At 67.5% G+C, this 47,545-nt stretch carries 45 protein-coding genes, 1 tRNA gene and 1 other RNA gene; 23 read left to right on the forward strand and 24 right to left on the reverse strand.

What is annotated here, in order from left to right:
• An RNA gene (gene rnpB, locus VIM54_RS11440) (RNase P RNA component class A) lies at positions 1-295 on the reverse strand; the annotation flags it as partial.
• Between the two features lie 50 nt (positions 296-345).
• On the opposite strand from rnpB, the gene VIM54_RS11445 reads away from it, so the two are divergent.
• The 5 genes from VIM54_RS11445 to VIM54_RS11465 all read left to right on the forward strand — a co-directional run bounded on the left by VIM54_RS11445 (position 346) and on the right by VIM54_RS11465 (position 5,200).
• Positions 346-1,032, forward strand: a complete 687-nt coding sequence (locus VIM54_RS11445) for a response regulator transcription factor (protein WP_331901440.1) — start codon at positions 346-348, stop codon at positions 1,030-1,032.
• Entirely contained in the window at positions 1,032-2,387 is a 1,356-nt protein-coding gene (locus VIM54_RS11450; RefSeq protein ID WP_331901442.1) for a HAMP domain-containing sensor histidine kinase, read from the forward strand. Before VIM54_RS11445 ends, VIM54_RS11450 begins: the two co-directional genes overlap by 1 nt.
• Before the next feature lie 104 nt (positions 2,388-2,491).
• Positions 2,492-3,919 (forward strand): ferredoxin reductase family protein, encoded by a 1,428-nt coding sequence (locus VIM54_RS11455; RefSeq protein ID WP_331901443.1) that lies wholly within the window; start codon positions 2,492-2,494, stop codon positions 3,917-3,919.
• Positions 3,916-4,422 (forward strand): FMN-binding protein, encoded by a 507-nt coding sequence (locus VIM54_RS11460; protein WP_331901445.1) that lies wholly within the window; start codon positions 3,916-3,918, stop codon positions 4,420-4,422. The genes VIM54_RS11455 and VIM54_RS11460 overlap by 4 nt, the downstream gene beginning before the upstream one ends.
• A gap of 7 nt (positions 4,423-4,429) precedes the next feature.
• On the forward strand, positions 4,430-5,200 hold the full coding sequence (locus VIM54_RS11465) for an FAD:protein FMN transferase (protein WP_331901447.1): 771 nt from the start codon (positions 4,430-4,432) through the stop codon (positions 5,198-5,200).
• On the opposite strand, the gene VIM54_RS11470 is transcribed toward VIM54_RS11465, so the two are convergent.
• The 6 genes from VIM54_RS11470 to VIM54_RS11495 all read right to left on the reverse strand — a co-directional run bounded on the left by VIM54_RS11470 (position 5,197) and on the right by VIM54_RS11495 (position 11,717).
• Complete coding sequence (locus VIM54_RS11470; RefSeq protein ID WP_331901448.1) at positions 5,197-5,937, reverse strand: zinc ribbon domain-containing protein; 741 nt, start codon at positions 5,935-5,937, stop codon at positions 5,197-5,199. The genes VIM54_RS11465 and VIM54_RS11470 overlap by 4 nt on opposite strands.
• A gap of 18 nt (positions 5,938-5,955) precedes the next feature.
• Positions 5,956-6,774: a Nif3-like dinuclear metal center hexameric protein gene (locus VIM54_RS11475; protein WP_331901449.1), complete on the reverse strand. Its 819-nt coding sequence runs from the start codon at positions 6,772-6,774 to the stop codon at positions 5,956-5,958.
• Between the two features lie 50 nt (positions 6,775-6,824).
• Entirely contained in the window at positions 6,825-9,500 is a 2,676-nt protein-coding gene (locus VIM54_RS11480) for a purine-cytosine permease family protein (protein ID WP_331901451.1), read from the reverse strand.
• 18 nt (positions 9,501-9,518) lie between these two features.
• Complete coding sequence (locus VIM54_RS11485) at positions 9,519-10,415, reverse strand: DMT family transporter (RefSeq protein WP_331901452.1); 897 nt, start codon at positions 10,413-10,415, stop codon at positions 9,519-9,521.
• Between the two features lie 161 nt (positions 10,416-10,576).
• Positions 10,577-10,741: a hypothetical protein gene (locus tag VIM54_RS11490; RefSeq protein ID WP_331901454.1), complete on the reverse strand. Its 165-nt coding sequence runs from the start codon at positions 10,739-10,741 to the stop codon at positions 10,577-10,579.
• 133 nt (positions 10,742-10,874) lie between these two features.
• A complete protein-coding gene (locus tag VIM54_RS11495) occupies positions 10,875-11,717 on the reverse strand; it encodes a Ku protein (protein ID WP_331901456.1) in 843 nt (280 codons plus the stop codon).
• 106 nt (positions 11,718-11,823) lie between these two features.
• Between VIM54_RS11495 and VIM54_RS11500 the strand changes: the two genes are divergently transcribed.
• A complete protein-coding gene (locus VIM54_RS11500; RefSeq protein WP_331901458.1) occupies positions 11,824-14,319 on the forward strand; it encodes an ATP-dependent DNA ligase in 2,496 nt (831 codons plus the stop codon).
• Positions 14,320-14,543: 224 nt separating this feature from the next.
• Here VIM54_RS11500 and VIM54_RS11505 read toward each other — a convergent pair whose 3' ends face one another.
• Positions 14,544-14,786, reverse strand: coding sequence for a hypothetical protein (locus tag VIM54_RS11505; RefSeq protein ID WP_331901459.1), 243 nt, complete (start codon positions 14,784-14,786; stop codon positions 14,544-14,546).
• 360 nt (positions 14,787-15,146) lie between these two features.
• On the opposite strand from VIM54_RS11505, the gene VIM54_RS11510 reads away from it, so the two are divergent.
• On the forward strand, positions 15,147-15,485 hold the full coding sequence (locus VIM54_RS11510; protein WP_331901460.1) for a DUF427 domain-containing protein: 339 nt from the start codon (positions 15,147-15,149) through the stop codon (positions 15,483-15,485).
• A 3-nt stretch (positions 15,486-15,488) separates the two neighbouring features.
• Here VIM54_RS11510 and VIM54_RS11515 read toward each other — a convergent pair whose 3' ends face one another.
• Positions 15,489-16,778: an LCP family protein gene (locus tag VIM54_RS11515; RefSeq protein WP_331901462.1), complete on the reverse strand. Its 1,290-nt coding sequence runs from the start codon at positions 16,776-16,778 to the stop codon at positions 15,489-15,491.
• A 170-nt stretch (positions 16,779-16,948) separates the two neighbouring features.
• Positions 16,949-17,080, reverse strand: a complete 132-nt coding sequence (locus tag VIM54_RS11520) for a hypothetical protein (RefSeq protein WP_331901464.1) — start codon at positions 17,078-17,080, stop codon at positions 16,949-16,951.
• Positions 17,081-17,527: 447 nt separating this feature from the next.
• On the opposite strand from VIM54_RS11520, the gene VIM54_RS11525 reads away from it, so the two are divergent.
• On the forward strand, positions 17,528-18,211 hold the full coding sequence (locus VIM54_RS11525; protein WP_331901466.1) for a hypothetical protein: 684 nt from the start codon (positions 17,528-17,530) through the stop codon (positions 18,209-18,211).
• Between the two features lie 22 nt (positions 18,212-18,233).
• Here the strand turns inward: VIM54_RS11525 and VIM54_RS11530 are convergent, their stop codons facing one another.
• Positions 18,234-18,836: a TetR/AcrR family transcriptional regulator gene (locus VIM54_RS11530; protein WP_331901467.1), complete on the reverse strand. Its 603-nt coding sequence runs from the start codon at positions 18,834-18,836 to the stop codon at positions 18,234-18,236.
• Between the two features lie 206 nt (positions 18,837-19,042).
• Here VIM54_RS11530 and VIM54_RS11535 point away from each other — a divergent pair, with 206 nt between their 5' ends.
• The 5 genes from VIM54_RS11535 to VIM54_RS11555 all read left to right on the forward strand — a co-directional run bounded on the left by VIM54_RS11535 (position 19,043) and on the right by VIM54_RS11555 (position 24,553).
• Complete coding sequence (locus VIM54_RS11535; RefSeq protein ID WP_331901468.1) at positions 19,043-19,639, forward strand: DUF6230 family protein; 597 nt, start codon at positions 19,043-19,045, stop codon at positions 19,637-19,639.
• Positions 19,639-20,106 carry a DUF6114 domain-containing protein gene (locus tag VIM54_RS11540; protein WP_331901469.1) on the forward strand — a complete coding sequence of 156 codons (468 nt, stop codon included), beginning with the start codon at positions 19,639-19,641 and terminating at the stop codon, positions 20,104-20,106. Before VIM54_RS11535 ends, VIM54_RS11540 begins: the two co-directional genes overlap by 1 nt.
• Positions 20,103-20,762 (forward strand): hypothetical protein, encoded by a 660-nt coding sequence (locus VIM54_RS11545; RefSeq protein ID WP_331901470.1) that lies wholly within the window; start codon positions 20,103-20,105, stop codon positions 20,760-20,762. The genes VIM54_RS11540 and VIM54_RS11545 overlap by 4 nt, the downstream gene beginning before the upstream one ends.
• A gap of 98 nt (positions 20,763-20,860) precedes the next feature.
• The gene (locus tag VIM54_RS11550; protein WP_331901471.1) at positions 20,861-21,808 is read left to right on the forward strand and encodes a 5'-3' exonuclease; all 948 of its coding nucleotides are present in this window, start codon (positions 20,861-20,863) and stop codon (positions 21,806-21,808) included.
• Positions 21,809-22,288: 480 nt separating this feature from the next.
• Positions 22,289-24,553 carry a beta-glucosidase family protein gene (locus VIM54_RS11555; protein WP_331901473.1) on the forward strand — a complete coding sequence of 755 codons (2,265 nt, stop codon included), beginning with the start codon at positions 22,289-22,291 and terminating at the stop codon, positions 24,551-24,553.
• 26 nt (positions 24,554-24,579) lie between these two features.
• Here the strand turns inward: VIM54_RS11555 and VIM54_RS11560 are convergent, their stop codons facing one another.
• Positions 24,580-26,043: an MGDG synthase family glycosyltransferase gene (locus tag VIM54_RS11560; protein ID WP_331901475.1), complete on the reverse strand. Its 1,464-nt coding sequence runs from the start codon at positions 26,041-26,043 to the stop codon at positions 24,580-24,582.
• Positions 26,044-26,663: 620 nt separating this feature from the next.
• Here VIM54_RS11560 and VIM54_RS11565 point away from each other — a divergent pair.
• Both VIM54_RS11565 and VIM54_RS11570 read left to right on the forward strand, forming a co-directional pair.
• Positions 26,664-27,731, forward strand: coding sequence for a hypothetical protein (locus tag VIM54_RS11565; RefSeq protein WP_331901477.1), 1,068 nt, complete (start codon positions 26,664-26,666; stop codon positions 27,729-27,731).
• Positions 27,732-28,033: 302 nt separating this feature from the next.
• Positions 28,034-28,324: a MafI family immunity protein gene (locus tag VIM54_RS11570; RefSeq protein ID WP_331901479.1), complete on the forward strand. Its 291-nt coding sequence runs from the start codon at positions 28,034-28,036 to the stop codon at positions 28,322-28,324.
• Here the strand turns inward: VIM54_RS11570 and VIM54_RS11575 are convergent.
• From VIM54_RS11575 to VIM54_RS11605, 7 genes are all read right to left on the reverse strand, one after another.
• On the reverse strand, positions 28,321-29,208 hold the full coding sequence (locus VIM54_RS11575) for an insulinase family protein (protein ID WP_331901481.1): 888 nt from the start codon (positions 29,206-29,208) through the stop codon (positions 28,321-28,323). The genes VIM54_RS11570 and VIM54_RS11575 overlap by 4 nt on opposite strands.
• The gene (locus tag VIM54_RS11580; RefSeq protein ID WP_331901483.1) at positions 29,202-29,657 is read right to left on the reverse strand and encodes a hypothetical protein; all 456 of its coding nucleotides are present in this window, start codon (positions 29,655-29,657) and stop codon (positions 29,202-29,204) included. Before VIM54_RS11580 ends, VIM54_RS11575 begins: the two co-directional genes overlap by 7 nt.
• Positions 29,658-30,295: 638 nt before the next feature.
• Complete coding sequence (locus VIM54_RS11585) at positions 30,296-30,517, reverse strand: hypothetical protein (protein ID WP_331901485.1); 222 nt, start codon at positions 30,515-30,517, stop codon at positions 30,296-30,298.
• Positions 30,518-31,179: 662 nt separating this feature from the next.
• Positions 31,180-31,674: a M20/M25/M40 family metallo-hydrolase gene (locus VIM54_RS11590; RefSeq protein WP_331901509.1), complete on the reverse strand. Its 495-nt coding sequence runs from the start codon at positions 31,672-31,674 to the stop codon at positions 31,180-31,182.
• Between the two features lie 244 nt (positions 31,675-31,918).
• Positions 31,919-31,994 (reverse strand) — tRNA-Val (locus tag VIM54_RS11595).
• 51 nt (positions 31,995-32,045) lie between these two features.
• A complete protein-coding gene (locus VIM54_RS11600) occupies positions 32,046-32,519 on the reverse strand; it encodes a peroxiredoxin (protein ID WP_331901487.1) in 474 nt (157 codons plus the stop codon).
• 84 nt (positions 32,520-32,603) lie between these two features.
• Complete coding sequence (locus VIM54_RS11605; RefSeq protein WP_331901489.1) at positions 32,604-33,473, reverse strand: aldose 1-epimerase family protein; 870 nt, start codon at positions 33,471-33,473, stop codon at positions 32,604-32,606.
• 158 nt (positions 33,474-33,631) lie between these two features.
• Here VIM54_RS11605 and aceE point away from each other — a divergent pair, with 158 nt between their 5' ends.
• Both aceE and VIM54_RS11615 read left to right on the forward strand, forming a co-directional pair.
• Positions 33,632-36,376, forward strand: coding sequence for a pyruvate dehydrogenase (acetyl-transferring), homodimeric type (gene aceE / locus VIM54_RS11610; protein WP_331901491.1), 2,745 nt, complete (start codon positions 33,632-33,634; stop codon positions 36,374-36,376).
• A 20-nt stretch (positions 36,377-36,396) separates the two neighbouring features.
• A complete protein-coding gene (locus tag VIM54_RS11615; protein WP_147784654.1) occupies positions 36,397-37,596 on the forward strand; it encodes a PucR family transcriptional regulator in 1,200 nt (399 codons plus the stop codon).
• Here the strand turns inward: VIM54_RS11615 and VIM54_RS11620 are convergent.
• Positions 37,593-38,054, reverse strand: coding sequence for a MarR family winged helix-turn-helix transcriptional regulator (locus tag VIM54_RS11620; protein ID WP_331901494.1), 462 nt, complete (start codon positions 38,052-38,054; stop codon positions 37,593-37,595). The genes VIM54_RS11615 and VIM54_RS11620 overlap by 4 nt on opposite strands.
• The gene (locus VIM54_RS11625; protein WP_331901495.1) at positions 38,051-38,917 is read right to left on the reverse strand and encodes an N-acyl homoserine lactonase family protein; all 867 of its coding nucleotides are present in this window, start codon (positions 38,915-38,917) and stop codon (positions 38,051-38,053) included. Before VIM54_RS11625 ends, VIM54_RS11620 begins: the two co-directional genes overlap by 4 nt.
• A gap of 258 nt (positions 38,918-39,175) precedes the next feature.
• Here VIM54_RS11625 and VIM54_RS11630 point away from each other — a divergent pair, with 258 nt between their 5' ends.
• The 5 genes from VIM54_RS11630 (at position 39,176) to VIM54_RS11650 (ending at position 43,934) form a co-directional block, all read left to right on the forward strand.
• A complete protein-coding gene (locus tag VIM54_RS11630; RefSeq protein WP_331901496.1) occupies positions 39,176-40,090 on the forward strand; it encodes an ACP S-malonyltransferase in 915 nt (304 codons plus the stop codon).
• Positions 40,090-41,094, forward strand: coding sequence for a beta-ketoacyl-ACP synthase III (locus VIM54_RS11635; RefSeq protein WP_331901497.1), 1,005 nt, complete (start codon positions 40,090-40,092; stop codon positions 41,092-41,094). Before VIM54_RS11630 ends, VIM54_RS11635 begins: the two co-directional genes overlap by 1 nt.
• A 43-nt stretch (positions 41,095-41,137) precedes the next feature.
• Positions 41,138-41,386: an acyl carrier protein gene (locus VIM54_RS11640; RefSeq protein WP_147784649.1), complete on the forward strand. Its 249-nt coding sequence runs from the start codon at positions 41,138-41,140 to the stop codon at positions 41,384-41,386.
• 99 nt (positions 41,387-41,485) lie between these two features.
• Entirely contained in the window at positions 41,486-42,721 is a 1,236-nt protein-coding gene (locus VIM54_RS11645) for a beta-ketoacyl-[acyl-carrier-protein] synthase II (protein WP_331901500.1), read from the forward strand.
• Positions 42,722-42,743: 22 nt separating this feature from the next.
• Entirely contained in the window at positions 42,744-43,934 is a 1,191-nt protein-coding gene (locus VIM54_RS11650) for a glycosyltransferase family 4 protein (RefSeq protein ID WP_331901501.1), read from the forward strand.
• A 4-nt stretch (positions 43,935-43,938) separates the two neighbouring features.
• On the opposite strand, the gene VIM54_RS11655 is transcribed toward VIM54_RS11650, so the two are convergent.
• The gene (locus VIM54_RS11655) at positions 43,939-44,430 is read right to left on the reverse strand and encodes a DUF3145 domain-containing protein (RefSeq protein WP_331901502.1); all 492 of its coding nucleotides are present in this window, start codon (positions 44,428-44,430) and stop codon (positions 43,939-43,941) included.
• A gap of 248 nt (positions 44,431-44,678) precedes the next feature.
• On the opposite strand from VIM54_RS11655, the gene VIM54_RS11660 reads away from it, so the two are divergent.
• Positions 44,679-45,242 carry a PadR family transcriptional regulator gene (locus VIM54_RS11660; RefSeq protein ID WP_331901503.1) on the forward strand — a complete coding sequence of 188 codons (564 nt, stop codon included), beginning with the start codon at positions 44,679-44,681 and terminating at the stop codon, positions 45,240-45,242.
• A 57-nt stretch (positions 45,243-45,299) separates the two neighbouring features.
• Here the strand turns inward: VIM54_RS11660 and VIM54_RS11665 are convergent, their stop codons facing one another.
• Both VIM54_RS11665 and VIM54_RS11670 read right to left on the reverse strand, forming a co-directional pair.
• Positions 45,300-46,979 carry a bifunctional 3'-5' exonuclease/DNA polymerase gene (locus VIM54_RS11665; protein ID WP_331901505.1) on the reverse strand — a complete coding sequence of 560 codons (1,680 nt, stop codon included), beginning with the start codon at positions 46,977-46,979 and terminating at the stop codon, positions 45,300-45,302.
• 63 nt (positions 46,980-47,042) lie between these two features.
• Positions 47,043-47,474, reverse strand: a complete 432-nt coding sequence (locus VIM54_RS11670; protein WP_331901507.1) for a DUF779 domain-containing protein — start codon at positions 47,472-47,474, stop codon at positions 47,043-47,045.
• Positions 47,475-47,545: the final 71 nt, after the last annotated feature.

Consider the following 47,545-nt stretch of genomic DNA (forward strand, 5'->3'; position numbering starts at 1 on the left):
TCTAGCGGTCTACCCGGAAGCTGGGCGAGCAGCCCGTAACGCTTCCTGTCTGACCTTGCTCCTGGCGAGGTTTACCTAGCCGACCCGATCACGCGGGCCGCTGGTGGTCTCTTACACCACCGTTTCACCCTTACCCCGAACCGAAGTCCGTGGCGGTCTGCTTTCTGTTGCACTTTCTCGCGGGTTACCCCGGGTGGGTATTACCCACCGCCCTGCTCTGCGGAGCCCGGACGTTCCTCGGCGCTTCCCGCGCCCTCTCGGGCCCGGAATGCGACGCGACCGTCTTGCCGACCCATTCGATAGGACAGCCTACGGCACCACCAGACTCACGCCGGTAGGGTGTTGATGGTGACGAGAATCCTGGTCGTGGAAGACGACGCGGCCATGGGCGCGCTGGTGGAGCGCGGGCTGCGCGACGAAGGCTACGACGTGACGCTCGTGGGCAACGGCATCGACGCCCTCATCGCCGCGGCGAACGAGGAGTTCGGCGCCGCGGCGATCGACGTGATGCTGCCCGAGATGACCGGATTCGAGATCTGCCGGCACCTGCGCAACCACGGCAACACCCTGCCGATCCTGCTCCTCACCGCCCGCGACGCCGTGGAGGACCGCGTGTTCGGGCTCGACTCCGGCGCGGACGACTACCTCACCAAACCGTTCGCCTTCGTCGAGTTCAGCGCCCGGATCCGGGCGCTGGTGCGCCGCGAGGCCTCCTCCTCGAAGCCCGTCGTGCGGGTCGGCCAGGTGTCGCTCGACGCCGAGACCGTGCGCGCGACGATCGACGGCACGGCGTTCCCGCTCAGCACGAAGGAATTCACCCTGCTCAGGCTGCTCGCGACCCGCAAGGATACGACGCTGTCCCGCACGGAGATCCTCAGCGAGGTGTGGGGCACGACCAAGCACATCGACCCGACGATCGTCGATCAGTACGTGCGCTACCTGCGCCGCAAGCTCGAGCCGGTGGATGCCGGTTTCACGATCGCCACCGTGCGCGGCGTCGGCTACACCCTGCACGTCGACGACGAGGTGTGATGGTGCTCTCTCGGTTGTCGATCCGGGCACGGATCACCCTCGGCAGCATCCTCGTCGCGGCCGTGATCTTCTCCATCGCCCTCGTCGCGGTGCGCGTGCAGGTCGCGACGATTCTCACCACCGCCGACTCCACTCTCGCCCGGGGAGACCTCAACTCCTTCGCCGAGGAGATCATCGCGAAGCCGGCGAACACCCTCGACGACCCGGGAACCGGTGTGCTTCTGTTCGTTCGCGCGCCGGACGGCACGGTGCAGGTCGACACGATGCCCCACATCATCCGCGAGCACCTCGAGCACCGCGAGGGCGCGAACGAGGAGTTGACGCAAGACGTCGAGGGGATGGACTTCGTGGTGGTTGGCCGCGCCGTCCACACGAGCGCGGGCACCTGGTCGCTCTGGGCGGCGCGCAGCACCGCGTCGAGCGCCCTCGCCCTTCAGGGCCTCGACTCCACCCTCATCATCGGCGCCCTCGTGCTGCTCGCGGGATTCGGCGTCGCGTCGTGGGTTCTCGCGTCCGCCGCCCTCCGACCCGTCGAACGGATGCGCCGGAAGGCCGAGCTTCTGGGGGCCGACCCGAGCGAGGGCGGCCTGCCGGTGGGTCCGGCCCAGGACGAGATCGCGGAACTGGCGTCGACGCTCAACGCGCTGCTCGACCGCATCCGCCAGTCGACCGAACGTGAAAAGCAGATGGTCTCGGATGCCGCTCACGAGCTGCGCACACCGCTGTCCGTTCTCAAGACCCAGCTCGAGCTCGCCCACGACGACTTCGGCGACGCCGACGCCCTCGCCCGCCAACTGGTTGCCGCCGAGGTCTCGGTCGAGCGACTCTCCGCCCTGGCGACCAACATGCTGGAGTTGTCGAAGCTCGAGGCGGCCGGCACCCCCACGACGCCGAGCACGACCGAACAACTGGTGACCGAACTGATGGGAAGCGTCGACCGTGCCCGCATGCTCGCGATCGCCAAGGACGTGGATGTGGCGTTCTCGGTGAATGTGACCGGGGAGGATGCGGCGTTCGCCCTGGGCCAGCACAGCTTCGGCCGGGTCGTCGACAACCTGCTCTCCAACGCGATCGCGGCGGTGCACGAGGAGGGATTGGTGACGGCGTCGCTCACCACGGAGGCGGCTGGCCTCGTTCTGGAGATCCGGGATGACGGGCCGGGGATGCCGGAGAGCTTCCTCCCTCACGCCTTCGACCGCTTCTCGCGGCCAGACGACTCGCGCACCTCGAGTACCGGCGGCAGCGGGCTGGGACTCGCCCTCGTCGGAGCCATCGTCGACTCGTCCGGCGGCAGCGTCTCACTGCGCAACGGCGACCCCGGACTCGTCGTGACCGTGCGGGTACCGCAGATGTGAAAACTCTCACGGCGCTGATGCCCGCTTCACGGTGCCTGCATAGCTTCTGAGCCAATGCTGAACCTGTCGCCGAATTCCGGCGGCCGCGATTCAGTCAGGATGCCATGCCCTCCCAGACGCAGACCCGGCAGTCGGCCCAGCCGATGCCTCGCCGCGCCGGAGCGCCCCGCCCGGACCGCCGCCGCCAATACCGACGCCGTGCGCGCGCCGCCGACCTTCTCGTCGCCGCCCTCTGGTCGTCCGGCGCGGTCGCCATCGCCCTCTTCCTCGCCACCGGCGGGATGTCCAAGTTCTCCACCGTGGCCGGCGCCGTCACCTCGTTCGGCATCATCGCCGGCCTCGTCGGCACCGACTTCATCCTGGTGATGCTCGTGCTGGCGGCCCGCGTGCCGATCATCGACAGCACCATCGGGCACGACCGGGCCATGGCCGTGCACCGGTCGCTCGGCAAGCCGGCGCTCTACCTGCTGCTCGCACACGCCGCGTTCCTCCTCGTCGGCTACGGGATGACCGAGGGGATCAATCCGGTCGCCGAGGTCTTCAGCCTGCTCGCCATCCCCGACATGCCGCTCGCCTTCGTGGGCCTCGGCCTGCTGATCGTGGTGGTCGTGACCTCCTTCGTGGCGGTGCGCAAACGGTTCAGCTACGAGGGCTGGCACCTCGTGCACCTGCTCAGCTATGCCGCGGTGATCGTGGCGATCCCGCACCAGTTGAGCGTGGGCGGCATCCTCGCCCAGGGCAGCCTGGAACGCGCGTACTGGATCTCGCTCTACGTGCTCGCGCTCGGCGCGATCATCACCTACCGGTTTGTCGAGCCCGTGGTGTCGAGCCTCCGGCACCGCATCCGGGTGCAGAAGGTGGAGACCGTCGCTCCCGGCGTCGTCTCCATCCACATGACCGGGCATGACCTGCGCGAACTCGGCTCGTCGGGCGGACAGTTCTTCATCTGGCGGTTCTGGACGGGCCGGACCTGGTGGCACTCGCACCCGATCTCCCTGTCGGCGATGCCGACCGACCGTGCGGCTCGCATCACGGTGCGCGACCTCGGCGAGGGATCGGGCAGCATCAGCCAGATCCCGCCGGGGACCCGTGTCTCGCTCGAGGGCCCCTATGGCCTGTTCACCGATCGGGCCCGCTCCGCCCCGCGATTGGCGATCGTCGTCGCCGGCATCGGCATCACGCCGGTTCGAGCACTGCTCGAACAGTCCCCCCTGGCACCAGGAGAGGCCACCATCCTGCTTCGGGCATCCGACGAGCAGGAGACCTACCTCTGGAACGAGATCATCTCCCTCGCCAAGAAGAAGGGCGCCACCGTCTACACGATGATCGGGCGCCGCGCGAGAACCGGACGCACCTGGATGCCGGCCGCCGACGCGCAGCGCGGCGTGAGCCTGCGCAGCGTGTTCCCCGATCTCGCAAAATCCGACCTCTACATCTGCGGCCCGACCGTCTGGCTCGACCTCGTCGAAGCCGAGGCCCGCGCGAGCGGACTGCCGCAACACCAACTTCACACGGAAAGGTTCGACTGGTGAGAACACGCGCAACATTGACCGGAATCTTCGCCTCGGTAAGCGTCCTGGTGATCGGCTGGCAGTTTGGAGCCGCCGCCATCAGCACGGCGACCTCCGCCTCGCATGGCACAACCACGACAGGAACCTCGACCGGCGCAGCCCCGGCCGGCACACCGACGACCGGCGCATCTAACGGATCAGCGTCGACCGGAACCACGACGGGAACCACCGCGGCCGCCGGACCGAAGGACGGCTCGTACACCGGCACGAGCGAGAGCACGCAATTCGGCAACGTGCAGGTCAAGGTCGTCGTCGCGGGCGGGAAGATCACCGATGTGCAGTCACTCCAGCTCACCGACAGTGGTGGTAGGTCCGTTCAGATCAGCAACTATGCCGCCCCGATCCTGAGGTCGGAAGTGATCAAGGCACAGTCGGCCAAGGTATCCAACGTGAGCGGGGCGACTTACACAACCGATGGCTACCTGAGCTCGGTTCAGTCGGCCCTCGACCAGGCCGGATTCTGAGGTTTCGATGCGCCACGTCTTCTTCACCATGGGCACGGCGGTCTCCGTCGAGTTGCCGGGGGTCGACTCGGCGGGTCCTGCCCTGGAGAAGGTCGAGGAGATCTTCGCCGAGGCAGACCGCCGATTCAGTCTCTACCGCGCAGACTCCGAACTGAGCAGGATCGCGTCGGGCTCCCTCGCACTCATGGCGTCGAGCCCCGAGCTGAGGAGGTCGTACGCCGAGGCGCTGCTCTGGCGCAATGAGACAGGAGGGGCTTTCACCCCCCACCGTCCGGACGGCATCATCGACCTGAACGGCATCGTCAAGGCGGAGACAATCGAGCGGGCGGGCTCCGCGCTGGATGACACCGGATTCCCGGACTGGAGCATCAACGCCGGCGGCGACATCCTGTGCCGCGGTTCGCAGTCGCCCGACGTGCAGTGGACGCTCGGCATCGCGGACCCGGCCGACCGGCTCGCCCTGCTGTGCTCGGTGACGCTGACCGGCGACCGCCGGGCGATCGCCACCTCGGGCAGCGCCGAACGGGGCGACCATATCTGGCGCAACGGAAGCCTCGAACCGACGGAGTTCGTGCAGGCCACGGTTGTCGCGAGCAGCATCGTCACTGCCGACGTGCTCGCCACGGCGATCGTCTCCGGGGGCGGGGCGAGCCTCGACGAATTCACCGCGCGCTGGTCGATAGATGCACTCACCGTGGATCGCGCAGGCAACCTCCGGGCCACACCCGGCTTCCGCAGCGCGCTCGCCACGCCGCGCGTGAGCCCGCTTCTCGCCTAGAGTCCGGATTCGGCCGTGCGCACCAGGATCGCGCTGCTGTCCGGGCAGAGCAGAACCTCGTCGGGGTCGGCGGACCGGATCGCGGCCATGTCGTTCTCGTTGAGTTTCACCCCGCTCGCGCTCGACACTCCTCCCCGCAGCAACGACGCCCCGAAACCGTAGCGCGCCCGCTGCCGCTCGTACAGGGCGAGGAGTTCCTCCGGCAGTTTACCGGCGATCGTCGACCGGTTGGCCGCCGCGTGGGCGCGTTCGCTCGTGAGCGCCTCCAGCACGGCATCCTTCTCGGCCGCCGCCGCCGCGATCTTCACCGCGAGCTCGTCGTGCCGTCCGGTCAGTTCCGCCGCCGCCGCCTCGAGCCCCTCCACGCGCTCCATGACGCCGAGCTCGATCTCCTCGAGGTCGAGCTGCCGGCGCCTGAGGCCGGCGAGTTCGCTCTCGAAGCCCGCGACATCCTTCACGGACGACGACCCCTGAAGGCGCTCCGTGTCCCGCTTGATCCGCGCCTCGACGACCGCAACGTCGGACTCGATGCGGCCGAGCTCCCGGCGCGCGTCTTCGAGCGCGCCATTCGAGCTCGCGAGCTCGCGGCGGAGCGCGTCGGCGTCACTCGAGAGCCCGGCGAGGACGGCGATCTCGGGCAGCGTCTTGGCCCGGTGGTCGAGCTGCTGAAGGCGGGTGTCGATCGCCTGGAGTTCCAGGAGGTGCGCCTGGTCGTTCGGGCTGGCTTTCAGTGGCATGTGGCCCTCGCTTGCTGGTTATTGGACAATCGTAAAATCCCACGGGTCGGTGCGGATGTCGCTCACGGTCACGTCGACTCCCGGCAGCGCGGCACGCAGCTCGGCGGCGGCGGTGTCGAGCCACAGCCACTCGCTCGCCCAGTGCGACACGTCGATGAGGGCGGGCCCGCCGCCGACGCGGGAGTTCTCCCGCGATTCGGAGGCGGGATGATGCCGCAGGTCCGAGGTGATGTAGACGTCGGCGGCGAGAACCGCCGGTTCGGACAGCAGCGAATCGCCGGCTCCCCCGCACAACGCCACCGTGCTGACCGGGCGGTCGTATTCCCCGGAGACCCGGATGCCCGAGGCGGTCGCGGGGAGGATCTCGACCAGCATGCGCGCGAGCCGGCCGACCGTCGTCGGCTCGGCGAGCCTGCCCACCCGTCCGATTCCGCGGGTCGGCGTCTCGCCGCTCGTGATCGGTCGCGGGTCGACGAGTCCGAGCGCGGCGGCGAGCACGGCCGATGTGCCGGTCTCGACGACGTCGGCGTTGGTGTGGGCGGCGATCAGGGCGCAGTTCGCCCGGATCAGGCGCGCGAGCACGGCCCCCTTGTAGCGATCCTCGGCGATCGAGGTCACTCCGCGCAGCAGCAGCGGGTGGTGAACGAGCAGAAGGTCGGCGCCGGCGGCTGCCGCCTCATCCGCCACGTCGAGCACGGCGTCGACCGCGAGATGGATGGTCGTGACGGTGGCGGCCGGATCGCCCGAGAGCACACCGGGGGCGTCCCACGCCTCGGCGCCGCTCATGGGCCACAGTCGCTCGACGACCGCGTTGACGTCGACGACGGTGTGAGGCATGAGGCCATTCTACTTTCAGAGCGCGCACGACCGATTGCCGCGGGGTGCGATCAGGCTCGCGCCTGCTCCTGGCGCCGCACCGTCGGCACGCCGGCGACGAGCGGGGTGAGCACACCCAGCGCGAGAGCCACCAGCACACCGATGTCGGTGCCGCCCAGGTCACTCGTCACCGGCACTCCCACCGCCGCGAACAGGTAGCCTTCCCAACCGAGCCAGGCGACCGTCGCGCTGGTGAACCCCAGCCCGACGGCGGTCGCGACGACGAGCATCGACAGGTTCACCCAGTTGACCGCCGGATATACGCCGCCGCGGGCGACGAGCGAACCGGTGTCGAACCGTCGGCGGCGGATCAGCATCTCCGCCGCGAAGATGCCCGCCCAGGCGGCGACGGGCACGGCGAGCGTCGTCGCGACATCCCGGAAGAGCGGCGCGACATCCGCCACCGTGTAGCTGAGCAGCATCGCGATGGCGAACAGCAGGGCCCCCATGATCACGGTCGCCCAGGGCCGAAGCACCCGCAGCCCCGTGGCCTGCAGCGCGAATCCGCCGGAGTAGATGGTCAGGATCACGCCGGAGAGCAGGCTCAGTGTCGTGGCGGCGAGGAGCGGTATCGGATACCAGGCCGGCAGGAGGGTCACGATCGTGTCGATCGGCGATCGGGCGAGTCCGGATGCCGTGGTCGGGTTGGACGCCGCCAGAACCGCGCCGTAGGCGATGAGCAGGAATGGCGCGAGAGTCGTTCCGAACGGCGCGAGAAGCATGGACGCGGCTCCGGAGGTTCCCCGTCGCTGGTAGCGCGCGAGGTCGGCGCTGCTGTTCGCCCAAATGAGGCCGACGAAGCTGAAGACGAGAACAACGCCCGTCACGACCAGGATCCACGGTCCGTCGCCGATGGTGAGGGCCTTCGTGATGTCAACCGACGTCCAGGTGAGGCCGACCAGGCCGGCGATGAGAACGGCCGAGACGATGCTCAGCCCCAGCTGGATGCGCGCGAAGAGCCCATAGCCGAAGTAGGCGACGACGAGCGCGATGAGGAACCCCGCAGCCATCGCGAGCAGGGTGACCTGACGCTCGCTGAATGCCCCGGCCAGCCGCGCGCCCACCAGGATGCGCGCCGTCGACGCGGCGAGTAGCCAGAGCAGCACCGCTCCCCAGAACAGGCGCGTGATCACCGCGAGAACCGCCGGAAGGATGTTGCCCACGTGCCCGAATGTCGCCCGGGAGGCGACCATGGTCGGCTGGCCGCTCCACTTTCCGGCGAGGGTGCCGAGTCCGAGCGGCAGGTAGGAGATGGCGACTCCGAGGAACGCCGCGACGATCGCCTGGCGAAGGCTCACCCCGAGCGAGATCAGGATGCCGCCGAAGGCGAGGCTGAGCACGGAGGAGTTGGCCGAGAACCACAGCCAGAACAGCCGGGCCGCCCGTCCGACGCGCTCGTCGACAGCGGTGGGTTCGATTCCGAAAGACTCGACGGCGAAGGCCCGAGGTGCATGCCGCTCCTCGTGGGGAATGACGGTTTCGGCGGGGGACGTCCGCGGGGTCTCGAGGGGCGTGATCGGCGCCGCGGCCGTGCCGGGTTGCGCGATCGCGACGCCGCTCGGCGTCACAGCGAACGGGCCGGTCGCATCCGACGGGACCCGGTCGGTCTCGTCGACGTCGTCCTCGGGTTCGACGTCGTACAGGGGGCCGGACACCGGCTGCGAGCCCGTGCTGAGTGATCCGAACTCCGGATCGAGCACCGGAACCGCTCCCGCGACCATCGGGTCGACGGGATGCGGGTAGTCGGCGGCGGAGGGCACGATCGACGACCAGGTGGGCACGGCGGCTGCGGCTGCGGCCGCCTCGACCGGTGCGCGGTTGATCGGTGACGGTTCGACCAGGTCGTAGGGTCCAGACGGCGGCGCGGTCTCGTCCGAGTTCTTCGCCGCCTCGAGGAACTCGAGGAAACCCTCGTCAGGGGTGAGGACACCGGCGAATCCCGGCCGCGCCTCCTCCACGGAGCGGATCGCCTCCGGGGTGCCGATGGCCAGCATCCGCGACTCCCAGTCGCGATAGGCCGTCGCCTCATCGGCGCGGAGCCTCAGCTGGTCTTCGAGCTTCCTCATCGCGTTCGCCGTGCTGCCCTCGGCCACGGCCTGCCCGTCGAATCCGCGCACGAGGTCCGCATCGGGCAGGGACTCACGGTGCGGGGGCGGCGGGAACACGGTTGCCGCCGGGGCGACGGGGGGCGACTCGGCCGGCGGCGGAATGGGCGGCAGTGCCACGGGAGGACCGGTGGGCGCCGGGAGGTCGGCGAGCGGGATCTGCCTGGTCGGTGCGGGCTCCCCCGACGGCTGGGGCTGCTCGGCTGGCTGCTCGGCTGGCTGCTCGGGCGGACGCACCGGCTCGGCCGGTTGCGGCACGGGGGCGGCCGCCGGAACCGGAGGCGCCGGGACGGGAGTCGCCTCGGTCGCCGCCTCGGTCGGCGGGGCGGTCGGCGGAGCCGGAGCGGCGGTCACCGATTCGGAGAGACGCTCCGCCTGGGGACGCGCCGGTTGCGGATCGGGCCTGATGATCGAGATGGGACCGGAGTACCCCAGGCGCACTGACTCCTCGGAGAGCGCCGCTGCGAGCGCGTCGTCGTCGTAGACCGCCGGGTCGTCCGTCGACGCCGGCTCCACGGGGGTGCGAGGCGCTTGCGACTGCCCGGCAACACCGCTCGTTTGCGCGTCGTCGTCAAATCCCATGCCCAAGATAATACGGGTTCAGCCGATTTTCCCCGGGAGACGGGCCGCAACCAGCACGCAGACCGCCCCCAGGATCACGGCCAGACCGACCCATCCGGTCGCACTGAGCCGCTCCCCCACGACCACGACGGCCAGTACCGTCGCTACCACGGGCTCGATCAGGGTGATGGTGGTCGCGGTGCTGCTCCGGATGGTCCGCAGGCCGATGCCGAAGAGCAGGTAGGCGACGAACATTGGCCCCACGGCGAGGTAGGCGGTGATGCCGATCGTCGTCGACGACTGCAGGAGGGGCCCTCCCGTCGCCAGCAGCACGGGCAGCAGCGCCACGGCCCCGACGCCGAACATGGCCCCCACCACCGCTCGGCTGTTCGTGCGGCCGTGCATGGCCCTCGACGAGGCGTAGGTGTAGAACGCGTACGACAGGCCGGCGAGCAGGCCGAGCAGCACCCCGACTGTCACCGAACCGCGGCCGGCGGAGCCATCGGTGCCCGGGCGACCGGCGAGCGCGAGCAGGGCGACGCCGAGCACGGCAGCCGCGGCGCAGCCCAGCCAGAGCCGCGTCGGGCGTCGGCGCTCCACCGCCCACTCCAGCAGCGCGGCGAAGACCGGGCCTGAGCCCAGCGACACGACGTTGCCGATCGCGACGCCGGCCAGGTTCATCGACGAATAGAAGGCGAGCGGATAGACGACGACCCCGACCGCTCCGGCGAGAATCCAGCCGCGCGAGTCTGGTTCGCGCAGCACCTCAAGCACCCCGCGGGCCGAGGTCGCGGCGAGGAGGAGGCCGCCGATGGTCATCGTCGCCGCCCCGATGGCCACCGGACTCACCGAGCCCGGCATCCCAGTCGCGGCGGTGCCGGTGGTTCCCCACAACACCGATGCGAGAACGAGGGCGAGGACCCCGGGCTTCCTCACTGCGCTCGGCGCCGGCCGGAGAACTCGATACCCACGAGCACCGACTATATCGGGCTGCCTCTATCGGGCTGCCCCCTATCGGCCTGCGTCCGAGCCCGTAAAGCAAGAGAGGGCGGTGCGGCCGAAGATCGACCGCGCCGCCCAGTTCTGATTCAGACCGCTCAGATGCTGCGACGCCCGGTGATCACCCGCACCAGGAAGACGATGACCGCGATGATCGCGAGCACGATTCCCACCCAAACCAGGAAGTTCAGCGAGTGGATGAATCCGCCGGTCACGAGCAGGACGACGGCGATGACCGCCACGATGATGAGAAGGAGGTTCACGACTATGGAGCCCTTCTGTGGTTTCGCGAGGACGGTGTGCCGCCTTCGCCTCGCAAGCTTAGGAAGATCACCTAGCCGTGAACAGGGGCTTGATTCTCCGTCGATCCAGGGGTAAGCGGTCGCCGCTGAGCGCTCAGCCCGCCGACTTCCCGGTCTTCCGCTTCGTCTTGCGCGGCTCGCCCGCTGCGCCGCGATTCTTCTCGATGCTCTTGCGCAGCGCATCCATCAGGTCGAGCACCTCGCCGCCTCCCCGCTCCGGCTCCTCCTGCTCGCCGAACGTCTCGGCCGTGCTGATCGCGTCGCCGTGGGCGAGCTTCGCCTCGATGAGTGTGCGGAGTTCCTCCTGGTATTCGTCGCTGAACTTGCTCGGGTCGAAGTCGGAGGCGAAGCTGTCGACGAGGGACGACGACATCTCCAGCTCCTTCTCGGTGACCCGGGTCTGTTCTCCGAGCGCGGGGAACTCGGCGTGACGCACCTCGTCGTCCCACAGCAGAGACTGCAGCATCAGCACGTCGCCGTGCACCCGCAGCGCGCCGAGCCGCGTCTTCTGCCGCAGGGCGAAGTGCACGATGGCGGTGCGATCGGTCTGCTCGAGTGTCTGCCGCAGAAGCACGTAGGCCTTGGGCGACGTGGAATCCGGTTCGAGAAAGTAGCTGCGGTCGAACATGATCGGGTCGAGCTGGTCGCTCGGCACGAATTCGACCACTTCGATCTCCCGGCTGCGCTCCGCCGGCAGGCCGGCGAGGTCCTCACTCGTGAGCACCACGGTCTTCTCGCCGTCGTCATAGGCCTTATCGATGTGGTCGAAGCTCACGATCTTGCCGCAGATCTCGCACCGCCTCTGGTACCGGATGCGGCCGCCATCCTCGTCGTGCACCTGGTGCAGCGCGATGTCGTGATCCTCGGTTGCGCTGTACACCTTCACGGGCACGTTGACGAGCCCGAAGGTGATGGCGCCGGTCCAGATCGCTCGCATGCCACAATTCGACCACATGCGGCTCCGCCGGGCGAGAGTTGACCTGAAGACAATTGCGAGTACATTCGGTCTCGAACGACCTCCGACCCTGTGCGAACGAGGACCGATGACGCCCGACGATTCCGAAAGAGTGACTGTCGACGGTCATCGCCTCACCCTGACCAACCTCGACAAGGTGCTCTACCCGTCAACGGGTACCACCAAGCGCGACGTGCTGGCCTACTACGCGGAGATCGCGGAGGTGCTCGTTCCGCACGCGGCGAACCGGCCGGCCACCCGAAAGCGCTGGGTGCACGGCGTGGGCACGCCCGAGCATCCCGGCCAGTCCTTCTTCCAGAAGAACCTCGAGGACTCCGCCCCGAGCTGGGTGAAGCGGAGGACGATCCAGCACAGCGACCACGCCAACGTCTACCCGCTCGTGAACGACCGCGCGACCCTGGTCTGGCTCGGCCAGATTGCCGCCCTCGAGATCCATGTTCCGCAGTGGCAGTTCGGTCGGACGGGAGCCGTGCGCAACCCGGACCGCCTCGTGCTCGACCTCGACCCGGGTGAGGGAGTGGGGCTCGCCGAGTGCGCCGAGGTGGCACGCTACATCCGGGCGATCCTCACCGGGATGGGTCTCGACCCGATGCCGGTGACGAGCGGCAGCAAGGGCATCCACCTCTACGCGGCCGTCGACGGCGCCCAGACCTCTGACCAGGTGTCGGCGGTCTCGCACGAGCTGGCGCGGTCCCTCGAGGCCGATCATCCGGACCTCGTGGTGAGCGACATGAAGAAGGCGCTCCGTGGCGGGAAGGTGCTCGTCGACTGGAGCCAGAACAACGCCGCGAAGACGACCATCACGCCGTACTCGCTGCGGGGCCGGGCCCACCCCATGGTCGCCGCGCCCCGCACCTGGCGGGAGCTCGCCTCGCCGGATCTCGCCCAGCTCGACTACCGGGAGGTGCTGCGCCGGGTGAAGAGGCGCGGCGACCCGCTCGCGGGAGTCGTCTCCGGCCACCTCGATTCGCTCGAGCCGACGGCGGCGCGGATGCGGGGATTCGAGGCCACACCCGACCGGCTCCACGCCTACCGCGGCATGAGGGCCGCCGACAAGACGCCGGAGCCGGTGCCCGCCGACGCCCCGGCGCACTCGAACGGGCAGTCGTTCGTGATCCAGGAGCATCACGCGCGCCGCCTGCACTTCGACTTCCGGCTCGAACACGACGGCGTGCTGGTGAGCTGGGCACTGCCGAAGGGCGTGCCCACCGACCCGCAGCACAACCATCTCGCCGTGCAGACCGAGGACCATCCGCTCGAGTATGGCGAGTTCGAGGGCACCATCCCCCGCGGAGAATACGGGGCCGGCGCGGTCTCGATCTGGGATGCCGGCCGCTACGACCTCGAAAAATGGCGGGAGGGCGAGGAGGTCATCGTCACCCTGCACGGGCGCGAAGGCAGCGGGCTCGGGGCACCGCGGCGGGTCGCGCTCATCCATACCGGCCGCGACGAGAAGTCGGCGCAGAACTGGCTCATTCACCTGATGCAGGATGCCGGGGCCGCGTCGGTCGCGCACCCATCGGCCGCTCCCCCGTCGGCCTCTCCCCGATCGGAACCCTCGGCGGGTGATCCTCCGCCGAACACCACAACGCCGATCGCCCCCATTTCAATCACCCCCATGCTCGCGACGCTCGGCACCGTGCGCGACGTGAGGGATGACGACGACTGGGCCTTCGAGATGAAGTGGGACGGTATCCGGGCCATCGCCACGGTCGAGAACGGCGCCGTGCGACTGACGAGCCGCAACGGCAAGGACCTCACGGCGAGCTACCCGGAGCTCGGCGAACTCGGCAGTGTCGTCTCGGCGGGGACGGCGACCATCGACGGCGAGATCGTCGCCCTCGACTCGCGCGGACGCCCCGACTTCGGCCTGCTGCAGACGCGGATGAACCTCACGAAGGCGAGCGACGTTGAGCGGTCCGCCCGTTCGGCACCCGTTCATTTCATGGCGTTCGACCTGCTCGCGGTCGACGGCAGGAGCCTGCTCGCGGCACCGTACGACGAGCGTCGGGCTCGCCTCGAGGCCGTGCTCGCACCCGAAGCGTCCAGCGGCATCCAGGTTCCGCCCTCCCTTGAGACGACCGTCGACTCTGCCGTGGCGGTCAGCCGCGAGCTGGGGCTCGAGGGTGTCGTCGCGAAGAGCCGGTCCGCTCCGTACCAACCAGGGACACGAGCGCGGTCGTGGATCAAGATCAAGCACCACAAGACCCAGGAGGTCGTGATCGGCGGGTGGCGCCCCGGCAACGGTCGACGGGCGTCGAGCATCGGCTCCCTCCTCGTCGGCGTGCCGGACGGCGATACGCTGCGGTACGTCGGTCGCGTGGGCACCGGCTTCACCGACCGTCAACTCGATGACATAACGCGCACGCTCGGCCCTCTGGCCCAGGATGTGCCGTCCCTCGAGGGCGTTCCGGCGGCCGACGGCGCCGACGCGCGGTGGGTCACTCCCACTCTCGTCGGCGAGGTGGAGTTCGCCGAATGGACGTCGAGCGGCCGGCTGCGCCAGCCCTCGTGGCGAGGCTGGAGACCGGACAAATCTCCGGCCGAGGTGCGGGTCGAATGACCGGGTTCGCCCGCTGCCGCGCGATTAGTAGGGTTCTGTCTCAGAAAAAGAGGAAAACCCTCTTTGGTTTCGATTGAGGAGGACGGTTGTGGGAAAGCTCTTGTACGGCCCGACGATCGAGGTGATCTTCGACGACCGGGTGCTCGCGCACCTCCAGTTGGTCATCGGGCTCAAACTTCGTCGCGGTGAGAGCTTCTTCTTCTCGTGGCGTGACGAGCAGGACGTCAGGCCCGCCGTGCTCGCGCGGACGGGCGCGCGATGTCGGCCGTGCCGACGAAGTAGTGAACCGCGGCCTCCCAGCTGTCGAAGCTCACGTCCCGGCGCGGCGCATCCATCGCCATCACCTCGAACACTGACCCCCGCCGCTGAATGAGGCCGAGAATTTTATCCGGCGAATGCTCATCCACTCGGCCGTCGCCGACCCGCCACTCGTTTTCGGAAATGCGGCGAACTTCTATGTCCGCCACCGGACAACTCCTGCGAGTCGCTTTCACACCAAACCCCCTGCTTGAAGCATCGCTGTGCGTGCTCCCCGTTGCCGGGACTGAATCGTCTCGTCTACCTTGCGGAATCAAGGCTAGGTCAGTTTTCTCCACAATCAAGGGATTGACATTTCCGGGTCGCGATGGGTATTCCGGGAGGGACAGATTCCGGCCACGGGTCTGGGCAGAAGCGCACATCGTCGAGAAGGAGACTTCCATGAGCGTTCGGATGCGGGAGATGCTGGGGCGCAGCCTGGTCGAACTTCGGCACGAGTCGACCGCAAAGCGGGTGCGGGGCTGTGTCGACGACACGGTCGTCGTCGACACCGATCACGCCGCGCTGGTGTGGGAACCCCGTCGCGTGGTGCACACCTACGCCGTGCCTCTGGCAGACCTTCACGGCGAGGTTCGGGATGCAGACCCGAGTCCAGACGGCGCCGACGAAACCGGATCGAACCCAGCGCCACGCGCTCCCGGTGCGCATACAAGGGCGAGGCGTCTTACTCGTCGGTGCGGATGCCGGATCGCCTCGAGCGGGACATCGCGTGGCGCCACAACGACCAGCTCGACGATGCGACGCGCGTCGGCGGCCACGTCGCATTCTTCGACGAGCGAGTCGACACGGTGGTGGATGGCGTGGCCAGGGCGCGCCCCGTCACGCCGTGGTCGCGGGCGCGGGACTGATGGCTAGCGGTTGCCCTTGGTGCAGGTCTGCTGCGACGCCGACTGTCCGGAGACGTCGGACGGCAGCGCGACGGCCGACGACGCGGGATCCGGCGTGGCCGAACCGGTTGCGGACGGCGTAGCCGGAACGGTGCCGCCCGGAGCCGGTGTGGCCGGCGCGGCCGGGTCGACCTCCGCGGCGCGGCCCGTCTTGCCGGTGAGGGTCACGGGCTGGTCTGCTCGTAGCGCGGCACTAAGAATGTTCGCGGACGACTGCTGGGCGATCACCCTGGCGGGGTTTGCCGGGTCGCCGATGGTGGGGTACTGCAGGAACACCATGTTCTCCAGCCCGATGCCCTTGAGGGCGAGAGCGATCGAGACGAGGTTGGTCGGTCGCGTGAGTCCGTCGGAGAGCTGCATGTTCGCCACGGCGGCCTTGGCCAGCGAGTACAGCGTGAGCGGGTTGCTGAGCACCCCGCCGCTCGTCACCTTGCGCATGAGGGCCGAGAGGAACACCTGCTGGTTGCTGATGCGACCCAGGTCGCTTCCGTCGCCGACGCCATGGCGGCTGCGCACGAAGGCCAGTGCGGTTGCCCCCTCGAGGGTCTGCTGGCCGGCCGCGAGGTCGAGTCCCACGAACTTGTCCTTCACCGGGGTCGCGAGACACACGGTGACCCCGCCGACGGCATTGGACATCGCGATGACGCCGCCGAAACTGATCTCGGCCGCGTATGCGATGCTCAACCCGGTCATCTTCTCCACGGTGAGCACTGTGCAGGAGAGTCCGCCGCGGGCGAGAGTCGAATTGAACATGACCCCGCTGGCCGCCGAACGATTTCCGCACGCGGGCGCCGACACGATCATGTCCCGGGGGAAGCTCACCACCGACGCGTTGGTGTGGTCGGCGGAGATGTGCAGAAGCATCGTGACGTCGTTGTTGCCGGCTCCGGAGCTCCCGGCCAGATCGCTCTTCGTCTCGAATCCGGCCTGCCCGGTGCGGGTGTCCGTGCCCACGAGCAGCAGGTTCGCCCCACCCTCGATCGCGCCGATGTCCGGCACCGGCTTCGCCTTGGTACCGGGAAGCGTGGCCAGGTGGATGCCCGGCTTGGAGTTCGAGACCGTGTCGTAGATCGCAAAGGCGGCCACCGAGGCGGTGCTCACCGCGAGCACTCCCACGACGGCGGCAAGCCACTTGGCTGCGGTGGCTAGCGGATGCCGCGAATGCAGCTGCCCGTGCCTGGTGGGCGCACCCTCGCTGCGGTTTCGGTTTCGCGGGCGCAACGGAGGCGAAGCCGATGGCAGATTGTCCGTCATGTCGTCACCCTTTTCCTCGTCGTCCAGCAAGACATCATTGAAACTTAGCCCATCTGGCCTCCACAACCTCTGTGAATGGCGCCGTTCGCGGCGTCTTTGCGGGCAACATGGGCCGACGCGTCGGCCCCGCGCGCACGAATTGGCCCCGCTCACGGCGCCAACGGAGAGCGTCAGTCGAGGGCGACCACCGTCGCGGTGCCGCCGGTGAGCCGCAACAGCTCGTCGAAGGTGGCGGGGAACACGGCGTGCGGATGCCCGGCAGACACCCACACGCGTTCGTACGTCCCGAGTGAGACAGCCACGAGGGTGCGAAGCCGCTCGGGGTGCCCGACCGGCGCCACCCCGCCCACGATCTACCCGGTGGATCTCTTCACCGTGCCTGCCGACGCGCGAGTGAGGGAACCGCCGAGCCTCTCGCCGAGCAAGTGAGTGTCCACGCGGTGTGCACCGGAGGCGATGATCATGATCACTTCCTCCTCGAGTCTGAACACGAGCGAGTTGGCGATCGCCCACGTCGACTCCGAGCGCGGTCGCCGCCTCGAGCGCCGTGGCCGTCGATGCCTCGAACCAGCGGGTTCTCGGCTCGATGCCGTGTGCGAGCAGCACCTGCTCGACGACCTGGACCTCGTGGGGCGTGTCATCGATCGCCCTGGGAGTCTAGAAGAGGCTCTGGTACCGTTGAGGGCTTAGTCGCCCGACGTGCGAACCGCCCGTGCCGAACCGATCCGTCGGCGCAGGACCGCAAGCCTATGAATTTTACTCGCCGCCTTCTCGATGCTCGCCACACTCTGGTGCCGGGCCGTCGCGCCCCACGGCGCACGAGGAAGGCCCTGTCGGTGTGCGCGGCGAGCGCGGCGTTCGCCCTCATCGCGATCTTCCTCGTGCCGCCCGCCCCGCCCAGCGCGGCGGAGCAGCTGGACGCTTACATCGCCGCGCACGCCCAGACGATCGCCGTGAAAGAGACCGTGCAGCTCAACGGCGTCGACCGCGATTCGTACTCCGCCACGGCCGGCCAGCAGTCGTTGGCCGCGGCCGGCACGAACTACGACTGGGCGAAGCTCGTGCTGGTGTCAGGGGGATGGCCGACCTCGGACTCCAACGTCACCGTCCTGGTGCGCTGGATGCGGCAGGAGAACGGTCCGCCGAGCTGGTTCAACCGCAACAATCCGCTGAACAACGGCCTCGGGTCCGGCGGCGGCGGCGGCACCGGCAGCTATCCCAATCTCGTCGTTGCCGCGCAGAAGGTCGCCGAGAACCTGCACCGCAACTCGGCCTTCGGCACGATCGCCGCAGCCTTCGCCGCGTCGGCGCCGACCAACATCACGGAGCAGGCGATCTGGGCGTCGCCGTGGGCGAGCAGCCACTATGCCAACGGGGCGCACTGGCACTCCAGCCCGGTTCCCGTGGTGAAGGCTCCGGCCAGCGCCTGGTAGCGATGCGTGCGGAGTTGCCGGCCTAGCCGACTGCGCCGGGCTCCACCGACGCCGCAATGGCCGTCACGGTTCGCTCGAGGAACAGCACGATCTCCTCGGAGGGCATCTCGGTGTTGAGCGCGCTCTCGACCAACGCCTCCTCGGCGAAGGCGACCCACGATCGCAGGGCGATCCGCAACAACTCGGAGTCGGCGATGCCCAGCTCCAGGAACACCGCGATCACCCGCTCGGCCTGCGAGGCGCGGGCCTGCTCGACCACCTCGCGCACCTCCGCATTGCCGCTGGCGGCACCGCGCACGAGCGAGAAGAAGGTCTCCCGGTGGTCGCGCACGAACTTCACGATTCTGGTCAACGTGTCCCGCAGCCGATCCAGCGGCGGCAGGTCATGAGACGGCTCGGTCGCGTGCAGCATGCTGTCGCGAGCGGTGCGCACCACCTCGCGGTGGAGGCCGTGCTTCGAACCGAAGTAGTAGAAGAGGAGCCCGCGCGAAACACCCGCCTGCTCCGACAGGTATTCGATGGTGAGCGCCTCGAGCGGTCGGTCCACCAGCGCCGCCACTCCGAGCGAAACGAGCTGGGCGCGACGCTGCTCCGGGGTCAATCGGGTGCGCCGATCCGCTTCCATGCTGCGAGCCTATCGGCAGCGACTCCTATTGACATCTCGTCAATAGGCTGTAGCGTCGCTGCTGCACGACATCGGCGCCGGAGGGCAACTTTCGCTACGGATGGCACGATTCGACTCGTGATGGGTCGCTCTCGCAACGAAGCTCGGCTCGAACGACGAGGCGCTGCGCCCCCGCGCAGTGCTCGGCCTGGATCAAGGAGGATCTCATGAAGTTCCGAACTCTCACGAAAACCCATGCCGGCAGGATCGTTCTCGCCGCGGTTCCGGTGGCCGTCGTGTCCACCGTGCTGATGGCGGGAGTTGCCAACGGAGCGGTTCCCGTCTCGTTCGCGGTGTCCGGCAGCCAGTTCCAGATCAGCGCCACCCAGCTCGACGGCACCGGGTTCTCCCAGTACGCGGGGGTCACCAATGACACGGCGGGCAAGCCGCACCAGGTCGCCATCGCCAACATCGCCTCGGCGAACCTGGCCGACCTCTGCCAGTCGGTGGTCACCGACACCCCGCTCGGCAAGGTCGGTCTCGTCATCACCGCGGGAGGCGGCGGCAAGCCGGCCACCGCCACCGACCTCCAGATCGGCATGACCGATCTCAAGGGCGACTCCACTTTCAACAACATCCGCATCGGTGTCGACGCGTCGACGGTGAAGACCAGCCACAAGGGCACGGCCGGCGACTTCGCCCAGGACGCCGACACGGTCAAGATCGCGCACCTCGAGCAGACGGCATGGTCCACCCAGGCGTCGGTGTTCACCCTCACCGGCATGCACCTGAAGCTCACCGACGGAACCAAGGGGTGCTTCTAGTGAACGCCTCGGCCCAGGCCGAAATCGGCCCAGCGGTCGTGAGCAGACGGTCCACCTTCCACGCCTGGTCCAGGCGCAGGCCGTTCCTCGGCGGAACACTCATCGCCCTCGCCGGGGTGGAGATGTTCTTCTCCGGGCAGCTCGACATCGGCAAGATCCACGTACAGGTGGGCATCGAGGGGCTGCAGGCCACGATCATCCCCGTGCTCCTTGTGCTGCTCGGCGTTCTGGCCGTGACGATGCCGGTGCACCGCATCTTCTACGGCGTGCTCGCCCTCGCTGTGTCGGTGTACTCCCTGATCGGCGTCAATCTCGGCGGATTCTTCATCGGGATGCTGCTGGGCGCGGTCGGCGGCGTGCTGGTGGTCTCGTGGATGCCGACGCCGGCCGGGAGCGCCGCCGCCGAGAAGCAGGACTCCGCCCTCTCCGACGAGTCGCCGCCCCCGCTGGCATCGAGTCGATCGTGACCGGCATTCCGGCCAAGACCGCGGTCACCGTCTGCCTCGTGGTCGCCCTGGCGAGTATCGGCGCGGCAAAGGCCCCGGCCGCCGAGCCGGCCCTGTGCATCCCGCTCGTGACGCAGTGCGGTGCGGCCACGCCCTCGCCGACGCCCACCCCCGGCCCGGTGCCGACCCCGATCGTCCCGCTGCCGGGCCTCGGCGCGACGCCGGGCGCCACCCCGCCCGTGTCGGCCCTGGCCGACCCGGACGCGACCACCTTCACCCTGCCGGCCGCCCAACTCGGGGGTTCGTCGATCTCGATCAAGGGACTCCACTCCGTCACCGCGGTGACGGTGCCGCTCGCGAACGGCACCCGCACCCCCGTGCTCAAGATCGTGGCCGACGACGTCGTCGTCGACGACTTCATGCTCGACGTGCGCAAGGCCACCGGGCCGTCGCTCGTGACCAACGCCACGCGCATGCACCTGCACGGCAACGTGCGCATCTACCTCGATTCGATCACGGGGTCGTTGCTGGACGGCACGGCGCTTACCCTCGGTGCGGCGACTCCCCCGCCGGGCAACGAGCTGCCGCCGACACTGCTGCGGGTGAACCTCGGCCTCGTCGGCGTGACCGCCGGTTCGATCGTCTTCACGTCGCCGCACCAGTCGCTGAAGGGATAGCGGCATCCCTCCGAGGGTCTGCGACGGCCTCGGTCGACCGTGAGAGTCCCCGTCCCGCGGGGCTTCCCCGAATCGTCGCTGCGCGCCACACTGGACGGGTGACGGATGGCAGACTGATGCTGCTGGACACGGCGGCGCTGTACTTCCGCGCGTTCTACGGGATTCCCGACACAGTGAGGGGCCCGGATGGAAGTCCGGTGAATGCCGTGCGCGGGCTGTTGGACATGATCGCCCGCCTGGTCGGCGACTTCCGGCCGACGGAACTGGTCGCGTGCTGGGACGACGACTGGCGACCGCAGTGGCGCGTCGACCTCATCCCCAGCTATAAGGCGCACCGGGTCGCGGAGGTAGTGCACGGCGTGCCCGATGTCGAAGTCGCGCCGGATCTGCTCGTGCCGCAGGTGCCGATCATCGTCGAGATGCTCACCGCCCTCGGAATCGCCATCGTCGGCAGGCCCGGATACGAGGCGGACGACATCATCGGCACGCTCGCCGCGACGGCGCCCGGCCCGGTCGATGTAGTCACCGGAGACCGCGACCTGTTCCAGGTGATCGACGACGCCCGGGGGGTGCGCGTGGTCTATACCGCCCGGGGAATGAGCAATCTCGAGATCGTCACGAACGGCGTGCTGCTCTCGAAATACGGGGTCACGGCCGCGCAGTACGCCGACTTCGCTGCCCTGCGTGGCGACGCATCCGATGGACTGCCCGGTGTCGCGGGCATCGGCGAGAAGACGGCGGCCTCCCTGCTTGCCGAATTCGGGACGCTCGACGGCATCATCGCGGCGGCCCAGGATTCGCACTCTGCGCTGTCTGCACGGGTGAGGGAGAAGATCCGCGCCGCCGACGACTACCTCTCTCGCGCCCGGGCCGTGGTCGCCGTCGCGCGCGACCTCGAGCTGCCGGCCTTCGACGCGAGCATCCGAATTCCGGATGCGGGTCGTGATGAGATCGAGCGCCTCAGAGCCCGCTGGGGCCTCGGTGACTCGGTCACTCGCGCTGTTGCCGCGCTCGACCTCGCCGCCCAGGCGCCGTTCCCGAATTGACCGACCCTGCCGCCGGGTTCGCGGTGCTTGTCCGACGCTGACCAGCACTTTATATGGTGGGCCCTACCGGGCTCGAACCGATGACATCCACGGTGTAAACGTGCTCGGGCTTGGAGCCGACCAGACTGGACCAGAGCGGACCATAGGAAACACGGGGAATTCAGTCTGGTTAGTGCTCGCTGATACCGGTCCGATCTGACTGTTCACCAACACCACACCAACACGCTCCCAGTGCCGGTCATCTTCACGGCCGCACCGACTCCCGTGCCCCGATTGCTTGCCAACACCGAAGTGAATTCAGTCTCTCCGCGCGGTCATCCCAGGGCCCGATCGAGACTCGTGCCGAGTTCCGAAATCACTCGATACGCAAACGATGAACCGGACCTCGCCGCTCGGTCCCCCGCCACGCCGCGCACCGCGCGTCAGGCGGCGACGCCGAGCTTGCGGGGTCGCGCACGCTCAGGGTGCAGAATTCAGTGCATGGAGATAGCTGCAGGGCGTCGGACCGCGCGAGGGCAGAAGCGGTGGAGCGCCGGCACACGACCAGCGTCGACCGGCACGATGACGGCCTACGACGAGGCAGTCCGGGCAGTCCGGGCGGCCGAGCTCGACGCGGATGAGGCCGCGGACCTCCTGATCGACCGGATGACCGATGCGGAGCTCCTCGGCCTGCTCGACGGCGACTCCCCCCGACGGCTCCTGCTCTTCATCCCGCTGCTGCTCGGGCGGCGGCCGTTCGTTGCGGGCGCGGTCCCACGCCTCGGCATCCCCGGCATCCGGTTCAGCGATGGCGCCCGCGGCGTCGTGATCGGTGCCTCCACCGCTTTCCCCGTGACGATGGCTCGGGCGGCGACCTGGGACCCGTCGCTGGAGGAGCAGGTCGGTCTCGCCATCGGCGTGGAGACCCGGGCATGGGATGCGAACTACTCCGCGTCGGTGTGTGTCAATCTGCTCCGCCATCCCGCATGGGGCCGAGCGCAGGAGTGCTACGGGGAGGATCCGGTGCTCACCGGCCGGATGGGATCCGCCATGACCCGCGGCATCCGCGTGCACGTGATGGCGTGCGTGAAGCACTTCGCACTCAACTCGATGGAGAACGAGCGCTTTGAGGTCGACGTGTCGGTGGACGAGCACGCACTGCACGAGGTGTACCTCCCGCATTTCAAGGCGGTAGTGGATGCCGGCGCCGACTCGGTGATGACCGCATACAACCGGGTGCGCGGCGAGCACATGGACGTCAATAGCGCCCTGCTCACCGATGTGCTGCGGCACGAATGGGGTTTCTCGGGGTTCGTGACGAGCGACTGGGTGTTCGGCACACACCACGCGGTCGCCAGTCTGCAGGCGGGAATGGACGTGGAGATGCCCCTCCGGCTGCTGCGCGCCCGCGCTTTACCGGGGGCGCTGCGGTCGGGTGCATTGGCTCGGGCGACGGTGCTCCGGTCTGCGCACCGCGTCCTGCGAACGATCGTGTTGCATGAGGCGACCCGCGAGCCAGCGAGTCCGAGCGCCGACCTCATCGCCTCCCCGGCGCACCGGGCGCTCGCCCGCCGGGTCGCCACGGAATCGATCGTGCTGCTGAAGAACGAGCCCGTCGGCGCGGCGCCGCTGCTGCCGCTGGACCCCGGCATCCGGCACCTCGCGGTTGTCGGCCGGCTGGCGGCACTGCCGAACCTCGGCGATCACGGCTCGTCACGCGTTCGGCCCCCCTCGACGGTCTCGCCGCTGCAGGGGCTGCGCGAGGCGCTTCCCGGGGTGCGGATCACGACCCCATCCGGGCCGAGCGCACGGGCCGCCGCCGCTGCCGCCGCCGCGGCGAACACGGCGATCGTGGTCGTTGGCCTTGACCAACACGACGAGGGCGAGTCGGTCGTCACCGGCAGCGTCGAGGTGGGCGTGGTCGGCCGGGCGTTCAGCGCGGGGCCCCTTCGGGCGCCGCTCATCGGACTCGCTCACCTGGCGTCGCACTTCGTCCGGGGCGGCGACCGCAGCTCGCTCGATCTGCGCCCGTCCGACGTGGAACTCATCCAGGCTGTCGCTGCCGCCAACCCGCGCACCATCGTGATCCTGATCGGCGGCAGCGCGATTCTGACGGAGACGTGGCGACAGCGCGTGCCGGCCCTCCTGCTCGCCTGGTACGGCGGGATGGAGGGCGGCCGCGCGCTCGCGGGCGTGCTCACCGGCGAGGTGGAACCGGGTGGCCGACTGCCGTTCGTCGTGCCGACGGATGTCTCGCACCTTCCCCCGTTCGACAGCGCCGCGAAGTCCGTCGTCTACGACGACCGCTGGGGTCAGCGACTGCTCGACGCGGAGGGACACGTGGCCGCGTTCCCGTTCGGATTCGGCCTCGGCTACACAACGATCGAGCACCGGCTGATCGACCACCGCTTCGACGACACGGGCGGCAGCGCGGAGGTGCACGTGACCAATACCGGCGACCGCGAGGGCTCGACCGTCGTGCAGATCTACGCCGCGGACGTGTCGATCCGCAGGCCCGTCGCTCGGCTGCTGGGCTTCCAGAAGGTGACGCTGCAGCCCGATGAGGCGACGACCGTACGAGTCACACTGGATGGGGAGCCCACGCTGCAGCGCGATCCGGCGACCCGGCGCTGGTCCCCCCGCGCGGGCGACTGGGCCCTCCTCGCCGCCCAACACAGCCCGATCAGCTGGGCGGACGCGAGCCCGTTGCGACGCGCTGAGGGATCGATCGACGAGGACGGTGCCTCGGACGGCCGGCCGGCCTGAGGTCGGTACGGGTCGTGTCCCGCCGGTCACCCGGGGAGGATGCGAACCGGTGCCGAGAGCCCCTCGACGCGGACGGGTAGCACGTCGTCGCCCCGCAGCATGGCGCGAAGCAACCGCCGCGCCTCCCACCGGAGCGACACCGGCGCTTGGTCCTGCCGCAGCACCAGATCCCCGTTTTCAGTCGCGTACAGCTTCTGCAGATCACCCAGCTCCTCGGCTCGCAGAAGCGCGACCGTGCTGCCCGCAGCCGTGTCGATCAAGCGGACCAGCGCGGAGGGTCCCGTCAAATCTGTCGCGACGACGCGCCCCTGACTCGCGGCGAGGATTGTCTTCTGCGCCGCGCGGCTAATGACCAGCGGACGGGACGGCCCGTCCAGAAGACCGGCCAGCACGTCCGCCGCAGCGTCAGGGCGGCCGGTTCTCTGCGCCGCCGCCTGCATCCGCTGCAGGCGGCCCGGCTCACGCAACACCTCGTCGATCTTCCAGCCGATCGTGGCGGCAATGTTGCAGCGGACCGCCGCCCCTTGCTCCATCAGGTAGTCCCCGTTGCGAACCTCCTGCCCCGGGATGGGGTTCACCAGCACCATGGGCAGCCCTGCGGCCATGCACTCCGACGCCGACAGCCCACCCGGCTTGCCCACGAACAGGTCGGCGCGGCGCAGCAGCTGCGGCATCTCCGCCGTGAACCCGAGCACGCGGTAGCGGTTCCCAGCGGGTTCCACCAGCTGCTCGATGCGCTGCCGCAGCGCGTCATTGCGTCCGCACACGACCGTGGCCGTGAACGGGGAGCGCATGTGCAGCGTCTGCCGCACGACTGCGACGGCGTAGTCGCCACCGCTCGCGCCTGCGGAGATCAGCAGCATCGGGGACTCGTTGCCATCACGCCCTGGCGCGGCATTCGGCTGTGTGGTGATCGGGATTCCCGTAGCCGCGACCCGGTCGGGAGGCAGACCGAGCGCCGTCAGCTCCACCCTCGCCTCCTCCCTGGCCACGAATAGCGCGTGAAACGCGCCCGTGAGCCACAGGCCCTGGAAGTCATAGTCCGTCGTGACGACAGCGGTCTTGGCGTCGATCACGCCGCGAAGGAGAAGTGACGCCACAAGCTGGGCCGGCAGGAAGTGGGTGCACACGATCGCGGTCGGTTCGAATCGCTTGATCGCACTGATGACCGGAAGGGCGTTCGCCTGTGTCCAGGGGTCGATCGGCCCGCGGCGACGAAATGGGGGGTCGCTCATGTTGTAGCCCCACTCGACCAGCCACGGCAAGTTCTCGACCAGGACGAAGTAACCCTTCCCCAGCATGTCGCGGTAGAGCGCGCTGCTCGTCTGCAGCACGTCCAGCACCTGCACCTCAGCGACGTCGGCGCGCGCGGCGGACGCCTGCTGCACCGCCGCCGCGGCGCTATTGTGCCCCGCGCCCACCCCTGCGGACAGGATCAGTACGCGCTCTCCTCCAGCGTTGTTGGGGCCCCGTGACGACGTGCTGCGCATGAGGAGATGGTAGCGGGCCGCATCACCTTCCCAGCCACCGATCCTTGACCCGCTGGCTCGGAGCGAGGCGCCGGAGGCTGTACTCGCCGAGGCAGCCACACAACGCCAACCTCGTGGCTGACTGTTGACGATTGGTCGACCTGTCGACGTGTGTAAGCCGGGTCAAACCGCCGGCTGTCCTCGTCTACTTCTTCGGGTGCCCGCAAGCCAAACATCCACCACGACGCGTGACGTAGCCCGGGCGGGTGCATCCGCGGGGAGGCAACGCTCCGTTACCCGATCTGCTCGACATAATGATTGGAATACGCCTCATGTTTGGTTCGGCGTAGTTGCCGCCACGAGAGGATCGCAATTGCGTCGCATAACGACTGGATTGAGGACGAGGCTCGCCTCCAAGACCTCAATGTCGATGTGCTCGGACGGCTCGGTATGGTCGGCGCCAATTGAGTTGTCACGGTCTGCCTGCTATCTCGGAAGCCGATCCCGGCGGTGGGGCACGACTACCTCGCAACACGGGCGTCTTCTGTGAATCATCCGGGCGGACAAGGCGAAGATCCTCCAGCGCGGCCCGTTGAGACGGAACGTGTTGTGAAAGATGCCCCGCTTGTGGGGCAACTCCGATGATCACGATCATGGTCGGCGGCGTCACTTCCACCGCGGTGGCGTTTGTTCTGAGCTTCCTCGCGATCAAGGTGCACAAGTCGCTCAGGCAACGGACAACGACGAGTGGGTTCCGAAACTGGCTCCACGAGAGCGGGGGGACGTTGGTCGTTATCTCGGCAGTCATCGCCTATTTCTCAGCTCATCTCCTATCGAAAAGTACGCCAACCACGCCCGGACTCGCAGTACTCGCTCTTGCGGTCGTGTTCGATGGGATTGGTGCGGCCTCAGCGACAAACCGCTCCCCTTCGAGCGGTCCTCGGCGTTTCCAGCGATGGGTCCCGCTGATCTTCATCCCCACCGCTGCCCTCATGTTTGCCGTCGCGATGCTGACGATGAAGAGCGCGCGCGGTCTCCCCTTGGCGCACACTTCGCTCTCGTTTACCCGCGACCTCGGACCGATTCTCTGGCCCGGAACGGGCCCGGCACTCGTTGCGGCGGTCGCATTGATTGCCGTGCTCACCTCCGCGGTGACCATCGGCACCGGCTCCGCGACCCGGGTCGACGGGCTGATTCCCGGAGCCGCCGTCGCCGCAATCGGGTCCTACGTGCTCATCGGCTTCTGGCAGTTCAATCAAATCTGTCACTCCACGACAAACTCGGATGCTGCTGTCCCGAATACGCCTGGATGCTATTCGGTGGCGAATCCGCTCGATCTTGCGACGACTGCAGCCTGCATGGCCGGAGCGTTCCTCGGCTTCCTGTGGTGGAACACCCATCCCGCGCAAATCCACTTCGGCCACGACGGCGCCTTTGCCGTGGGCGGCACACTGTCGGCGTTGGCCGTGCTGAGCCACACCGAGCTGCTACTCGTCCTCATCGCAGCGCCGCTGGCACTCTGGCCAGTGTTACGACGAGTGATCGGCTCCGTATCAAACGGATCCGAGCCAAGCCTCTCCGCGCCACGAGGCGACAATCTCAACGACATCAACTTGATTGTTCGCTACTGGATCGTCGCCATCCTCTTCGTCACCGCCGGGATATCCACCTTCTACCTCGAATGGGTGCTGCTGTCGCAGGCCGCCTAGCAACCACGTCTCGCTCAACAAACTCCAATAGTTTCATCCCATGGTTCCGTCCAGCGCCTGCGAGCACGAACGACTCCGGTAGGCAATTGGGAAACGTCTAGCGCAACATTTGCGCGGACAATTCCGTCCATCGATCGCGTCTTGCTGATGTTCTGATCGGCAAGGGCTGGGGACCGACACCTTCTTGTTTTTAGTCCCGACGCGTCACCCGCGTTGGGATGAACTGGACCCTCTACATCATGGATAGTTGAGATACCGAACACGTTGAAAATCGAATTGAACCTACCGGCAAGGGTACGACGATGAATGAAGCTGAAGGGCCGTCCTACTTCGACCGTTCCCAAGACCTTAGAACCGTCCTGGATCACGCCGTTGAGCTCCCGCCGAATAGATCGGCATTCATGCGGGAACTCATTGATGTCGGAGAACTGGGCTTGGCGCTTACTATCCTCTGCGAGAACCTCGACGAGCTCGATGCGCCGGTATCCGCTTCGGATCGACAAATCATAAACGCGCTGGCTAAGGTGCTCCACGCCGAAAGATATGCCAGATATCTTGACGACAATCCCCTGCGCTCTTTCGACGGCGGCTAGTGCTTTGGGAAGATTCGGACCAGGGTGGGGTCGAGGGTCTCGATCAGACGACGTTTCAGGCTTTTGACACGCTTCCAGTTGTCGGCCTGGAACTCGATGCTTCGCCCCTGCGAGTCCACAAGGGTCAGGCATCCGCAGGAGCGGTCGCCGGCCATCACGATGTCTTCGAACAGAATTCGGCGGGTGCGCCCGGCTTCGATGTTGAACAGAGCCGTGTCCGTAACAATCAGCGTGCTCTTCTCACCCTTGGCATGCCACGTCGATTCTGCGGTGCTGGCGGCGGGCTGCGAAAAGTCGTTTTCGACCGGTTGCCACGGGGTGAGACACGTCACCGTGAGCGCGAGGCTCTTTAGGGTCCTCTTGCTGAGAGACGCGTCTTCGTTGAAAGCGATGATCACCGAGGCGGCACTGCCGGCAAGGACCCTGGTCAGTCTCTCCGAGGTCACTTCTGTGGCATCTTCGAAGCTCTGCTCGGGTGAATGCGTTGGCCACCCGTGCAGGCCATCTTCAGCGAGTCGGTCGAGATAGTCCAGACCGGCGAAGGTGCGTTGCGCCTGGGCACTTCCGTGGATGCGCGCGCTATCAATTGCTGCCTTGCCGAAGCCCGCGGTGGCGATCTTCTTAAGCGTCTCCGACACCAACCGGACCGTGGTGTCAATGTGCTTGTCCTCCGGGTCGAGGACGAAGACCAGCTCGGACAACTCTCCGTCCACTGGCGTCGTGAAGGTCCCGACGTCGTAGATCAGTCCCCGGCGGTGTCGCAGGCCAATGAAGAGTTCATGTTTGAGGGCGATCTGCAGAAGATCGACGTCGTCGCGGGGAACGAGCAGCGACACCGCCACGCCACCTTTGGCCGAGGCGACGAGCGCCGGGGTCTCTAGCAACGCTTCGGCTGCTCGGTATGAGCGACTGGTCCGCGCGGTAGCAAGAGATCGAGTGTTGCCGGAAGCGTCTGCGAGAACGCCAACGAGGTGTTGTCCGCGCGCAGCCACCACGCAGCCCAGTCGATGACTTCCTGACGGGTCATATCCATCGTGGACGGGGCCCCGAAGTTGGCCAAGCCGACACCGTGCAACCCGTATCGATAGGTCAGCAGGCCGGCGCTGGGTTCATCAAAGTTGTTCGGATGCTCAATCCGGATGATGCGCTTCTCAAACTTCAGATCCTGCTCGGTAACCTCACCCAGGCGGCCAATCGACCGCGTGAAGTCGCTGAAGAATTGGCCCACCTCATCCGCGGAACCCGACGCGTAGACAGTTAGCGAATTGTCATCGACTACCGCGCTGTGCTCAACGCTGATCGGCTCCATAAGCCGAAAAAGGAGGTGTTCCATCAAATGGGTGATCCCCGACAGCGTCGCCGGCTCGTCCCTCTAGCCGACGCCAAACACCAACGTCCCACAGCAGACCCCCGGCAGATCCGCCTGGTAAACGCGCACTCCATTGACATTCGAGCGCGAGACCGAGGTGACCATGAGCGCAAGTCTCCCAGAACAATTAATACTCACATCGCATTCGCCCAAGGAACGATCAGGGCTAAAGAACTGCCGGCCTATTCGCCTAGCGGCTGTTCAAGCCGATGCTGTGTCCCTTGGGAAGGGCTTCCGCAACGCGTTCAAGCCACTCATGAATGCGCCCTTCCTCGTGGTCGCTCTCCGATTCGTAGTCCTAGAGTCGGATTTGGCGATACCGGCGAAATGTTCGTCGAGCCAGGACGAGCATCCAAGCCGCGAACACCAAGAAGAGACCGCCACCGATGAAGCCTCCGCTCCCGCCCGAGAAAAAGGACCACAGCGCAAAACAAGAGAGCACGATCGCGCAGGCTACCTCAAACCATGCCAAAGCGAGTATCAGCTTCCGGGCGAGCAAGACGATCACAGGCGAAAACCCCCAGCTTGAGAGTGTGGATTGGAATCTGGAAAGGGAGCGCGGCACGGTGGGCCAGAAGCCCACCGGAGATGGAATTCGTGCTTCATGAAATCAGGAAGACGTAGAAGCCGATCAAAAAGAGGCCAAGAGCCACAGAAATCGCGCCGAGTGCGGCTACCGATCCTGGGGAGTCTTTTCGGGGAAAGTCTCGAAACGATGGCTTGCTGGCAGCAGGAAGATTCGGCGCAATCTTTCGGCGCCCCAGAATCAGTACGACGCCAAGCGCGAGGAGAAACAGTCCGCCCAGAGGTGCCACGACCTGCACGTCGTTCCCCTTCCCTTCAACTCAACGGAACGTTGGACTCGAACACATTTCCTGAGACCACATTAGGTCTACACGCCAAGCTGGCAGGGCGATACAGCGAGCTACCACCGTAACCCGCGACACGCCCCCTTGAAGGGACGGCCAACGCGGCAGATTCGGGAAATTCACGCTAGATGTGCAGAAAGGTACGGCGCCGCGATTGCTACCGCGGCCCAGTTGAGCGCTCAACGGAGCCGAACGGCTACGACTCGCCTCTTTGAGAATGAAGGGCGCGACTAACTTTGGCGAATTCGGCGAGGTCCTTCGCAAGTTGCGCATGTATCGCAGTCATGTCCTCACCCACTTCGGCGCTCTCTATCGTCGCGTAGGTCTCGGCAGTTGTCCATTGCAGGTGATCGAATCGGCGTTGCAAGGGTGAGTCGGGCACGGGCCGAGCCTACAACCGGCGCGCGAGATCTCGAACGCAGCGAAAACTCGCGCGCGATCTACTTGAGTCGCGTCCGACGCTTGTTCAGATCGAGCCAACCAGCACGCCGATGCTGCGTCCCTTGGGACCTCCAGCGGGCGCCCTGGCATGGGGAGCGTTCGCTGGCGGAAAGTGTCTCGCGAACGATCGTTTACGAACAGATCAGCGTGCGTCCGCTGCGCTTCCCACAATTGGATTATTGCTCGGCGAGGATGCGGGTGAGTGCGGCGAGGTAGACGTCAGAGAGCAGCCGAATATCGTCGATGCGGGCGTGTTCGTCGACTTGATGGATGGTTGCACTGAGGAGACCGAATTCGGCAACGGGGCAGTATTTGGTGATGAAGCGGGCGTCTGATGTTCCCCCGCCAGTATCGAAGACGGGACTGATACCTGTTGTTGCCTTTATCGCGGCCGCGACAGCCAGCATGTTGGTGTTGGTGTTGGTGTTGGTGTTGGTGTTGGTGTTGGTGACGAACGCTTCGCCGTTAAAGGTGGGTTCGATCGTGAAACGGTCGCTGTGTCTGGACAGCACGGTGCGGAGGTGTTTCTCGAGGGATCGGCCGGTGTGGAGGTCATTGAAGCGAATATTGATATGCGCGGTCACTGCCGCCGGCACGAGATTGGTTGCCGGGTTGCCGACATCGATCGTGGTCACCTGCAATGTGGAGGGCTCGAACGAGACGGTGCCTATATGAAGACAGACTCCGACCTCTCGGGCATTGCTCGAATCAACGCCAGGACTGCAGAAAAGAAGCGCGAAGCCGGGCGTTAGGAGTAGTGCAGCTCAGTGAGTTCTCCAGCCATTCAACCCGGAATTCTGGTCGAGTCTGATTCAATCTGATTGCCCACCAACACCACACCAACACGCGAGGCCCAAAGATCCGGGGCCAGACGGGGCCGGCCAATTGGAATTGCTACGTGACCAGCACTTTACGTGGTGGGCCCTACCGGGCTCGAACCGATGACATCCACGGTGTAAACGTGGCGCTCTACCAACTGAGCTAAAGGCCCGCAAGCGGTGAGCCTCGCGGCGACCGGTTACGACGAAGTTTTATCGTACAGCTAGGCGGTGACCGGGGCGAGCTCAGCGAGCGCGGCACGGTAGTCGGCGATCGAACGGGGCTGGCCGGGTGCGGTGATGAAGCTCGCGCGGATGATGCCGTTCGGGTCGATGAGGAAGCTCGCCCGGTTGGCGAAGCCCTTCTGCTCCAGGAACACGCCGTACTCCTTGGCGACGGCACCGTGCGGCCAGAAGTCGGCTAGCAGGTTGAACGCGTAGCCCTCCTTCTCGGCGAACGCCCTCAGGGTGGCCTTGGAATCCACGGAGATGCCGATCAGCTCGATGCTCTTGTCGGCGAAGAGGGCGAGGTTGTCCCGAAGCTCGCACAGTTCGCTCGTGCAGGTGCTCGAGAAGGCGAGAGGGAAGAAGACGAGGGCCACTGGCTTCTTGTGTCGGAAGTCACTGAGCCTGATGTGCTCTCCGAACTGGTTCGGGAGTTCGAAATCGGGTGCCTGGGTGTCGTTTTCCAGAGCCATGTTCTTTGTCCTTATCCCCGGCGAGGTAAACGGCCGGTAAACACGGTTCGCAATCCTACGCCTGTGCGCGGCGCCCACCAACCGCTACGAGTTCTGCACCGTCACGCTGTACGTGAACGACCGCGATTCGCCCGGCCCCAGCACGAACTGGCCCGGCTTGTCCGCGTACTCTCCGGCGAAGTCCCGGGGAGCGGTCATGCCGTACCACGGCTCGATGCAGAGGAACGCGCCAGGCGCCTTCGACCACAGCCCGAGCAGCGGGAAGTCGTCAAAGCGCACGGTGAGCGATGGTGCGCCGGGGGCCGCGTAACGCACCGACCGGCTGCGCAGCGCGTCGAAGATGATCGCGTCGGCCGCGAAGAGCGACTCGTCGAGGGCGAGGGTGGACCCGCGCACCGGGGTGTCCACGGCATCCGGAAGCAGCAGCCCGTCCGCGATGCGGCGGATCGGGGCCGGCTCATCCTCGGCGAACTCGAGGGTGTGGCTCTCGGGCGCAACCCCCTCGGCGAGCGGCCAGGCGAAGGCGGGATGCCCGCCGACCGACGCCGAGAACGTGTCCCTCCCCCGGTTCTCCACCGTGTGCCGAATCGACAGGGTCTCCCCGTCGACCGTGAATCGCACGGCGAGCCGGAAGGCGAACGGAAACTGGTTCCGGGTCTCGTCGGTGTCCACGAGCGTGAACTCGGCCGAGGTGTCGCTGTGCTGGCCGACCTCGAACGGCAGATCGCGCGCGAACCCGTGCTGGCCGATCGGGTGGGCGATGCCGTTGTGAACGAGCTCGTCCCCGGGCATCCGCCCCACGAGGGGAAACAGGATGGGCGCGCGCCGGTGCCAGGGCTCGCCGCCCTGCCAGAGAAGCTCCCCGCCGCCGCGATGCCGGAGGCTCGAGAGTTCAGCCCCGAGCGGGTTGATCGCCACGCGAAGGATGCCGTTGTCCAGTTGTAGGAAGCCCATGCCGTCGACGCTACTCCGCCCACGCGGACCTCCGGCGCACGACCATGCCCGGCACGCGAACTAGAATCGTTGAGGCCCTGCACGTCGGGCCGGTGGTCGCAACCCGATCGCCGGTCGTGCTTGGCGCACTTTGTCCGCGAACAAGAGCGAGGTCAACGTTGACGGTGAACGACCAGGACCCATATTCGGTGCACCACATCGACAAGGACCCTGAGGAGACTGCCGAATGGCAGGAATCTCTCGATGGTCTGGTGGCCTCACAGGGCCACGAACGAGCACGCGAAATCATGCTCAGCCTGCTGAAGCGCTCCAAGGAGCTGCACCTCGGCGTGCCCATGGTGCCCACCACGGACTACCTCAACACCATCGCCCCGGAGAACGAGCCGGAGTTCCCCGGCGACGAGGACCTCGAGCGCCGCTACCGCGCGTGGCTCCGCTGGAACGCCGCGATCACGGTGCACCGGGCGCAGCGCCCCGGCATCTCGGTCGGTGGGCACATCTCCACCTACGCGGGATCCGCCACCCTCTACGAGGTCGGCAGCAACCACTTCTTCCGCGGCCACGACCACCCGGGCGGCGGCGACCAGGTCTTCTACCAGGGCCACGCCTCCCCCGGCATGTACGCAAGGGCCTTCCTCGAGGGCCGGCTCTCCACCGACCAGCTCGACGGCTTCCGCCAGGAGAAGTCGCACCCGGGCGGCGGACTCTCGTCGTACCCGCATCCGCGGCTCATGCCTGACTTCTGGCAGTTCCCCACCGTGTCGATGGGTCTCGGTCCGATCAACGCGATCTACCAGGCCCAGTCGAACAAGTACCTCACCAACCGAGGCATCACCGACGCCTCGGACCAGCAGGTCTGGGCCTTCCTCGGCGACGGCGAAATGGATGAGGTGGAGAGCCGCGGCGCCCTCCAGCTGGCCGCGAACGACGGCCTCGACAACCTCAACTTCGTGATCAACTGCAACCTGCAGCGCCTCGACGGACCGGTGCGCGGCAACGGCAAGATCATCCAGGAGCTCGAAAGCTTCTTCCGCGGTGCCGGCTGGAATGTGATCAAGGTCGTCTGGGGCCGCGAGTGGGACGCGCTGCTCGCCCGCGACACGGAAGGCGCGCTGCGCGACCTGATGAACCGTACGCCAGACGGCGACTACCAGACCTACAAGGCCGAGAACGGCGCATACGTTCGCGAGAACTTCTTCGGTCGCGACCCGCGCACCCTCGAAATGGTCAAGGACTACACCGACGACCAGATCTGGGGCCTCAAGCGCGGCGGGCACGACTACCGCAAGGTGTACGCGGCCTTCAAGGCGGCGCAGGAGCACAAGGGCCAGCCCACGGTGATCCTCACCAAGACGGTGAAGGGCTACGGCCTCGGCCCGTCGTTCGAGGGACGCAACGCGACCCACCAGATGAAGAAGCTCACGCTCGACAACCTCAAGCAGTTCCGCGATGCCATGCGCATCCCGATCACGGACGCGGTGCTGGAGGATAACCCCTACCTTCCGCCGTACTACCACCCGGGCGTGAACGACGAGGCGATCCAGTACATGCAGGAGCGCCGTCGTGCGCTCGGCGGGTACCTGCCGGAGCGACGAAGCAACCACGTGGCGGTGAACCTTCCCGACGATTCGGCCTATGCGATCGCCAAGAAGAGCTCCGGCAAGCAGGAGATCGCCACCACCATGGCCTTCGCCCGCCTGCTCAAGGACCTCCTCAAGTCCAAGGACTTCGGCCACCGCATCGTGCCGATCATCCCGGACGAAGCGCGCACTTTCGGCATGGACGCCTACTTCCCCACCTCCAAGATCTACAACCCCAACGGTCAGCAGTACACCTCCGTGGACCGCGAGCAACTGCTCGCGTACAAGGAGAGCCCGCAGGGCGCGATCGTGCACGTCGGCATCAACGAGGCCGGCGGTTTCGCCGCCTTCACGGCCGCCGGCACGTCGTACGCCACGCACGGCGAGCCGCTGATCCCCGTCTACGTCTTCTACTCGATGTTCGGGTTCCAGCGCACCGGGGACGCGATGTGGGCGGCGGGCGACCAAATGGCCCGCGGATTCATCGTCGGCGCCACGGCTGGTCGCACCACGCTCACCGGCGAGGGGCTCCAGCACGCCGACGGCCACTCGATCCTGCTCGCGTCGACGAACCCGGCCGTCGTGTCCTACGACCCCGCGTACGGCTACGAACTCGGCCGCGTCGTGCGGGACGGACTCGAGCGCATGTACGGCGGGACGCATCCGAATCCGAACGTCATGTACTACCTCACCGTGTACAACGAGCCGATCGTGCAGCCGGCCGAACCGGAGAACCTGGATGTGGATGGCCTGCTCAAGGGCATCTACAAGCTGCGCGAGGCAACGCCTCGTGACGCCCAGGGACCCACCGGTCCCAAGGCGCAGCTGCTGGCGTCCGGCGTGGCCGTGCCGTGGGCCCTGGAGGCCCAGCAGTTGCTCGCCGACGACTGGAATGTCTCAGCCGATGTCTGGTCCGTCACCTCGTGGACGGAGCTGCGCCGGGACGGCCTGGCCGCCGAGCACGAGAACTTCCTCAACCCGAGCGCGCCGAAGCGAGTGCCGTACGTCACGCAGAAGCTCGCCGGAGCTGACGGACCGTTCGTCGCAGTGACCGACTTCATGCACGCCGTGCCGGACCAGATCCGCCAGTTCGTGCCGGGCGATTACGCGACGCTCGGCGCCGACGACTTCGGTTTCTCTGACACCCGTGCCGCCGCCCGTCGGTTCTTCAAGATCGACAGCCCGTCGCTGGTCGTGCGTGCGCTCGAGCTTCTCGTGGCGCGCGGCGAACTCGACCCGAGCATCCCGCAGCAGGCGATCGACCGCTACCAGCTTCACGATGTCACGGCCGGCACCACCGGTTCGGCCGGCGGCGAGAGCTAGGGCGCCCGGCTCGACTTCAGATGACACCGGTGGCGAAGACTAAGGAGCAGACGCTCGCGTGGCTCCGCGCTATCTCCGGCGAGCTCGCTACCGCGACGCTTAAACGACTCGACGACACGCTGCCCTGGTATGGCGAAATGCCACCGGGGCGGCGGTCGGCGGTCGGCCTCGTCGCGCAGGCGGGCATCACGTCGTTCATCCACTGGTACGACGAACCGACCTCCACGCCATGGATCGCCGCCGACGTGTTCGGTGCGGCACCGCGGGAACTGCTCCGCTCGGTGAGCCTCACCCAGACGCTGCAACTGATCAAGGCGACGGTGGAGGTCGTCGAGGACCGCGTCAAGGGCTCTGACGAGTCGGTGCGCGAGGCCATACTGCTCTACTCCCGCGAGATCGCGTTCGCCGCGGCGGATGTCTACGCCCGAGCCGCGGAGGCCCGCGGGCTGTGGGACGCCCGCCTCGAGGCGCTCGTCGTCGATTCGATCCTGAGCGGCGAGTACGACGACGAACTGCCCAGCCGCATCGCCGCCCTCGGCTGGCACGGCCACGGCGAGGTGTCCGTGCTGGTCGGAACCGCGCCGAAGATGCTCGACGTGGACATGCTGCGGCGCACCGCCCGCCACCTCGATGCCGACGTGCTGATCGGCGTACAGGGAAGCCGGCTCGTGCTCGTGATCGGCCGCGCGCATCCGACCCCCTCGGATGACGAACCGGCCGGCGCCACCCTCACGCCCTTCCTCGACATCGCCACCGCCCTCGAGCCGGGCTTCGGCGACGGCCACCTCGTGCTCGGTCACGAGGTCGCGAGTCTCGTCGAGGCCTCCCGCAGCGCAAAGGCCGCCCTTGCCGGGTTCGCCGTCGCCCGATCGTGGCGCAACGCCCCGCGGCCGACCCTCGCCGACGACCTGCTGCCGGAGCGTGCCCTCGCCGGCGACGCCCTGGCCCGCTCGACGCTCATCAACCGCATCTACAAGCCGCTCCAGGCGCACTCCACCGAGCTGCTCGCCACCCTCTGGTGCTACCTCGACAACGGTCGATCCCTCGAGGCGACCGCCCGCGAGCTCTTCGTACACCCCAACACCGTGCGCTACCGCCTGAAGCGCGTCACCGAGGTCATCGGCTGGGATGCGACCGGCGCGAGGGAGTCCCTCATCCTGCAGTCTGCCCTCATTCTCGGTTCGATCGCCGAGCCGGACGGCCCGCTGCGCCGCCGCTAACCCGCGAGGCGCACCCGCCGATTGAACGCGTCCCCGGCCGGCTGGCCGGCGACTGCCCGCCCCAGCAGCTCGAGCGTCGGCCCGAGGTCGAGTCCGGCGCTTGCGGCATCCAGATCGGCGTAGAGCCGCTGCTCGATGTCACGCACCCCGGCCTCGGCCTCGCGCCCGGCCGCGGTGAGCGTGAGCGTCACCTGCCGGCGGTCGCCGACCGCGATGGCGCGCTCCACGAGGCCGGCCATGACGAGGCGGTCGACAAGGCGGCTGGGGTTGGTGCCGCTCTCGCAGACGAGGAGTTCGCCGAGACCGGTGAGCGTGAGCGGCTGCTGGTCGCCCAGGATGCGCAGCACCTCGGACTGCGACGGAGTGAGCCCGAGCACCCGCAGGTCTTGCGTGAGGCGACGATTGCCCTCCCGCTGGGCCGCGAGCACCAGGTAGCGCAGCATTTCGGCCTGCCTCACCGGGCACCGCTCCGGTCGAGCGCCCGCTGAAGCAGACCAGCCGCGGCCGGGTCGTGGGCCGCGAGGATCACGAGGTCGGGAAGACGCTCCTTGAGGGCGAGAACCTCGCGCGTCGACTTCAGGAGGCCTGCGCGCCTGCCCACGCCAGGCACGCGCTCGGCGGCGAGGCACTCCACGTCGTAGGTGAGATCGCCCACGAAGAGCAGTGGCGGCATCCCCTCCTGCCGAAGCAACAGCGAAAGCGAACCCGGGGTGTGGCCGGGGGTCGGGAGGAGAACGAGGGTGCCGTCGCCGAAGACGTCGTGCGACTCGGTGAACGGCGCGATCGACGGGTCGTCGACCGGGGCAGGCGTCACGGGCTCCCACCGCAGCCCGGGAAGCCGGATGTGCCGCTCCAGCAGCCCGTTGACCTCGGCGAACCGGCTGTCGAGTTGTGCCCACTCCTGCCCGCTCACGATGATCTGCGCGCCGCGGAGTTCGGGCAGGCCGCCGATGTGGTCCTGGTGCAGGTGGGACAGCACGACGGTGTGCACGTCCTCCGCCGCGTGGCCGAGCGCACCCAGCCGGGCGGTGAGCGTCTCGTCGGCCCCGATCGAGAATCGCGCGAGCCGCGCGTAAAGCCACCCCACGATGCCGCGGGGAAAGTATCCGGGATCGGTGATCGAGTGTCGGTCCTGGCCGGTGTCGAACAACACGACGCCGCGTTCGTGCTCGATCACGTAGACGTTGATCGGCCGCGCGCCCGTCCACCGTCGCGACGTAAGAAGCCACCACAGCATCGGCGACCCCGTCGACTCGACGTGCTCGGGCCTGATCCGCACGCTTCCCGTGCTCAGCACCGAGACCCTGCCGATCGACTTCATGTCTTCCTCCCAAGTTAAATGACGCGGCATTCAATGTTGTGTCATGTATATCACCGTCCCCTTCCGAAATCCATGCATTTCTGCCGACAGGCCGACGTCCAGGAACAGTTGAGCGGCGTGTTGAGCACGATTGCATGGATTTCGGAAGGGAACGGGAGACGGGGAAGGCGCGGCGGTGTGGATGGTTGCCAAAGGTTCGCCGTGTTCTTGGTGCGCTTCTACAACCCGGCCCGCGCCCGATGGCACGATACTTGGTAAGTGATTGTCGTCGTGTGCCCGGGTCAGGGCTCCCAAACTCCCGGATTCCTCTCCCCCTGGATCGCCGAACCGAGATTCTCTGACCATCTGGGCGCCATCTCCGACGCCGTCGGCATCGACCTGGTCGCCCACGGCACGGTCTCCGACGCCGACACCATCCGCGACACCGCGGTCGCCCAGCCGCTGATCGTCGCCGCGGGGCTTCTCACCCTGTCGGCGCTGCTGGACGGGCGCCGAGACCGCATCGGCGGGGTCGCCGGGCACTCGGTGGGCGAGATCACCGCGGCCGCGGCGGCGGGCATCCTGAGCGAACCGGATGCCATGACGCTCGTTCGCGAACGCGGCTCGGCGATGGCGAAGGCCGCCTCGCTCGTCGAGACCGGCATGAGCGCAGTGATCGGCGGAGACGAGGCCGAACTGCTGAAGAAGCTCGCCGAGCTGGGGCTCGAACCGGCCAACTTCAACGGCGGAGGACAGATCGTGGTGGCCGGCGAACTCGCCGCGCTCGACGCCCTCAAGGCGAGTCCTCCCACGGGCGCCCGGGTGATTGCGCTTCAGGTCGCCGGCGCATTCCACACGCGGTATATGTCTCCGGCGGTCGACCACCTGCGTGAGGTCGCCGACGGCATCGAATCGCACGATCCGACCCTCCCGATCTGGACCAACCGGGACGGTTCCCGCGTCACGGAGGGGGCCGTGTTCGTCGACCTGCTCGTCGGCCAGGTCTCATCGCCGGTACGGTGGGACAAGACAATGGACGCATTCGCGGCCGCTGGCGTGACCGGGCTGATCGAGATCGCCCCGGCAGGAGCCCTCGTCGGACTCGCGAAGCGCGGCCTCAAGGGAGTGCCAACGGTGGCCGTCAAGACCCCGGACGACCTGGCAGCAGCCTTCGAACTGATTGACGGTAACTGATGACCCACCCACAGCTCCAGCAGTCCCACGGACCGCAGTTCACCCGCATCTACAGCTACGGCGCGGCACGCGGAGACCTCGTCGTGCCCAACGACGAGCTTGTCGGCCCAATCGACTCGAGCGACGAGTGGATCCAACAGCGCACCGGCATCATCACCCGCACCCGCGCCTCGGCCGGCATTCTCGCCGTCGACCTCGCCACCGATGCCGCCCGCGAAGCGATCGAGAAGTCCGGCGTACCGGCAGACCAGATCGATCTCGTGATCATCGCCACCATCAGCAATGTGCAGCAGACCCCGTCGATGGCCGCCGTGGTCGCCGAACGCGTCGGTTCCAACCCCGCCGCCGCCTACGACACGAACGCGGCGTGCGCCGGCTTCAGCTACGCCGTGACCCAGGCGGACGCCCTCATCCGCACCGGCGCCGCCCACTACGCGCTCGTCATCGGCGCCGAGAAGCTCTCCGACGTGGTGGACCCCACCGATCGCTCCATCTCCTTCCTGCTCGGCGATGGCGCCGGAGCCGTCGTGATCGGGCCGAGCGAGACCGCGGGCATCTCTCCCGCCGTGTGGGGATCTGACGGATCCAAGGCGGATGCAGTGGGCATGAACGCGACCCTCACCGAGTTCCGCGACGGCGCCGCCCCGTGGCCCACGCTGCGCCAGGAGGGCCAGACCGTGTTCCGCTGGGCCGTCTGGGACATGGCGAAGGTCGCCAAGCGCGCCCTCGAGGTCGCCGGCATCACCGCGGACGACCTCACCGCGTTCATCCCACACCAGGCCAACATGCGCATCATCGACGAGTTCGCGAAGCAGCTGAAGCTGCCCGAGTCCGTCGTGATCGCCCGCGACATCGCCACGACCGGCAACACCTCGGCCGCGTCGATTCCGCTGGCCACCCATCGCCTTCTTCAGGAGCACCCCGAACTCAGCGGCGGTCTCGCCCTGCAGATCGGTTTCGGCGCCGGCCTCGTCTTCGGGGCCCAGGTCGTCGTCCTCCCGTAAGATAATCAACGGTCAAACGACACACCCCCAAGGAGAAAACACAATGGCATTGTCCACAGAAGAAGTTCTGGCAGGTCTCGCGGAGCTCATCAACGACGAAACCGGCATCGCCACCGACTCGGTCGAGCTGGGCAAGTCGTTCACTGACGACCTGGACATCGACTCCATCTCGATGATGACCATTGTCGTGAACGCAGAAGAAAAGTTCGACGTGAAGATCCCGGACGAAGAGGTCAAGAACCTCAAGACCGTCGGAGACGCCGTGAGCTTCATCGTCGGAGCACAGGGCTAACTCCCACGCACGACGCGGCTGGCCAGTCCTGGCCCTGGTCCGGGCTGGCCGTGCCCGCGTGACGATGCACAATCGTTGATCCACAAGAGAGATGCCGTTATGACCAAGAAGATCGTAGTTACCGGAATAGGCGCGAGCTCCCCCCTGGGCGGAACCGCCCCGGAGTCGTGGAGCGCCCTGCTTGCCGGCGAGTCCGGCGTTCACTCGCTCACTCACGACTGGATCGACCAGTACGAACTGCCCGTCACCTTCGCCGCCGAGGCCAAAGTGCGCCCGGAAGAGGTCCTGGACCGGCCTGAGGCCAAGCGCCTCGACCCGTCCTCCCAGTTCGCCCTGATCTCGGCACGCGAGGCCTGGGCGGATGCCGGATCCCCCGATGTCGCCCCCGAGCGCCTCGGTGTGGACTACGCCACCGGAATCGGCGGCCTCTGGAGCCTGCTCAACGCCTGGGACACCCTGCGCGAGAAGGGACCGCGGCGCGTTCTGCCGATGACCGTTCCCATGCTCATGCCGAACGCGGCATCCGCTGCCATCTCGATGGCCCTGCACGCGCGAGCATTCGCCCACACCGTGGCGTCGGCCTGCGCATCGAGCACCGAGTCCATCCACAACGCGTACACGAATCTGCAGCTCGGTCTCGCCGACGTGATCATCGCCGGCGGCACCGAATCGGCAATCCACCCGATCACGCTCGCGTCGTTCTCGTCCATGCAGGCGCTGTCCCGGCGCAATGACTCGCCGGAGACGGCGTCCCGCCCGTACAACATCGACCGCGACGGCTTCGTCATGGGCGAGGGTGCAGGCAGCATCGTCATGGAGACCGAAGAGCACGCGCTCGCCCGCGGTGCCCGCATCTACGCCGAGGTCGCCGGCGGCGGCGTCACCGCCGATTCGTACCACATCACCGCCAACGACCCGGAGGGCCGCGGGGCATCGCGCGCGATCGCCCTCGCCCTCGCCCAGGCCGGCGCGACACCGGACGATGTGGATCACATCAACGCGCACGCCACCAGCACCCCGGTCGGCGACATCGCCGAGTACGCGGCGCTCCAGGCTGCGTTCGGGGACCGGATCCACAGCATCCCCGTCTCCGCCACCAAGGGCGCGACCGGCCACCTGCTCGGCGGAACGGGCGCCCTCGAGGCGATCTTCACGATCCTCGCCCTTCGCGACCGCACGGCACCGCCCACGATCAACCTCACCGAGCAGGATCCGGCGATTCCGCTCGATGTGGTGACATCGCCGCGCGCGCTGCCCGACGGCCCGCTGCTCGCGATCAGCAACTCATTCGGATTCGGCGGCCACAACGCCGTCCTCGCCTTCAGGAGTGTTTAGTCGGGCGAACCCCGCGTTCCCCATGCGAATTGCCATCGTCAGCGACTACTACTTCGACTACGTTGGAGGCGCCCAGACCTCCATGAGACAGCAGAAACTTGCCCTCGAGGAGGCCGGCCACACCGTGGTCGTCGTCTCCCCCGCGCGGGGCGCGCTCGGCGCGCGCTACCAGCCGGTGGCGGACGGGCTGCAGATCAAGCCGCTCTTCCGCTTGCCGGTGCTCGACCTCGCCGTGATCCCGAATACGGCGAAGAATGTGGCCGCGCTCGAGCGATACCTGCGCGACGAGCGCGTTGACGTCGTGCACGTGCAGACCGAGTTCGGCCTGGCGCATGTCGCGGATGCCGCGGCGGCAGCCATCGGCATCCCTCTCGTGCACACCGTGCACAGCTTCTATTGGGCGAGCGAAGGACCGCCGCAGGCATCGGTGGCGTGGTTCATCCGCTGGGCGCTGGAGAAGGCCATCCGCGAGAAGATCCCGAACGTGCAGTTCACCCCGCGCAAGACGGACAACCTGCTGCGCAACCTCGTGCTCGCGATGGCACGAAAGGCCAAGCGTGTCGTGTCGCCCTCGGCGCACCAGGCCGCGGACCTGAAGGACGCCGGCGTCACGGGCGAGATCTTCGTGATCCCGAACCCGATCGCCACCCCGGATCTCCCCTCCCAGGCGATCACGTTGGTGGCCGGGCAGAGGCCGCACTTTCTCTGGGTGGCACGCTGCGAACCGGTCAAACGCCCGCTTCCCTTCGCCCGCGCGGTCATCGCCGCACTCGCCAGCACCGACAACGGCTTCACCGTCGACTTCGTGGGCGAAGGCTCCGACCTGGCCGCCCTCAAGCGACTCGCTGCCGGTCACCCCGAAATCCGCATCCAGGGTGCCCTTCCGCACGATGAGGTCCTCGGGCTCATGGACGCCTCGTCAGCCATCGCGCTCACCTCGCTGGGGTTCGACAACCAGCCGATGACGATCGCCGAGGCGGTGAGCCGCGAGCGCGGCGTGCTCTACTGCGACCCCAAGCTCAGCGAAGGGCTGCACAACTCGGGATTCCTCGCCGACTCGCCGGATGACGCCGGTCTCGCCGACGCGCTCGTCACGCTGGTCACCACTCCGTCGCTTCTCGTCGAGTTGTCCAAGGGCGCGGTGATAGACCGCGAGCTGTTCTCGCCGAAACGCTACGTCGAGCGCATCACGAAGGTCTACGCGGCCCGCTGAGGCCCTAGCCGACCTTGTGCAGCCAGACCACCTGGTTGGTGTCGCTCGCGTGGCGGAACGCCTCCAGCTCGTCGTCCCAGGCCTGTCCGAGGGCGAGCCGCAACTCACGGTGCAACTCGAACGCGTCTGAACCGGCGATCTCCATCGCGTAGCGGATGCGATCCTCGGGGATGACGACGTTGCCCACCGTGTCGGTCTGGGCGAAGAAGATGCCGAGGTCCGGCGTGTGCAGCCAGCGCCCGCCGTCGCTCCCGGGCGTCGCATCCTCGGTGACCTCGAAGCGCAGGTGCTCCCAGCCGCGCAGCGCGGATGCGAGCGCCGCACCGGTACCCTGCACGCCCTCCCAGTAGAACTCCGTGCGCATGGAGCCCTTGAGCACCGGCTGTTCCACCCACTGGAAGTTCACGGCGCGATCCAGGGCGCCTCCTGCGGCCCACTCGATGTGGGGGCAGAGCGCGCGAGGAGAAGAGTGCACATAGAGCACTCCTCGTGCCATAGCAACACTGTTGTGATCAGTGAGACCGGCATTGCGTGCAGCCACGATAACTCCATTCCGTTGAGGTGCGACTTCCCCATCGACCTCGGAATGGCTCTTGCGTGCTGCGTATGAAATTGGACGGCGAGCCGTTTGCCCAATTATTGCTGATGGGACCCGGAAATTACAACTGTGTAGTGCGATGGACTTCGTGTCGGGGCGCATTCTCCCTATACTCGGTATAGCTTTGGCCGCAGCGAGGAGGTGCCGTGTCGGTTCGGGACGGTATTCTGGCGATCCTCAGCATGGGGCCCGCGTACGGCCTGCAACTGCATTCGGAGCTCACGAGCCGCGCGCCGCACCGCAAGCCGGTCAACGTCGGCCAGATCTACGGCACCCTCGACCGCCTCGCCAAACAAGGCCTGATCGAGCCGGCCGGCACCACGGACGACGCCCTCCCGCTCTACCGCCTCACCGCCGAGGGCCGCAGCGCCGCGCTGATCTGGATGCGGTATCCGACGCTCGACACGCTGCCCGAGTGGACCGAGATGCTCGACCAGGTGATCATCTCGGGATCGATCGACTCCGTTTCGGCAAAGGCTGTCGCGGAGGACTACCGCCGCTGGTGGGAGGGCGATCTCCTGCGCACGCGAATACCGACTCCGGATGCCTCCCCCGCCACGGAGGCGCACCTGGCACGTGTCGCCCGTGAGGCCCAGGCCGTGGCGGCAATCGCGTGGCTCGGAGCGGCGATCGCCGCCCTGTCGCACTACGACTCGTCGCGCGCCCTCTCCGACGTGAGGCCCAGGCGAGGGCGCAAGGCTCAGGTGTAGTCTTTCTGCCCCCTCGCTCGCAGACTCGTCACACGGTGGTCGCTCACCCGCCCGGCGCTATTTCGCCTGGCCGTAGTTGTCCACGACCGCCACGGTCAGGGGGAAGGTCACGGGCATCAGCCCGAACATGAGCCTGCCCGCATCCGCCGCCGCGGCGCGCACCGCGTCCTCGACCTCGCCCGAGAGCCCCTCCGGGCAGTGCACGACCACCTCGTCGTGCATGAAGAACACCAGGTGCGGTGCGTCGGTGATCCACCGTCCGCCGCCGATCTCGCTCAGGCGCCCGCGGAGCCCGGCCATCCAACAGAGCGCCCACTCCGCGGCACTGCCCTGCACCACGAAGTTGCGGGTGAACCGCCCCCAGCCCCTCGCCTGTCCCCGTGCGCGGCTCGCGTCGGCATCCGTCGCGGTCTCGCCGTATGCCTCGGCCTGGCTCTCGCGCCACTCGGATCCCGGGCGCGGGGAGCTCCGGCCGAGTCGCGTCGTCACGATCTCGCCCTTCTCTCCGGCACGCGCTGCCTCCTCGACGAGCCCGATCGCCCGGGGATACGCGCGGGTGAGTGCCGGCATCAGCCGCCCGCTCTCCCCCGTCGTCGCCCCGTACATCGCCCCGAGCATGGCGACCTTGGCCTCGTCCCTGGTCGCGACCGCTCCGCTCGCCACGATTCCCGCGTACAGGTCGCCCGCGCTCCCCGCCTCGGCCATGCCGCGATCGCCGGACAGCGCGGCGAGAATGCGCGGCTCGAGCTGCGAGGCATCAGCCACCACGAACTTCCAGCCGGGGTCGGCGATGACGGCGCCGCGGATCTGCTTCGGCAGCTGCAGCGCTCCCCCGCCGCCCTTGCTCGCCCAGCGCCCGGTCACCACGCCTCCCGGCACATAATCGGGATGGAACCGGCCGTCACGCACGTTGGTATCGAGCCAGTGCCAGCCGTTCGCCGCAAGCAGCCTGGCGAGCTTCTTGTACTCGAGGAGCGGCTCGATGGCCGGATGCGTGAGCTTCTTGAGCTCCCACGACCTGGTCGACTTGACCATGAGGCCGGCCACGCCCAAGGCCTTCAGCAGGTCGGTCGGCGAGTCAGGATTGAGGGCGGGCGCCTCAAGCGCGTCGCGCAGGCGGGCCAGAACCGCCTCCAGCAACTCCGGGCGCTGTCCGCTCGGCGGCCGCGGCCCGAGGTGCTCACCGAGCATTGCCTCGTGCGCCTCCGCGCTCCACGGGAGCCCGGCGTGTCGGATCTCCGCCGCAACGAGCGCTCCGGCCGATTCGGCGGCGATCAACAGGCCGATCCGTCGCGGATCGTCGGCCCCGGCGATGGCCTCCCGTTGCAGGGCGAACTCGCCGAGCGTATCCTCGGCGGTCGTCGCGACCTCCGGCTCGTCCAGGTCGAAGAGGGTGCGCTCCTCGCGCCGCTCCTGGGCCTCCGGCATCGGCTGGTCCCAGGAGCTCCTGGCCCCGCGCGCGAGCGCCGACACCGCGGTCAGCGCCGAGCCACGCAGGATCGCGTGCGAAAGCCTCAGGTCGACGCAGCGCTCGATGCGCACCCCGGCCTCGAGGAGAGGCGGGTACCAGCGGCTCGTGTCGTCCCAGACCCAGCGAGGATGCTCGGCCTCGAGCGGTGCCACCGCCGCCGCAAGAGTTTCGAACGGCACCGTCCTCGGGTCGCCGATCGCTCGGCCGTCGTCGTCGATCGCCTGCAGCACTGCGCCTTCTGGCGCGGAAAACAGGGAGACGTGCACGTTCCCAGTCTGCAGCCTGCCCGCGACATCCGGCGCACGCGTCGACGGTGACAAGCTGGCGGGTCAGGCGAACGGCGCGGCGACCTCCATCAGCCGGGAACGGATCATGAACCGCACGCCCTCGGGCGCCTCGACCGAGAAACCGCTCCCCCTGCCCTTCACCACATCGACCGACAGGAAGGTGTGGCTCCAGTACTCGAACTGCTCGGCCGACATCCAGAAGTCGATAACCTGTGGTTCGCCGCCGGGAGGCGCGATGTCGAGTCGGCCGAGAAGAACGTCCTGGTCGGAGGTGATGAAGTCGCCTGCCGGGAAGCACATCGGGCTCGAGCCGTCGCAGCATCCGCCGGACTGATGGATCATGAGCGGCCCGTACTGGTCCCAGAGCTTGCGCAACAGGTCCACGGTCACGGGCAGGAACTCGACCCGAGGGATGCTCTCGCCGGGAACCGTGACAGACGCGGTGACCACTCCGGTGCTTTCGATGACAGACATCGGTGTCCTTTCGATCTGTATTCAGTATGCGCCGGCACGACGGGGATCGAGCCTGCCGAATGCTTCTCGAC

Origin of the sequence: Lacisediminihabitans sp., assembly GCF_036569425.1 — a bacterium.
In the GTDB taxonomy this organism is placed as follows: Bacteria; Actinomycetota; Actinomycetes; order Actinomycetales; family Microbacteriaceae; genus Lacisediminihabitans.

Bases quoted from the DNA above. Each gene is read 5' to 3' on its own strand.
- VIM54_RS11445 (WP_331901440.1), top strand. From the start codon at position 346: ATGGTGACGAGAATCCTGGTCGTGGAAGACGACGCGGCCATGGGCGCG.
- VIM54_RS11450 (WP_331901442.1), top strand. From the start codon at position 1,032: ATGGTGCTCTCTCGGTTGTCGATCCGGGCACGGATCACCCTCGGCAGC.
- VIM54_RS11455 (WP_331901443.1), top strand. From the start codon at position 2,492: ATGCCCTCCCAGACGCAGACCCGGCAGTCGGCCCAGCCGATGCCTCGC.
- VIM54_RS11465 (WP_331901447.1), top strand. From the start codon at position 4,430: ATGCGCCACGTCTTCTTCACCATGGGCACGGCGGTCTCCGTCGAGTTG.
- VIM54_RS11470 (WP_331901448.1), bottom strand. From the start codon at position 5,937: ATGCCACTGAAAGCCAGCCCGAACGACCAGGCGCACCTCCTGGAACTC.
- VIM54_RS11475 (WP_331901449.1), bottom strand. From the start codon at position 6,774: ATGCCTCACACCGTCGTCGACGTCAACGCGGTCGTCGAGCGACTGTGG.
- VIM54_RS11480 (WP_331901451.1), bottom strand. From the start codon at position 9,500: ATGGGATTTGACGACGACGCGCAAACGAGCGGTGTTGCCGGGCAGTCG.
- VIM54_RS11495 (WP_331901456.1), bottom strand. From the start codon at position 11,717: ATGCGAGCGATCTGGACCGGCGCCATCACCTTCGGGCTCGTCAACGTG.
- VIM54_RS11500 (WP_331901458.1), top strand. From the start codon at position 11,824: ATGACGCCCGACGATTCCGAAAGAGTGACTGTCGACGGTCATCGCCTC.
- VIM54_RS11515 (WP_331901462.1), bottom strand. From the start codon at position 16,778: ATGACGGACAATCTGCCATCGGCTTCGCCTCCGTTGCGCCCGCGAAAC.
- VIM54_RS11525 (WP_331901466.1), top strand. From the start codon at position 17,528: ATGAATTTTACTCGCCGCCTTCTCGATGCTCGCCACACTCTGGTGCCG.
- VIM54_RS11530 (WP_331901467.1), bottom strand. From the start codon at position 18,836: ATGGAAGCGGATCGGCGCACCCGATTGACCCCGGAGCAGCGTCGCGCC.
- VIM54_RS11535 (WP_331901468.1), top strand. From the start codon at position 19,043: ATGAAGTTCCGAACTCTCACGAAAACCCATGCCGGCAGGATCGTTCTC.
- VIM54_RS11555 (WP_331901473.1), top strand. From the start codon at position 22,289: ATGGAGATAGCTGCAGGGCGTCGGACCGCGCGAGGGCAGAAGCGGTGG.
- VIM54_RS11560 (WP_331901475.1), bottom strand. From the start codon at position 26,043: ATGCGCAGCACGTCGTCACGGGGCCCCAACAACGCTGGAGGAGAGCGC.
- VIM54_RS11565 (WP_331901477.1), top strand. From the start codon at position 26,664: ATGATCACGATCATGGTCGGCGGCGTCACTTCCACCGCGGTGGCGTTT.
- VIM54_RS11570 (WP_331901479.1), top strand. From the start codon at position 28,034: ATGAATGAAGCTGAAGGGCCGTCCTACTTCGACCGTTCCCAAGACCTT.
- VIM54_RS11580 (WP_331901483.1), bottom strand. From the start codon at position 29,657: ATGGAACACCTCCTTTTTCGGCTTATGGAGCCGATCAGCGTTGAGCAC.
- VIM54_RS11600 (WP_331901487.1), bottom strand. From the start codon at position 32,519: ATGGCTCTGGAAAACGACACCCAGGCACCCGATTTCGAACTCCCGAAC.
- VIM54_RS11605 (WP_331901489.1), bottom strand. From the start codon at position 33,473: ATGGGCTTCCTACAACTGGACAACGGCATCCTTCGCGTGGCGATCAAC.
- VIM54_RS11615 (WP_147784654.1), top strand. From the start codon at position 36,397: ATGACACCGGTGGCGAAGACTAAGGAGCAGACGCTCGCGTGGCTCCGC.
- VIM54_RS11625 (WP_331901495.1), bottom strand. From the start codon at position 38,917: ATGAAGTCGATCGGCAGGGTCTCGGTGCTGAGCACGGGAAGCGTGCGG.
- VIM54_RS11635 (WP_331901497.1), top strand. From the start codon at position 40,090: ATGACCCACCCACAGCTCCAGCAGTCCCACGGACCGCAGTTCACCCGC.
- VIM54_RS11640 (WP_147784649.1), top strand. From the start codon at position 41,138: ATGGCATTGTCCACAGAAGAAGTTCTGGCAGGTCTCGCGGAGCTCATC.
- VIM54_RS11645 (WP_331901500.1), top strand. From the start codon at position 41,486: ATGACCAAGAAGATCGTAGTTACCGGAATAGGCGCGAGCTCCCCCCTG.
- VIM54_RS11650 (WP_331901501.1), top strand. From the start codon at position 42,744: ATGCGAATTGCCATCGTCAGCGACTACTACTTCGACTACGTTGGAGGC.
- VIM54_RS11655 (WP_331901502.1), bottom strand. From the start codon at position 44,430: ATGGCACGAGGAGTGCTCTATGTGCACTCTTCTCCTCGCGCGCTCTGC.
- VIM54_RS11670 (WP_331901507.1), bottom strand. From the start codon at position 47,474: ATGTCTGTCATCGAAAGCACCGGAGTGGTCACCGCGTCTGTCACGGTT.